General features: G+C 44.4%; 54 protein-coding genes and 1 pseudogene (1 of these 55 running past the window's edge). 21 read left to right on the top strand and 34 right to left on the bottom strand.

All coding sequences use genetic code 11. The annotated features are described in order from the left end of the window. Window positions 1–8 carry the start of a D-sedoheptulose 7-phosphate isomerase gene (gene lpcA, locus AB6D07_RS10905; RefSeq protein WP_009847390.1) on the bottom strand. Its footprint begins 568 nt before the window's first position, so 8 of the gene's 576 nt are visible here — the first part of the coding sequence; it begins with the start codon at window positions 6–8; its stop codon lies off the left edge, out of view. A gap of 593 nt (window positions 9–601) precedes the next feature. On the opposite strand from lpcA, the gene fadE reads away from it, so the two are divergent. Continuing rightward, window positions 602–3067 (top strand): acyl-CoA dehydrogenase FadE, encoded by a 2466-nt coding sequence (fadE, locus tag AB6D07_RS10900; protein ID WP_017103653.1) that lies wholly within the window; start codon window positions 602–604, stop codon window positions 3065–3067. A 176-nt stretch (window positions 3068–3243) separates the two neighbouring features. Here the strand turns inward: fadE and AB6D07_RS10895 are convergent, their stop codons facing one another. Then, window positions 3244–4491 (bottom strand): TIGR03503 family protein, encoded by a 1248-nt coding sequence (locus AB6D07_RS10895; RefSeq protein ID WP_017103654.1) that lies wholly within the window; start codon window positions 4489–4491, stop codon window positions 3244–3246. A 9-nt stretch (window positions 4492–4500) separates the two neighbouring features. Beyond that, window positions 4501–5268, bottom strand: coding sequence for a DNA polymerase III subunit epsilon (dnaQ, locus tag AB6D07_RS10890; RefSeq protein WP_009847393.1), 768 nt, complete (start codon window positions 5266–5268; stop codon window positions 4501–4503). A gap of 56 nt (window positions 5269–5324) precedes the next feature. On the opposite strand from dnaQ, the gene rnhA reads away from it, so the two are divergent. After that, on the top strand, window positions 5325–5789 hold the full coding sequence (gene rnhA / locus AB6D07_RS10885) for a ribonuclease HI (RefSeq protein WP_009847394.1): 465 nt from the start codon (window positions 5325–5327) through the stop codon (window positions 5787–5789). A gap of 76 nt (window positions 5790–5865) precedes the next feature. Here the strand turns inward: rnhA and AB6D07_RS10880 are convergent, their stop codons facing one another. Then, window positions 5866–6651, bottom strand: a complete 786-nt coding sequence (locus AB6D07_RS10880) for a class I SAM-dependent methyltransferase (protein ID WP_029223040.1) — start codon at window positions 6649–6651, stop codon at window positions 5866–5868. Window positions 6652–6704: 53 nt separating this feature from the next. On the opposite strand from AB6D07_RS10880, the gene gloB reads away from it, so the two are divergent. The 3 genes from gloB (at window position 6705) to AB6D07_RS10865 (ending at window position 9788) form a co-directional block, all read left to right on the top strand. Beyond that, entirely contained in the window at window positions 6705–7463 is a 759-nt protein-coding gene (gloB, locus tag AB6D07_RS10875) for a hydroxyacylglutathione hydrolase (protein ID WP_012604588.1), read from the top strand. Between the two features lie 70 nt (window positions 7464–7533). Next, on the top strand, window positions 7534–9105 hold the full coding sequence (locus AB6D07_RS10870) for a LysM peptidoglycan-binding domain-containing protein (RefSeq protein WP_017103656.1): 1572 nt from the start codon (window positions 7534–7536) through the stop codon (window positions 9103–9105). Next, window positions 9102–9788, top strand: coding sequence for a YIP1 family protein (locus tag AB6D07_RS10865; RefSeq protein ID WP_009847398.1), 687 nt, complete (start codon window positions 9102–9104; stop codon window positions 9786–9788). The genes AB6D07_RS10870 and AB6D07_RS10865 overlap by 4 nt, the downstream gene beginning before the upstream one ends. Before the next feature lie 130 nt (window positions 9789–9918). Here the strand turns inward: AB6D07_RS10865 and AB6D07_RS10860 are convergent, their stop codons facing one another. The 21 genes from AB6D07_RS10860 to rpsB all read right to left on the bottom strand — a co-directional run bounded on the left by AB6D07_RS10860 (window position 9919) and on the right by rpsB (window position 32700). Beyond that, entirely contained in the window at window positions 9919–10761 is an 843-nt protein-coding gene (locus tag AB6D07_RS10860; RefSeq protein ID WP_029223041.1) for an endonuclease/exonuclease/phosphatase family protein, read from the bottom strand. Window positions 10762–10822: 61 nt separating this feature from the next. Further along, window positions 10823–11161: a nitrogen regulatory protein P-II gene (gene glnB, locus AB6D07_RS10855; protein WP_017063373.1), complete on the bottom strand. Its 339-nt coding sequence runs from the start codon at window positions 11159–11161 to the stop codon at window positions 10823–10825. 130 nt (window positions 11162–11291) lie between these two features. After that, on the bottom strand, window positions 11292–11615 hold the full coding sequence (locus tag AB6D07_RS10850) for a cytochrome c (protein ID WP_012604592.1): 324 nt from the start codon (window positions 11613–11615) through the stop codon (window positions 11292–11294). Between the two features lie 46 nt (window positions 11616–11661). Then, a complete protein-coding gene (gene tilS, locus AB6D07_RS10845; RefSeq protein ID WP_017103658.1) occupies window positions 11662–13008 on the bottom strand; it encodes a tRNA lysidine(34) synthetase TilS in 1347 nt (448 codons plus the stop codon). 130 nt (window positions 13009–13138) lie between these two features. Beyond that, a complete protein-coding gene (accA, locus tag AB6D07_RS10840; RefSeq protein WP_009847403.1) occupies window positions 13139–14098 on the bottom strand; it encodes an acetyl-CoA carboxylase carboxyl transferase subunit alpha in 960 nt (319 codons plus the stop codon). Between the two features lie 45 nt (window positions 14099–14143). After that, on the bottom strand, window positions 14144–17623 hold the full coding sequence (dnaE, locus tag AB6D07_RS10835; RefSeq protein WP_017096818.1) for a DNA polymerase III subunit alpha: 3480 nt from the start codon (window positions 17621–17623) through the stop codon (window positions 14144–14146). Between the two features lie 143 nt (window positions 17624–17766). After that, the gene (gene rnhB / locus AB6D07_RS10830; protein WP_012604594.1) at window positions 17767–18387 is read right to left on the bottom strand and encodes a ribonuclease HII; all 621 of its coding nucleotides are present in this window, start codon (window positions 18385–18387) and stop codon (window positions 17767–17769) included. A gap of 48 nt (window positions 18388–18435) precedes the next feature. Continuing rightward, window positions 18436–19632, bottom strand: coding sequence for a lipid-A-disaccharide synthase (lpxB, locus tag AB6D07_RS10825; protein ID WP_017103659.1), 1197 nt, complete (start codon window positions 19630–19632; stop codon window positions 18436–18438). A gap of 129 nt (window positions 19633–19761) precedes the next feature. Beyond that, entirely contained in the window at window positions 19762–20550 is a 789-nt protein-coding gene (gene lpxA, locus AB6D07_RS10820) for an acyl-ACP--UDP-N-acetylglucosamine O-acyltransferase (protein ID WP_009847407.1), read from the bottom strand. A gap of 1 nt (window position 20551) precedes the next feature. Then, window positions 20552–21004: a 3-hydroxyacyl-ACP dehydratase FabZ gene (fabZ, locus tag AB6D07_RS10815; RefSeq protein ID WP_009847408.1), complete on the bottom strand. Its 453-nt coding sequence runs from the start codon at window positions 21002–21004 to the stop codon at window positions 20552–20554. Window positions 21005–21097: 93 nt separating this feature from the next. Further along, window positions 21098–22129 carry a UDP-3-O-(3-hydroxymyristoyl)glucosamine N-acyltransferase gene (gene lpxD, locus AB6D07_RS10810; RefSeq protein ID WP_017096814.1) on the bottom strand — a complete coding sequence of 344 codons (1032 nt, stop codon included), beginning with the start codon at window positions 22127–22129 and terminating at the stop codon, window positions 21098–21100. A 5-nt stretch (window positions 22130–22134) separates the two neighbouring features. Next, window positions 22135–22635 (bottom strand): OmpH family outer membrane protein, encoded by a 501-nt coding sequence (locus tag AB6D07_RS10805; RefSeq protein ID WP_009847410.1) that lies wholly within the window; start codon window positions 22633–22635, stop codon window positions 22135–22137. Window positions 22636–22662: 27 nt separating this feature from the next. Continuing rightward, on the bottom strand, window positions 22663–25068 hold the full coding sequence (gene bamA / locus AB6D07_RS10800) for an outer membrane protein assembly factor BamA (RefSeq protein ID WP_017096813.1): 2406 nt from the start codon (window positions 25066–25068) through the stop codon (window positions 22663–22665). A gap of 48 nt (window positions 25069–25116) precedes the next feature. Then, window positions 25117–26475, bottom strand: a complete 1359-nt coding sequence (rseP, locus tag AB6D07_RS10795) for a sigma E protease regulator RseP (RefSeq protein WP_017103660.1) — start codon at window positions 26473–26475, stop codon at window positions 25117–25119. Further along, the gene (gene ispC, locus AB6D07_RS10790; RefSeq protein ID WP_017103661.1) at window positions 26472–27680 is read right to left on the bottom strand and encodes a 1-deoxy-D-xylulose-5-phosphate reductoisomerase; all 1209 of its coding nucleotides are present in this window, start codon (window positions 27678–27680) and stop codon (window positions 26472–26474) included. The genes rseP and ispC overlap by 4 nt, the downstream gene beginning before the upstream one ends. Before the next feature lie 51 nt (window positions 27681–27731). After that, window positions 27732–28574 (bottom strand): phosphatidate cytidylyltransferase, encoded by an 843-nt coding sequence (locus AB6D07_RS10785; RefSeq protein WP_017096810.1) that lies wholly within the window; start codon window positions 28572–28574, stop codon window positions 27732–27734. A gap of 16 nt (window positions 28575–28590) precedes the next feature. Then, window positions 28591–29343 carry an isoprenyl transferase gene (locus tag AB6D07_RS10780; RefSeq protein WP_009847415.1) on the bottom strand — a complete coding sequence of 251 codons (753 nt, stop codon included), beginning with the start codon at window positions 29341–29343 and terminating at the stop codon, window positions 28591–28593. 98 nt (window positions 29344–29441) lie between these two features. Next, window positions 29442–29999 (bottom strand): ribosome recycling factor, encoded by a 558-nt coding sequence (gene frr, locus AB6D07_RS10775; protein WP_009847417.1) that lies wholly within the window; start codon window positions 29997–29999, stop codon window positions 29442–29444. A gap of 98 nt (window positions 30000–30097) precedes the next feature. Further along, window positions 30098–30829: a UMP kinase gene (pyrH, locus tag AB6D07_RS10770; RefSeq protein ID WP_009847418.1), complete on the bottom strand. Its 732-nt coding sequence runs from the start codon at window positions 30827–30829 to the stop codon at window positions 30098–30100. A gap of 156 nt (window positions 30830–30985) precedes the next feature. Then, window positions 30986–31831 (bottom strand): translation elongation factor Ts, encoded by an 846-nt coding sequence (gene tsf / locus AB6D07_RS10765; protein WP_009847419.1) that lies wholly within the window; start codon window positions 31829–31831, stop codon window positions 30986–30988. A 137-nt stretch (window positions 31832–31968) separates the two neighbouring features. Continuing rightward, on the bottom strand, window positions 31969–32700 hold the full coding sequence (rpsB, locus tag AB6D07_RS10760; protein WP_009847420.1) for a 30S ribosomal protein S2: 732 nt from the start codon (window positions 32698–32700) through the stop codon (window positions 31969–31971). Between the two features lie 457 nt (window positions 32701–33157). On the opposite strand from rpsB, the gene map reads away from it, so the two are divergent. From map to AB6D07_RS10745, 3 genes are all read left to right on the top strand, one after another. Further along, window positions 33158–34036: a type I methionyl aminopeptidase gene (gene map, locus AB6D07_RS10755; RefSeq protein WP_017103662.1), complete on the top strand. Its 879-nt coding sequence runs from the start codon at window positions 33158–33160 to the stop codon at window positions 34034–34036. Window positions 34037–34175: 139 nt separating this feature from the next. Then, window positions 34176–36797, top strand: coding sequence for a bifunctional uridylyltransferase/uridylyl-removing protein GlnD (glnD, locus tag AB6D07_RS10750; protein WP_017103663.1), 2622 nt, complete (start codon window positions 34176–34178; stop codon window positions 36795–36797). A gap of 218 nt (window positions 36798–37015) precedes the next feature. Further along, the gene (locus AB6D07_RS10745; RefSeq protein WP_004734354.1) at window positions 37016–37399 is read left to right on the top strand and encodes a DUF3461 family protein; all 384 of its coding nucleotides are present in this window, start codon (window positions 37016–37018) and stop codon (window positions 37397–37399) included. A gap of 154 nt (window positions 37400–37553) precedes the next feature. On the opposite strand, the gene truC is transcribed toward AB6D07_RS10745, so the two are convergent. Together truC and AB6D07_RS10735 are read right to left on the bottom strand one after the other, a co-directional pair. Then, on the bottom strand, window positions 37554–38303 hold the full coding sequence (truC, locus tag AB6D07_RS10740) for a tRNA pseudouridine(65) synthase TruC (RefSeq protein WP_029223042.1): 750 nt from the start codon (window positions 38301–38303) through the stop codon (window positions 37554–37556). Then, entirely contained in the window at window positions 38303–38617 is a 315-nt protein-coding gene (locus AB6D07_RS10735) for a YqcC family protein (protein WP_012604609.1), read from the bottom strand. The genes truC and AB6D07_RS10735 overlap by 1 nt, the downstream gene beginning before the upstream one ends. A gap of 87 nt (window positions 38618–38704) precedes the next feature. Between AB6D07_RS10735 and AB6D07_RS10730 the strand changes: the two genes are divergently transcribed. Further along, complete coding sequence (locus AB6D07_RS10730; protein ID WP_017103664.1) at window positions 38705–39745, top strand: DUF3549 family protein; 1041 nt, start codon at window positions 38705–38707, stop codon at window positions 39743–39745. 84 nt (window positions 39746–39829) lie between these two features. Continuing rightward, complete coding sequence (locus AB6D07_RS10725) at window positions 39830–40138, top strand: DUF3301 domain-containing protein (protein WP_017103665.1); 309 nt, start codon at window positions 39830–39832, stop codon at window positions 40136–40138. Here the strand turns inward: AB6D07_RS10725 and AB6D07_RS10720 are convergent. Beyond that, the gene (locus AB6D07_RS10720; protein WP_017103666.1) at window positions 40104–40622 is read right to left on the bottom strand and encodes a GNAT family N-acetyltransferase; all 519 of its coding nucleotides are present in this window, start codon (window positions 40620–40622) and stop codon (window positions 40104–40106) included. The two genes, AB6D07_RS10725 and AB6D07_RS10720, sit on opposite strands and share 35 nt — an antisense overlap. Window positions 40623–41390: 768 nt before the next feature. On the opposite strand from AB6D07_RS10720, the gene AB6D07_RS10715 reads away from it, so the two are divergent. Next, window positions 41391–41678 (top strand): hypothetical protein, encoded by a 288-nt coding sequence (locus AB6D07_RS10715; RefSeq protein WP_009847428.1) that lies wholly within the window; start codon window positions 41391–41393, stop codon window positions 41676–41678. 38 nt (window positions 41679–41716) lie between these two features. Then, the gene (locus AB6D07_RS10710) at window positions 41717–42160 is read left to right on the top strand and encodes a YaiI/YqxD family protein (RefSeq protein WP_009847429.1); all 444 of its coding nucleotides are present in this window, start codon (window positions 41717–41719) and stop codon (window positions 42158–42160) included. A gap of 277 nt (window positions 42161–42437) precedes the next feature. Here the strand turns inward: AB6D07_RS10710 and AB6D07_RS10705 are convergent, their stop codons facing one another. The 3 genes from AB6D07_RS10705 to AB6D07_RS10695 form a co-directional block, all read right to left on the bottom strand. Beyond that, the gene (locus AB6D07_RS10705; RefSeq protein WP_009847430.1) at window positions 42438–44024 is read right to left on the bottom strand and encodes an AbgT family transporter; all 1587 of its coding nucleotides are present in this window, start codon (window positions 44022–44024) and stop codon (window positions 42438–42440) included. A 387-nt stretch (window positions 44025–44411) separates the two neighbouring features. After that, window positions 44412–44537 (bottom strand): type B 50S ribosomal protein L36, encoded by a 126-nt coding sequence (gene ykgO / locus AB6D07_RS10700; RefSeq protein WP_009847431.1) that lies wholly within the window; start codon window positions 44535–44537, stop codon window positions 44412–44414. Window position 44538: 1 nt separating this feature from the next. Further along, window positions 44539–44799: a type B 50S ribosomal protein L31 gene (locus AB6D07_RS10695; RefSeq protein ID WP_017103667.1), complete on the bottom strand. Its 261-nt coding sequence runs from the start codon at window positions 44797–44799 to the stop codon at window positions 44539–44541. 124 nt (window positions 44800–44923) lie between these two features. Here AB6D07_RS10695 and tsaA point away from each other — a divergent pair, with 124 nt between their 5' ends. The 6 genes from tsaA (at window position 44924) to AB6D07_RS10665 (ending at window position 49462) form a co-directional block, all read left to right on the top strand. Beyond that, entirely contained in the window at window positions 44924–45619 is a 696-nt protein-coding gene (tsaA, locus tag AB6D07_RS10690; protein WP_017103668.1) for a tRNA (N6-threonylcarbamoyladenosine(37)-N6)-methyltransferase TrmO, read from the top strand. Window positions 45620–45720: 101 nt separating this feature from the next. After that, complete coding sequence (locus AB6D07_RS10685) at window positions 45721–47436, top strand: proline--tRNA ligase (RefSeq protein ID WP_017103669.1); 1716 nt, start codon at window positions 45721–45723, stop codon at window positions 47434–47436. Window positions 47437–47626: 190 nt separating this feature from the next. Next, complete coding sequence (locus AB6D07_RS10680; protein WP_017103670.1) at window positions 47627–48316, top strand: tellurite resistance TerB family protein; 690 nt, start codon at window positions 47627–47629, stop codon at window positions 48314–48316. A 187-nt stretch (window positions 48317–48503) separates the two neighbouring features. Further along, complete coding sequence (locus AB6D07_RS10675) at window positions 48504–48707, top strand: YaeP family protein (protein ID WP_009847436.1); 204 nt, start codon at window positions 48504–48506, stop codon at window positions 48705–48707. 1 nt (window position 48708) lies between these two features. Continuing rightward, window positions 48709–48900 carry a DUF4250 domain-containing protein gene (locus AB6D07_RS10670; protein ID WP_009847437.1) on the top strand — a complete coding sequence of 64 codons (192 nt, stop codon included), beginning with the start codon at window positions 48709–48711 and terminating at the stop codon, window positions 48898–48900. 235 nt (window positions 48901–49135) lie between these two features. Further along, window positions 49136–49462: a hypothetical protein gene (locus AB6D07_RS10665; RefSeq protein ID WP_017103671.1), complete on the top strand. Its 327-nt coding sequence runs from the start codon at window positions 49136–49138 to the stop codon at window positions 49460–49462. A 470-nt stretch (window positions 49463–49932) separates the two neighbouring features. On the opposite strand, the gene glyA is transcribed toward AB6D07_RS10665, so the two are convergent. Next, on the bottom strand, window positions 49933–51183 hold the full coding sequence (gene glyA / locus AB6D07_RS10660; RefSeq protein ID WP_009847439.1) for a serine hydroxymethyltransferase: 1251 nt from the start codon (window positions 51181–51183) through the stop codon (window positions 49933–49935). A 347-nt stretch (window positions 51184–51530) separates the two neighbouring features. On the opposite strand from glyA, the gene AB6D07_RS10655 reads away from it, so the two are divergent. From AB6D07_RS10655 to AB6D07_RS10645, 3 genes and pseudogenes are all read left to right on the top strand, one after another. Continuing rightward, entirely contained in the window at window positions 51531–52133 is a 603-nt protein-coding gene (locus AB6D07_RS10655; protein WP_016784986.1) for a YitT family protein, read from the top strand. An 82-nt stretch (window positions 52134–52215) separates the two neighbouring features. Next, a pseudogene (locus AB6D07_RS10650) lies at window positions 52216–53780 on the top strand (transcriptional regulator). Between the two features lie 102 nt (window positions 53781–53882). Then, a complete protein-coding gene (locus AB6D07_RS10645) occupies window positions 53883–54791 on the top strand; it encodes a hypothetical protein (protein ID WP_017103672.1) in 909 nt (302 codons plus the stop codon). 146 nt (window positions 54792–54937) lie between these two features. On the opposite strand, the gene treC is transcribed toward AB6D07_RS10645, so the two are convergent. Both treC and treB read right to left on the bottom strand, forming a co-directional pair. Then, window positions 54938–56623, bottom strand: a complete 1686-nt coding sequence (treC, locus tag AB6D07_RS10640) for an alpha,alpha-phosphotrehalase (RefSeq protein WP_032500779.1) — start codon at window positions 56621–56623, stop codon at window positions 54938–54940. Window positions 56624–56762: 139 nt separating this feature from the next. Further along, the coding region (gene treB, locus AB6D07_RS10635) for a PTS trehalose transporter subunit IIBC (RefSeq protein ID WP_372125135.1) at window positions 56763–57671 on the bottom strand (909 nt) is incomplete at its 5' end.

Raw genomic sequence — 57671 nt, 5'->3', positions numbered from 1 at the left:
TGGTACATTTGGCTTATCTCTTATGTTTTTTGACGCAACTTAAAGTGCGTGAAATGAGAATTGAGGGTTTTCCCCTCTTTATAACTGAGTTTACCCACAAACATGAAATAGTGTCGACACTTAAGCCCAAAGATTGCCACCTTTATTAGGGTCTGTTGACCTTTCGAGCTGATTTTTGCAGATCTTTGTGGGAAATTTATACAAGGCAGAGGCTTTGACGTGTAGCTAGCCTACATGAAAAGCCAATAACGCAGTAGAAATGAACCACGAAGGCTGCCCGAAGGGTTCGGCTAAAATCGCTTTATGCTTTGTTGAAGAATATTTGCTTAGAATGACTAGGCTACATACTCTTCGCCGCGCCTAAAACGATTTTATCTCGAACAAAATTGAACCACGAAGATCAACAGCCCCTAACCTCTCATTGCCGATCCGTCCAAATATTCACCACCAACCTCTCACAATTAGAACTTTAACTCTATTGAGATCACTTTTTATTCACTTTGGAGTTTTACAAATATTTAATATTTTGTTTACACTTGACTGGTTAGACCTCTTACCTAAACTTAATAACAATAAGTGATCTCTGAAAAGGAAATCGATCATGAACATATTGCTCTCCCTACTCGGCATGTCAGCCATCTTAGGCGTCTGTCTTTACCATAGAGTTAGTCTGGTCCGTGCATTAATTGTGTTAACCGGCGCAATGGTAGCATTAACACTGTTTGACAGCGTGGCAGTCACTGGCTGGCTTTGTTATCTATTGGCCATTGCAATCTTTGCTGTACCAGCAATTCGTCAAACCCTGATTAGCCAAAAAGCACTTTCTTTGTTTAAGAAGGTTCTACCAGCAATGTCTCAGACGGAAAAAGAGGCATTGGAAGCAGGCACAGTATGGTGGGAAGCAGAGCTGTTCAAAGGCAAGCCTGAGTGGAAGAAGCTTCAAAATATTGCGGATCCGAAACTTTCTGAGGCGGAACAAGCGTTTGTAGATGGCCCAGTCAATACAGTGTGTGAAATGGTCAATGATTACCAAGTAACACATGAGCTTGCTGATTTACCACCAGAAGTTTGGCAGTACCTAAAAGACCATAAATTCTTCGCCATGATCATCAAGAAAAAATACGGCGGTTTAGAATTCTCAGCTTACGCTCAGTCGTTAGTTCTACAGAAGCTAACGGGTGTTTCGAGCGTATTATCATCGACGGTTGGCGTACCTAACTCACTAGGTCCTGGTGAGCTATTGCAGCACTACGGCACAGAAGATCAAAGAAACCATTACCTGCCACGCCTAGCTGAAGGTAAAGAGATCCCTTGTTTCGCACTGACCAGTCCAGAAGCAGGCTCAGACGCAGGCTCTATCCCAGATTATGGTGTGGTATGTAAGGGTGAATGGGAAGGTGAAGAAGTATTGGGCATGCGCCTAACTTGGAACAAACGTTACATCACTCTAGCGCCTGTCGCGACCGTTTTAGGCTTGGCCTTTAAACTGAGAGACCCAGAAGGTCTGCTTGGTGACAAACAAGATCTTGGCATCACCTGTGCCCTTATCCCTACCGATTTAAAAGGCGTAGAGATTGGTAACCGTCACTTCCCGCTCAACGTACCTTTCCAAAATGGTCCGACTCAAGGTGATGACATCTTCGTGCCTATCGATTTCATCATCGGCGGCCAGAAAATGGCAGGACAAGGCTGGCGTATGTTGGTTGAATGTCTGTCGGTTGGTCGTGGTATCACACTGCCTTCAAACTCAACCGGTGGTATTAAATCTGCAGCATTAGCAACCGGTGCTTACGCTCGTATTCGTCGTCAATTCAAACAACCCATTGGTCGCATGGAAGGGGTTGAAGAGCCACTGGCACGTCTAGCTGGTAACGCCTATGTAATGGATGCAGCAAGTAACCTGACGGTTGCGGGTATCGATCTTGGTGAAAAGCCTTCGGTTATCTCAGCAATCGTGAAGTACCACTGTACTCACCGTGGCCAACGCAGCATCATCGATGCGATGGATATCGTCGGAGGTAAAGGCATTTGCTTAGGCCCATCGAACTTCCTCGCTCGTGGTTACCAAGGCTCACCAATTGCAATTACGGTTGAAGGCGCAAACATCCTGACTCGTTCAATGATCATCTATGGTCAAGGCGCGATTCGCTGCCACCCTTATGTTCTGAACGAAATGGAAGCGGCTTATTCGGAAAGCAGCGATGCACTTGATAAGTTTGATTCAGCATTAGCAGGACACGTTAGCTTTACTATGAGTAACCTAGTCCGCAGCTTGTGGTTTGGTTTAACCGACGGTCGTGGTTCAGATGCTCCAACACCATCCAATAAAACGGATAAGCAGACACAGCGTTACTACCAACAGCTGAACCGCTACAGTGCTAACCTAGCGCTACTGTCTGATATTTCAATGGCTGTATTAGGCGGCTCACTAAAACGCAGAGAGCGCCTATCAGCAAGACTAGGGGATATCCTGAGTCAACTCTACCTAGGTTCAGCAACACTTAAGCGCTTTGAAAGCGAAGGTAGCCATGCTGAAGATCTCCCATTAGTCCATTGGGGTATGCAAGACAGCTTGCGTCAAACTGAAGTCGCGATTGATGAGTTCTTGGCGAATTTCCCTAACCCTGTGATTGGTCGACTACTTCGCGTTGTGTTAATGCCATTTGGCCGTATCCGTCGTGCACCAAACGATAAACTGGATAGCCAAGTCGCGCAAATCCTACAAACACCAAGCGAAACACGCTCTCGTATCGGCCGTGGCCAATACTTGGAAGCAACGGAATACAACCCTGTAGGCAAGATTGAAAAAGCGCTAGAGGTGATTCTTCAAGCTGAACCTCTGTTCGATAAGGTTTGTAAAGAAACACATCAAAAACGTGCTTTCTTACGACTCGACCTTGTCGCTCAGTTGGGACTTGAGAAAGGTATTTTAACGCAAGAAGAAGCAAATCTTCTGATTAGCGCTGAGGAACACAGACTGTACACAATTAACGTTGATGATTTCTCACCAGAGGAGCTTGCAGCAAAGACTCAGTACCCAGACCAATCGATTGATAACGTCGCTTAAGGTCAGAGAAAGAAACAAAAACGGGACTCCTATGAGTCCCGTTTTTTTATTCATCACTTCATTGTCACAAATTTTAATGCTTGCTCTATCGAGGCTTGTTCTATCTAAGTTTAGTCTCTCGAGGTTTGTTGTCCCGACGTTTACTCACTCAAGACAACTCTAGGGATACAGACGAGTTACTTAGGCGCCTTGAGCTGCATCTCAGGTAGCGCTCTCTTCTTCGCTGTGATTTTACGTATTACAAACCAAATCAGTAAGCCCAATAAAATCGCAGCCACATTACCTACCGCTATAATCATTATGCTGCGCTGCCTGTCATCTTCTCTTTTTTGAAGAATCATTAATTTTTCAGCAATACGCTTCTGCTCAGCAAGAGCTTCTTCTTGAAGACGTCGAGATTCTGCTAGATCTATCTCTTGAACAACGCTGTACGACTGCTCGGTAATCGGGAAGATCAGTGGACGCTGGCTTGACGCATCGGTGGCATAAACTATCCCCGACCAAGTGTAAATTCCCAAATCATCATTATAAGGCAACGTTAAAGACACTTTCATCGCATCAGCTTCGGCTTGGCCTTGCTTATACATCACATACCCATCAGGGGCTTTATACTCAACGTGAGCTGCTAACGAGCTCGGTGCAATCATACCTGGCTCGCCAGATGCCACGACGGTATGAGATAAGCCTTCTTTGCGAGACTGAATGAAGGTGGTGGTGATTGGCGTTGGGTAAACCAAGACCTCTTGCTCTTGCGCTCGCAGGAACACACCATTACCAGAAGTAATTCGAGCTCGATATTTACCAGGCTCAATGTCCATTGGCAACGATACCGTGAATACACCATCTCCAGCTTTTTCGTCAAGATCAACGCCATCATCGGCAAATTCCCCCATGACAACCGGAATTGGCCGCGCTTCTCTCACTAAGGACTCTTCGTTTTCGACGAACTTAGTGAATGTTACTTTAAGCTTCACACGGTCAAGAAAGTCACGCAGCACAAGCGGCTTGCCATCGGATGTCAAACGAGCGGTAAATTTAATGTGTTCGGTTTGGTACAACTTGTCTGGAAATTCATTGGCGTCTAAAACCAGATGAGATAAAAGTTTGATATTATTTTTAGGTGAGACTTTACCTACCGCTTGCCAGGGACCCGGCATCGGATTGTCGATAGAGATAATATCCATTGACGATTCTTGGTACCAACGGACATTATCAGCATGACGCAAAGCGTGATACTTCTTGCCATCAGGACGAACCAAGACGACGGGTTTAGAATTATCGGCTCGATAGATTACAAAAGTAACTTGCTCGATACTGGGATCAACTCGAAAGCGATTATCCAATAAACTCATTACAGATTCTGTTGCTGCGTGTAAGCCAAAGCTCAACAGCAAAAAACAACCGGTAGCCAATACCCTTAACATACTTTCTCCCTACTGACGCCAGAGGCAGCTTCCGCTTTTCTCGACGAGGTCTAAACGACTTTGATGCGCTTCTACTTCATCGGCCGTAGCTCGCAAAACCTTTAGGGATTTTCGACCACTTTCTGCTCTTCGTATGCTTTCGCCTTCGCCTTCTTGTTGGCCAGCGTTAAATTGCAGCGAAGTTTGCCCACCTGTCATCAATAAGTAGACGTCAGCTAGAATCTCCGCATCGAGCAATGCGCCGTGAAGAGTACGGTGTGAGTTATCAATACCATAACGGTCACATAAGATATCTAGATTGTTTCTTTTCCCTGGGAATATCTTCTTCGCCATCGCCAAGGTATCGGTAACTTTACAGTAGTCATCCGTTTTACCTATAGCAGGGTTAAGTTTCTCAAACTCATAGTCCATAAAGCCCGTATCGAAGGGCGCGTTATGAGCCACCAGCTCCGCACCTTTAATAAAGTCGAGAAACTCTTTATGTATGTCTTGGTATTCTGGTTTATCAATCAAAAATTCATCGGTAATACCGTGAACGCCAATTGCCTCTTCTTGAATCGCACGATCGGGCTTGATATAGACGTGAAAGTGACGCCCAGTCAGCCTACGGTTGATGATCTCTACTGCACCAATTTCAACGATGCGATGTCCCATATAGTGGGGGCCACCCTCTGTATTCATACCGGTGGTTTCGGTATCGAGTACAACGATGCGTTTGTTTTCATTCGAACTGTTTTTTTCGTTCGTGCTTTGTTCTGGAGTGCTACTGGTATTCATAAGGATAACTGTGTCAGACTATGCCGATAATGTGCTTGAGGTAATAGTATCAAATCATGACGAAACAAGTTGAAATTTTCACTGATGGTTCTTGTTTAGGCAACCCAGGTCCTGGCGGCTACGGCATCGTACTTCGCTACAAAAAAGTCGAGAAGACGTTAGCCGAAGGTTTCACCTTAACCACCAATAACCGCATGGAAATGCTCGCCGCTGTTGTGGCTCTCCAAGCCCTCAAAGAGCCTTGCTCTGTCATTCTGACCACAGATAGCCAATACGTGCGTCAAGGTATCACCCAGTGGATTCACAACTGGAAAAAGCGCGATTGGAAAACAGCCGATAAAAAGCCTGTTAAAAACGCAGACCTGTGGCAAAGGCTAGATAAAGAGACGGCGCGCCATAGCGTTGATTGGCGCTGGGTTAAGGGGCACGCGGGGCACCGAGAAAATGAAATGTGTGATGATTTAGCACGAAGTGCAGCAGAAAACCCGACCCAAGAAGATACGGGCTATCAACCAAGCTGATCACCTTTGTAAATGAGATGTAGATTTCAGAAACAGATTTATAGTTTCTGAAACTGATAGATAGATGAAAAGCCGACTATGAGTCGGCTTTTTCAGTTTTTAACGGATACGAAGTTTTAGCGGAGTCCAAGGTGCGACGCGTATTGGTTCTAAAACTGGCTCCTACAGGAGAGAAGCGTCGCTTAAGGTGCCAATGTGGCTTGATAGGCTTAAGTGGATAAGTACGTTTACGAGCAACAATAAAGTATTGACTACCAGCGAACGATGCGCAGCTGCCTAAGCTGTTCTCCAACCACGTCCATATCGCTTGGTATTTACTCATCGGGAACAGCGCGTAGGTGTCACAATGAATCACTTCATAATTAAGTACGCCTAGCCAATCTTTAATTCGGTTTGGCGTATACATACGTCCACTCCATGGCAAGCTGTTCTTTCGCCAAGGCATCAAACTGGCAAGCCCAGTCACACTAAAAGGGTTAAAGCCGGTGATGATAATATAGCCATCGTCCATCATTACTCGGTCGACTTCTCTCAATAGCCGGTGTGGGTCGTTGCTATAATCTAACTGATGACTCAGCACCACAACATCAAAGCTTTTCTCTAAAAAGGGTAAATTATAACCATCTGCTATCACATTATGTAATGGGTTCTGGATATCTAGGTTTACTTGATGTTGAATGTTGCATGTGCAGCTAGAAATCTCACTGCTGAGGCCACCGAGTTTGAGCATATGGTAACCAAATAGTTTTGGGCACCACTCATCGAGTCGAGTTTGAATAGATTCTCTCAACCAGTCCCCATTGTGCAATTGTGCCCAAGTATAAGGACGCTCAAACTTCTTTCTGCTACGTGCTGGCTTCATCAATAATCTGTCTCACTTATTCTGTCTCACTAAAAGTGACTGGAGAACCAATAATGTTACATATCAAAAGCATACCTGCATTTAACGACAATTACATCTGGCTGATTCAAAATAGCGATCGCCGTTGTGCTGTCGTCGACCCTGGTGATGCAGCTCCAGTATTAGAGTACTTAGCACACCATGAGCTAACTTTAGATGCAATCTTGATTACGCACCACCACCACGATCACATTGGTGGCGTGCCAGAGTTGGTAAGACAATTCCCTGGCGTGGATGTCGTTGGCCCCAAAAATGAACCTATCCCGACCTTAACGCATCCCGTTGATGACGGTGACCAATTAGAGCTGTTTGGCGAAGTATTCCTCGTGCTAGGGCTTAGTGGGCACACCGCTGGGCACATTGGTTATGTGGGTGATGCCAAACTGTTTTGTGGCGATGTACTGTTTTCAGCCGGTTGTGGGCGAATCATGGAAGGCACACCACAGCAAATGTTTGATGCATTGAACAAGATCACAGCACTCCCACAAGAAACCGAGGTTTACTGTGCTCATGAATACACGGCAGCCAATATCGCTTTTGCACTGGCTGTTGAGCCTGACAACCAACATTTGCAACAATACCGCGACCAAGTGAATCGGCTTCGAGCCCAAAATAAGTCGACCATCCCCACAAATTTAAGACAAGAAAAGTTTATTAACCCCTTCTTACGCTACACAGAACCAAGTGTAGTGAAATCAGTATCTAATCGTACTGAGCAGACCGATCCTTTATCGGTTTTTACCGCTTTACGTGCGTGGAAGAACGAATTTTAACAAATACAGGCTTGTCACTCATAGGGAGTGGCAAGTATTATCATCGGCCGTTTATTAAAAAGGCTGTAACATGCGAGTTAAGTACAGCTGGGCTTTGGTACTACTACTTTCTGGTTGCCAATTAACTCAGTCAGAGAATCCAGACCAAGCTTCCGAGCAAACCAACACCTCCCCTACTAAAGAAGTTTCTCAAGCGAACGTTTCATCTGGAGCGATCCAAGAACAACCAAAAGTTGAAACACCCGTCGTTACTCCACAAACACAGCAAGATGTTTGGAAACGTATTGCGATGCAACTTGAAATGGAAGTGCCGGACCAAAAGAAAGTCGACTACTACCGCACTTGGTACCTCAAGCACCCTGGTCATCTAAAAACTGTATCAAAACGCGCTGAACCTTTCCTTTATTTGATCACAACTAAGATTGAAGAAAGAGACTTGCCTTTGGAGCTGGCCCTGTTGCCCGTCGTTGAAAGCTCGTTTGATGCATTTGCTTATTCTCACGGTAGCGCTGCAGGTCTATGGCAGTTCATTTCGGGTACTGGCAAAGCTTACGGACTAGAACAAAACTTCTGGTACGATGGCCGCCGTGACGTAGCCGCTTCAACCGACGCTGCATTGGATTTCTTAACCGACCTGAACAAACGTTTTGATGGGAACTGGCAACACGCAATCGCTGCCTACAACAGTGGCGGTGGTCGTGTGAACAGCGCAATCCGTAAGAACAAGAAGCTGGGTAAGCCAATCGACTTCTTCTCTCTAGACTTACCAAAAGAGACCAGCAGCTATGTACCTAAGCTACTTGCACTGGCCGACGTGATTGCCAACCAAGAAAAGTATGGCATCGATATCCCTGCGATCCCGAACAAGGCAGTACTGACTCTGGTTAACCCAAATGAACAACTTGATTTAGCCATTGCCGCAAGCTACGCCGACATTCCTGTCAAAGAGCTGCAAGGCTACAACCCGGCTTATAACCAGTGGGCAACGGCACCAGAGAAACACCAACAATTATTGCTTCCTCTAAGCTCTGTTGAGAAGTTCAACAAAGAAGTGGCAGCCAATAAAGGCAAAGGCATGAAGTTGGTGCGCTATAAAGTGCAATCTGGCGATAGCATCAGCGTACTGGCGAGTAAATACAACACTACCAGCAAAGTGATCCGCTCTGCAAACGGTTTGAGCAACAATAATATTCGTGTTGGTCAGCACCTATTTATTCCAACATCAACCAAAGACGATAAGACATACGCACTAAGCGCTTCAAATCGCCTAGCAAGCACACAGTCAAAGAGTCGTGGTCAATATAAGCTTAGCCATACCGTAAAAAGTGGTGATAGCCTATGGACGATTGCGCGCGCAAATAAGGTATCTCACCAATCACTGGCTAAGTGGAATGGCATGGGACCACGTGACACTCTTAGAATTGGTCAAGAACTGGTCATTTGGAAGAATAGTTCAGACGGTGCCATCATCCGAACTGTCTTTTATAACGTAAGATCAGGTGACACAGTCAGCGGTATTGCATCAAAGTTCAAAGTAAAAAGCGCAGATGTTGTAAAATGGAACGCTTTGCAGAACAAGAAATACCTACAGCCAGGACAAAAACTGAAGCTGTATGTTGATGTAACTAAGGTAAGTGTATGAACCCGTCAAGTAACCCACTCGTCATGCTGTTGGATATATTCCGTTCACCAACAGCGTGTTTCTTAGCGCTTTATCAACGAAGTGCTTGGGGATGGCAACCCTACGTCGTATTAATGCTCAGCCCATTCTTATTTTGGGGAGCCTATTTTTCGAATGTAGATTTTGCATGGTTAAGCGCTGAGTTGTCACAGCAACTGGCTCAAACAAACCCTGACCAATTGGCGTTACTTGACAGTAATACTCTACTCGCGAGTGAAATCATCAGTGATGTATTCGGCCGTACGTTAACCATCATTCTGTTGGCATTTTGGTTTAACTTAGCAACAAAGCCAAGCCAACACCAACATAGCTTTTGGCGATGGTTTGCAGCCGCATCGGTAGTGATATTCCCTGCCGTTCTAGGCGATGTAGCAAGCTACGCAAGCCTGATACTCAAGCACGGGCATGTGATGAGCTACGCGGCCGACTTGAACAGCTTAAACGGCTTAATCAAGTTGCCACTAACCAATGATTGGTCGCAATTTGCCAGCTCATTACCACTCTTGTTGCCTTGGTACATTGTATTGGGTTATGCAGCAGTATTAACTTGGACGGAGTTTGAGCGTGGTCAGGCACTGGTCATCTCTGGTTTGCCATGGGTTGGCTATTACCTAATCTGGGCTCTCTACATTTTAATCTTTTAAGCTGAATAGATAAAAACAAGGCTAGCGAAAATTCACTAGCCTATTTATTCCCCTGCTTATTACCCAAAGTAACCACAGTGTGAATGGTGAATAGCTAAGATCCAATGACTAATAAGCTAATAGCTTATTACTATTTAACCTTAAAGGTCACTCGCATAGGGTTATGATCAGAGGCGTCCGTAATGGGCGCCTTTGCTTTGTCTACTTCTAACCCTCGATAGAACACATGATCGAGCACCAACCCTGTCATAAACTGTGTACGGTTATCTGGTTCAAAAGCAACTTCCGTCAAACCTACCTGTTCCAACGCATCTTTCAATACAGCAAAGCGAGCTTCACTCCAACTGTTAAAATCCCCAGCAAAAATAACAGGCCCACGATACTTTTGGAGATTGTCGGTTAAGCTCTTGAGCTGAGCCTCATAATCTTCCGTACCAAAGGTAAAGTTCACCGCATGGATATTAATCACAGCCAGTTCTTCGCCATTACTTAGCAGATAGCGAGACCAGAGTGCCGATTTGGGTAATTGAAGCCAAGGTTCTTCATGAGTATAAGCACAAGCTTCAATCGGTAGATGCGTCGCTAAGTTAAGTACACCAGCACTTTTCTCAAAGGCTTCAAATGCATTCACTCGAGTGCTTCCCCATTGACCACTCGTTACCCATTGGCGAAGCCCTTCTGTCATACTCGCTTCTTGCAGCAAAACTAAATCGCTACCGGCTGACAGCTTATTTAACTCACTTTGCCAATTATTTCGGTTTTGCTTATAGATATTCCACACGGTAATGTCTAGGCCATCAGACACATCAATCGCTTTCGGGGCTGAGTTTTGGTAGCAGCTATAGATATCGTTGCTAGTATTTTGAGAAGAAGTGATCAAGTTGGGTTTATTCGGGATCACGAAGATAAAATGAAAACTAACAACAGCAAGCGTTATCAATAACGTGATAACAATGATGGTTTTCTTAAACATACAACACCCTACCAGAAATGAAAAAGGAGCGATAAACGCTCCTTTTAAGGTAATAGTTTTTTTATACGGCGTCTTCGTCTTCTTCGCCAGTACGAATACGTACCACACGTTCAACTTCAGTAATGAAGATCTTACCGTCACCAATTTTACCTGTTTGAGCCGTTTCGATAATGGTATCAACACATTGGTCAGCCACTTCGTCGGTCACAACAATTTCCAATTTCACTTTAGGTAAAAAATCGACCATGTACTCTGCGCCACGGTATAGCTCAGTATGACCTTTTTGACGTCCAAAGCCTTTAACTTCAGATACTGTCATACCCGTAATACCCACTTCTGCAAGTGCTTCACGTACATCATCAAGTTTGAATGGCTTGATAATGGCTTCAATCTTTTTCATGTTCATCCCTTAAACTGTGCGAATAGCTCATTATCGGTTAGCTATAGTAAACATTCAATGAAAAAAGCCAGAGCATTAAAGCTCTGGCTCGAAATTTATCATCTTGTTTAATCAGCGCTTTAAGAAGGTTTTACTTAAGGCTTGAGTAGTAAGCAGCTAGATTAGCAATATCTTCATCACTCAGCATTGAAGCCTGAGCCTGCATTACAGCCGCCAAACCGCCGGTGCGCTGGCCGTTCTTATATGCCTTAATTGATGAAGCGATGTATTGCTCGTTTTGGCCTTTAAGGTTTGGATATCCTGGGATCATTGCGATACCGTCTGCGCCATGACAAGCCGCACAGATTGCCGCTTTAGCTTGACCCGCAGCAACATCACCCGCCAGAGCGTTACCACTCAATAGTCCAAATCCAAGAACTAATCCTAGTGTAATTTTCTTCATTGCATATTCCATTAATTATTTTTATTAAAGTGACGGTGAATTGTGACACAAACTTTTTCTACTTGCTCCAAAGCGCTTCACAATCTTGACCTTCGTAGTTTTTATCTACGAATAAGCCTAAAACAGCGATCACTCGATCGCCATCCATTAATATCGGCGTTCGACGTCTTAACCAGCTGGGTACTTGGTATTCCTGAAAAAGCTTCTTGAGTTTTCGACTATGACCACGACCAACTGGGTGAGCCGACACTCCTTCAGGGTTAAAGATCACTCGTAAGGTTCCGTTGGCTTTAGTAAGGGAAAACGGTTGTACCTCTCGGTTATTAGATGCACTAGCACTCGACACCGCTTTCAAATGGATCTCACCTAAACCATCAGGCAGTAATAAATTCTCATCAATCAAGATTTCACTTTCCCAGTTCGACAAATCTTTAGTGTCTTGTACCAAGTAGAGCTGATGATTAAAGCGCCTAATCTCAACATCATTCAACACCAGCTTAGGATTGGCGTCTGCCTGAGCACAAACCACTTCATCCCAAATAAGTTTTAGCTGCTTTTGGCTTGGCATCGGTTGATTACAATGGCTGATCCACATTCTGATCAAACGTGCTCGTAACAAATCAGAATGCTGAGATAACGAATCAATGCTTAAGCTCTGGCTCTTACTGTTACAGCCTCCCAAAGCTTGTTGTAAGTGAGACTCAAGCAGTTCGTCGAGTAGCGACTCTTGTTCTGCACATAATTGAGCACTGCGACAGACCGATTCTCGAAAGCTAGGCCAGCGCTCTGTCAACGTCGGAGTGACTTGATGACGAATGAAATTTCGATCAAAGCGCAGATCCTGATTACTCTCATCTTCGACCCAAGTTAACCCCATATCGTGAGCCGACGCTTCGATGTCTGATCGAGTCACTGACAGCAGAGGTCTCACAATAAACGCTTCGCTAAACGACATCACTTTCGCCATTGAAGAGAGTCCTTTCGGACCACTGCCACGTTTTAACGCCAGCAAGAAGGTTTCAAGTTGATCGTCAATGTGTTGACCGGTAACAAGCACATCGCCCTGTCTGATGTGCTGCTGAAAAGCTTGGTATCGAGCATCTCGAGCCAGCTTTTCTACGCTCTCACCATTATTGATATCCAGCGAGACCCTTTCTACTGCTAACGAAACCGACAAAGCATCACACCATGTTTGGCATTGCTCAGCCCAAAGATCAGCATTCTTACTGAGACCGTGATGAACGTGCACCGCACAGCACTCAATGTGATGGGACTTAGCGTATTGCGCAGCCAATTCCAATAACACTCGCGAATCGACACCACCACTGAAAGCAACGACTAACCGACGAGGTTTGAGATCGCTTTGTTGAAATGCAGAGGTAAAAGTTTCGATTAAGTGAGTCATGGGGTTAGTGAGCCGTGTGTACTAATGAGAAAGGAGAATGTTTTAATAATAAAAAAGGGTTGGCACTGAGTCCAACCCTTTCATCAACTTGTTACGGAAAGCAGGTCTTATACCTTGCTAAGGTCGCTTATCAGCAGTAACCGTAGCTCATTAGACGCTGGTAACGACGCTCTAGAAGTGCTTCGTTATCAAATTGCTCTAGCTCTTCTAACTGCTTAACTAACATGTCTTTCATGTTCTGAGCTGTCTGTATTGGATCGCGGTGCGCGCCACCTAGAGGCTCAGGGATGATTTCATCGATAAGCTCAAGCTCTTTAAGGCGAGGAGCTACTAGGCCCATCGCTTCAGCAGCTTGTGGCGCTTTATCTGAATCACGCCATAAGATTGAAGCACAACCTTCTGGAGAGATTACTGAGTACGTAGAGTACTGAAGCATGTTCACGTAATCACCAACACCAATCGCTAGTGCACCACCAGAACCGCCTTCACCTACAACGTTACAGATAACCGGAACTGAAAGGCCGGCCATCACTTTTAGGTTCTTAGCGATAGCTTCAGATTGACCACGCTCTTCTGCACCAACACCTGGGTATGCACCCGCTGTGTCGATGAAAGTAATGATTGGCATGTTGAAACGCTCAGCCGTTTCCATTAGGCGAAGTGCCTTACGGTAACCTTCTGGCTTTGGCATACCAAAGTTACGGATCACTTTCTCTTTAGTCTCACGACCTTTCTGGTGACCAATAACCATAACAGGACGACCATTTAGACGAGCCATACCACCCACAATTGCTTTGTCGTCAGCGTAAGCGCGATCGCCCGCCATCTCTTCAAACTCTGTAAAGGCATGCTCCAGGTAATCTTTGGTGTAAGGACGTTGAGGGTGACGAGCAAGTTGAGCTACCTGCCATGCACCCAAGTCACTAAAGATTTTCTGTTTAAGCTCTAAGCTTTTTTTCTCTAGTTGTTCAATTTCTTTGTCTAGATCTACCGCTGTGTCACCACCGTGACGCGAAACGTCACGTAGCGCTTCGATTTTTGCTTCAAGTTCAGCGATAGGCTTTTCAAATTCTAGAAAGTTCAGGCTCATCTATGAATCCTTGTTGATTCAGCTCCGCAGTTACGGAGCTAAATTTTAGTTAAATTCGAGTTCTACTTGGCTATTTCCAAGCAGCTGTTTTAATTCGTCTAGTAATGTATCACTTGGCGTCACACGCCATTCTGTGCCCAATGTTAACCGCGCTCTAGCGTCGGCACGTTGGTAGTATACATTGACTGGGACCGTTCCGGCTCTATAAGGTTCTAAGATTTGACCAAAGCGTTCAAAAAATTGACCGTTAATTTGGGATTGCTCGATAGATATCGACACCCCACGAGCATATTTCTCACGGGCGCTTCCTAAGTCCATGACCTCGCGCGCGGACATTTTAAGCCCACCATTGAAATCATCAAAGCTGACCTGTCCAGAAACAACCACAATTTTGTCTTTCTCGAGCAATTCTGCGTAGCGATCGAGCGCATCAGAGAACAACATCACTTCCATCCGACCCGATCGGTCATCAAGAGTCATCAAACCGATTCGAGTACCGCGCTTCGTGGTCATGACCCTAGCCGCAATGACCAAACCTGCAATCGTCAAGGATTGGTCACGACGAGTCGGCGTCGCATCTTTCAAGCGACAGCTGGTGTATTTCGCAAGTTCTTTAATGTAAGCATTCACCGGGTGACCCGTTAAATACAAACCAAGCGTTTCGCGTTCACCTTCTAGCCAAACCTTTTCAGGCCATTTAGGCACTTGAGTATACTTGTGTTCAACCTCTTCCGGAGCGTCGGTCAACACACCAAACATATCAGATTGACCGAACGACTCAGCATGGTGATGTTGGCTTGCTGCCTTAACCGCATCTTTCAAAGATGCCATCATCGCCGCTCGGTGAGGACCTAATCTATCTAAGGCTCCGGATAGAATCAACTTTTCGATAACACGTTTGTTGACCTTCTTCAGATCAAGACGTGCACAGAAGTCGAATAAGTCTTTAAAGTAACCACCTTTGTTACGCGCTTCGATGATGGCTTCAATTGGGCCTTCACCAACCCCTTTAATTGCACCGATGCCATAAACAATTGCGCCATCTTCATCCACATTAAAGCGGTATAGGCCCGAGTTGATGTCAGGTGGAAGGAGCTTGAGTTTCATACGGAAACACTCATCGACAAGGCCAATAACCTTCTCGGTGTTATCCATATCCGCGGTCATTACTGCCGCCATGAATTCCGCAGGGTAGTGTGTTTTCAACCACAGTGTTTGATAAGAAACCAGTGCGTATGCAGCCGAGTGAGATTTGTTAAAGCCGTAGCCCGCAAACTTCTCTACCAAGTCAAAGATCTTCATGGACAGTTCGCCATCAACACCATTGGCTTCAGCACCTTCTTTAAAGGTACCGCGCTGCTTTGCCATCTCTTCTGGCTTTTTCTTACCCATCGCACGACGCAGCATATCGGCTCCACCAAGCGTATAACCCGCAAGGATCTGAGCGATTTGCATTACCTGTTCTTGATACAGGATGATACCGTAAGTCGGTTCTAGTGTTTCTTTTAACGATTCGTGTTGCCACGTTTCATCAGGGTAAGATACTGCCTCTCGTCCGTGTTTACGGTCGATAAAGTTATCTACCATGCCTGATTGCAGAGGGCCCGGACGGAACAAGGCCACCAATGCGATGATATCTTCAAAACAGTCGGGCTGTAGACGCTTGATCAGGTCTTTCATACCGCGGGATTCCAGCTGGAATACCGCCGTCGTTTCTGAATTCTGTAATAAGTTAAATGACGCTTGATCATCCAAAGGAATCGACTCGATACGAACCGGATCTTTCCCCTCTTTCGCTAAACGAGGGTTTACTAGGCCAAGTGCCCAGTCAATGATCGTCAGTGTACGCAGCCCCAAGAAGTCAAACTTAACCAAGCCAGCAGTTTCTACGTCATTCTTATCGAATTGCGTTACTGGGAAGTTACCTTCCGCATCGGCATAGATAGGTGCAAAGTCAGTAATCGTGGTCGGTGAGATTACAACACCACCCGCGTGCTTACCTGCGTTTCGCGTACAACCTTCTAGAATTCGACATTTATCAATCAGCTCACGAACTTCTTCATCACCATCATAAAGTTCAGGCAATGCAGGCTCTGCGAGGAATGCTTTCTCTAGCGTCATGCCCGGATCAGGCGGAACCAGCTTAGAAATTCGGTCAACAAAACCAAATGGGTGGCCTAATACACGGCCAACGTCACGGATTACCGCTTTTGCCGCCATAGTACCAAAGGTGATGATCTGAGAAACGGCATCACGGCCGTACATTTCAGCTACGTGGTCAATAACTTGGTCACGTTTATCCATACAGAAATCGATATCGAAATCGGGCATGGATACACGTTCTGGGTTCAAGAAACGTTCGAACAGCAAGTCATATTCAAGTGGATCAAGATCGGTGATATCAAGCGCGTAAGCCACCAAAGAACCAGCACCAGAACCACGACCTGGGCCTACTGGTACATCGTTATCTTTTGACCACTGGATGAACTCCATTACGATCAAGAAGTAACCTGGGAAACCCATGTTATTAACTACTTCTAGCTCGATTTTAAGTCGCTCATCGTATTCAGGCCTGCGTTCAGCTCTGACTTTTTCATCAGGAAACAAGAATGCTAAACGTCGCTCAAGACCTTCTTCTGATTTTTTGATCAGGAAGTCTTCAATCGCTAAACCTTCCGTCGGGAAGTTAGGTAAGAAGTACTCCCCTAAACGTACAGTCACGTTACAACGCTTAGCGATCTCAACACTGTTCTCTAATGCTTCAGGGATATCTGAGAACAACTCACACATCTCTTCTTCGCTACGGAGGTACTGTTGTGGACTGTAGTTTTTCGGTCGACGTGGATCAACCATGGTAAAGCCGTCGTGAATCGCCACACGGATTTCATGAGCGTCAAACAAGTCTTCGGAAATGAAGACCACTTCATTAGTCGCGACAACAGGCAGGTCTTCTTGCTCGGCTAATTCCAGCGCAAAGTGCAGATAAGACTCTTCGTCCGTACGTCCAGTTCGAATGAGCTCCAGATAAAAACGGTCTGCGAAATGTGTTTTGTAAAACTCAACGCTGCTTGCAACCAACTCTCTATTGCCCTTCAGCAACGCTTTACCAATCTCACCTTCTTTTGCACCCGATAAAAGAATCAGGCCTTCCGCATGTTCAATCAGCCACTCTTTATCAATAACAGGCTGATGCTGCACATGGCCACGAAGGTAAGCTTTTGATATTAATAACGTTAGGTTGTTGTAGCCTTTATTACTCGTTGCAATAACGGTGAGTTTTGTCAATTCATCGCCAAAATCAGGAGACTGCATCAAGAAGTCAGAACCAATAATTGGTTTAACCCCACACCCATGAGCAGTACCGTAGAATTTCACCAAACCGCACAGGTTGGTAAAGTCGGTCAATGCTAGAGCAGGCATACCCATTTCAGCGACTTTTTTTACTAATGGTGGCACCTTGGATAGGCCATCCACCATCGAAAAGTCACTGTGTACGCGTAGGTGAACAAATTTTGGATCTGACATTATTTTTCCTGAGTTCTAGGTTTGAGCCTAGGATTACAACTGTGTGTATTCTATTTTTTTCTAACGTCACTAAGCAACTTTATTCGATGCTAAGCTCTAGTTTACGTAAAGCTCTAATCTATATAGAGCTTATTCAATTCGCTCTAATCTATGCCAAGAATACGTTTTACTGGCTTAAAGCTTTTACGGTAATGCTCGGTTACGCCATGTTTTTCAATCGCTTCAAAATGCGCTTTTGTCGGGTAACCTTTATGTTTAGCAAAACCAAACTCTGGATGAAGCTTATCAAGTTCTTCCATCTCTTGGTCACGAACCACTTTAGCGATGATAGACGCTGCGCTGATTTCAGCCACCCGTAAATCCCCTTTCACAATAGCCAGACCGGCCATCGGTAGCTCAGGGACTCGGTTTCCATCTATTAGCGCCATATCAGGTTGAACACTCAGCCCGGCAATAGCACGCTGCATAGCTACCATAGTCGCTTGTAAGATATTCAACTCATCAATTTCTTGTGGGGAACATCGACCTACAGACCATGCCAAGGCTTTCTCTTTAATTTCAGGAAGCAGAGCAAGGCGCTTTTTCTCAGACAGTTTTTTTGAATCGTTCAAGCCTTCGATTGGGTTATTCGGATCGAGGATAACCGCGGCGGTAACTACATCACCAACTAACGGTCCACGCCCCACTTCATCAACACCAGCAAATAACTGGTAACCTTGAGGATACTCAAAAGGAGGAAATTCTTTTTTCTCTTTTACTGCCATGACAATTCTCTTTGTAACTTTTAAGCAAATGCTTTTGAAAGAAGCACTTTATGATTCAACAAACTCTCGACCGATCAATTTCAGAACTGCGTTAGCTGCCTGTTTGTCAGCATCTTTACGAATCCAGTGATGCATTTCAGTAAAGCGTTCAATAAGTGGCGCGTTGTCAGTTGAAAGCATCTTATCGACCGATGGGAAAAGGTAATCTGGGTGACACTCTTCAAGAATGTGTTCTTTTACGATTTCTTCACCCGCTAGGATATTCGGTAACGAGACAAATTCTGTGATCGACAATTTCTTAACGATATAGCCAGTGAGCTTGTTGACCTTGTAGCCAACGACCATCGGTCGTTTCAGCAACATACACTCAAGAGCAACAGTACCAGAAGCTAACAAAACAGAATCAGCAGCAGTAATCACATTGGTAGCCGTATCTTCTACTAAGGTAAATTCAAGTTCAGGTGCCGTCGATTGCCAGATCTCTGTAAACTGTTTCTTGCGCTGTTCATTAACCAATGCAACAACAAAATTGATATCAGGGTACTTTTGCTTAATGCGCTGACAAGTTTCGATAAATGGTTGAGCAATCAAACTCATTTCACCACCACGGCTACCCGGCAATACCGCTAACCACGGCTTATCTTGAGCTAAACCTAAAAGATCGCGAGCCTCTTTCTTATTCGGCTCCAGTGGAATGGTATCAGCCAGCGTGTGGCCAACGAATTCACAAGCAACGTTATATTTATCATAAAACGCTTTTTCGAATGGTAAGAAAGCAAGTACCAAATCGGTTGCTTTGTCGATTTTAAAGATACGCTTTGGACGCCATGCCCAGACTGAAGGGCTGACATAATGAACAGTCTTAATACCCGCGTTCTTAAGATCTAATTCAAGTCTTAGATTAAAGTCTGGCGCATCGATACCGACGAAGACATCTGGCGGGTTTTGAGTAAAATACTTAACTAGCTCCGCTTTCACTTTTAGCAAGCGAGGTAAACGACCAAGCACTTCTACAAGCCCCATCACGGCAAGCTCTTCCATTTCGAAAAGAGACTCACAACCAAGCGCCTTCATTTTTGGTCCGCCAATACCCACGAATTCAGCATTCGGATATTGTGATTTGGTCGCTTTAATAAAGCCTTCGCCAAGCGTGTCGCCAGAGAGTTCTCCGACAACGATACCTACACGCAGAGGTTCATTCGAAACAAAGTCCAAGCTATTGGTTGCTGATTCTTGCTGTGCCATAGTTTTCTAATTCCCTTCTTGCCTAAAACAAAAAAGATCGCCTAACGAGTAGCGATCTTTTTGTTATACCAATCTAACGAGGTAACTATTGTCATACTCATATTGATTGGTACATAACCACATCAAGTATTAACGAATAATACCGCGCTCAGAGCTCTCTAGCATTTCTAACATAGGAGTTACCGAAGCAAACTCTTTCGCCATTTCAACTAAAGCGGCTTTCGCTTCTTCAAGTGTTTTGCCTGAACGGTATAACTCTTTGTACGCTTTCTGTAATGCTCGAATTTCTGGTTTCTCAAATCCGTTACGCTTCAAGCCCACTAGGTTGAGGCCGAATGGCGCTGCGTGGTTACCTTGAGCAAGTACGTAAGGAAGTACATCTTGAACAACCGCAGAACAACCGCCAATGTACGCATAAGCGCCAATTGAACAGAACGGGTGAATCGCAGACAGTGCCATTACGCCAGCGTAATCGCCAACCGTCACGTGACCGCCAAGGATAGCGTTGTTACCAATGTGAGTGTGGTTTCCAACAATAACATCGTGCGCTACGTGAGCATTTACACAAAGTAAGTTGTCATCGCCAATCACAGTGGTCGCTTTGTCTTGAGTTGTACCACGGTGGATCTGAACTGCTTCACGAATCACATTACGGTCACCGATCACAACAGTCGTGTCTTCACCACCGTATTTCTTATCTTGGTTTTCTTCTCCAATCACTGCGTGTGGGAAGATTCGGTTTTGCTTACCAATTGTCGTGTGACCTTTGATCACAACATGCGACATCACTTCAGTGTCGTCACCAATTGTCACGTTACCAGCAATGTAAGTGAAAGGACCAACCGTCACGTTAGCACCGATAGTTACATCACCTTCGATTACTGCTGCCGGGTGAATTTTCGCTGTTTCATGAATCATATTAAAACTCTCTACGAGCACATTTAAGTTCAGCTGAACATACAACTACGCCGTCAACTTTCGCTACACCGTTGAACGATGCAATGCCACGACGTTCTTTTAAGAACTCAACTTCGATAACCAATTGGTCACCAGGCACTACTGGCTTGCGGAACTTCGCTTTATCTACGCTAGCAAAGTAGTAAAGCTCATTACCAGAAGGAGCACCAAAAGATTTAAATGCTAGAAGACCTGTTGCTTGCGCCATTGCTTCTAAGATCAACACACCTGGGAATACAGGAAGTTGTGGGAAGTGGCCTGTGAACTGAGGTTCGTTAACAGAAACATTCTTAATCGCAGTCAGTGTCTTTTCTTTTTCAAAGCTAGTCACACGATCAACCATTAAGAATGGGTAGCGATGAGGTAATAGTTCCTGAATTTCAGTAATGTTCATCGTTGTCTGTTCAGTAGTCAAAGTCGTATTCCTATGTATATTCTTTATTTAATGAGAAGGATTATAAACGAAAAAGACTCGCTGTACGCGAGCCTTTTATTAGAAATGCTGGAATTATGATTCCGCGCTGTTCTCGATAAGTTTTTCAACGGTTTTCAAACGCTTGTTCATTTCATCAATACGATGAACTCGCGTTGCTGTTTTACGCCAATCTTTATTTGGCTGCAAAGGAATACCTGAAGAGTACATGCCTTTTTCGGTGATACTGCGCATTACCATCCCCATACCGGTGATTGTAACGCCGTCAACGATTTCTATATGACCATTAATCACACAACCGCCACCAATAATACAGTACTTACCTATCGTTGTGCTGCCGGCGATGATAGTACCACCTGCAATAGCAGAACCATATCCGATGTGAACATTATGAGCTATCTGAAGTTGGTTATCTAAGATAACGTTATCTTCAATAATAGTGTCATCTAATGCGCCACGGTCAACGGTAGTACACGCGCCGATTTCTACGCGGTTACCAACACGAACTGAACCGACTTGCGGGATCTTAACCCACTCGCCTTTCTCATTCGCATAACCAAAACCATCGGATCCAATCACTGTACTAGATTGAATCAAACATGCTTCGCCAATCACCACTTCATGGTAAACACTTACGTTAGCCCAAAGCTTAGTACCTGCGCCAATTTTTGCATTTTGACCAATAAAGCAACCAGCACCGATAACGACGTCATCACCAAGCACTACGCCAGTTTCAATCACAGCATTGGCACCAATAGACACATTTTGTCCAATGGTCGCGTCGCCTGAAATTGAAGCAGAATCAGCAATACCCGTAGCTGGCGCTGGCGTGGAATCAAGCGCTTGAGCAACCTTAGCAAAAGCAACATAAGGGTCGCTGACCACAATAATGTTGGTCTTACACAGTTCACGCTCGCTCTCTTTAACCATAATAGCGGATGCTTTACAGTCACCAAGGTGCTTGCTGTACTTCACGTTCGAAAGGAACGTAATATTTCCTTCTTGCGCTTTATCCATAGGAGCGACTGCTGAAACGGTAACTGTACCGTCTCCGTGTAGCTCTCCACCGGTAATCGTTGCCAATTCGGCTAAGGTCAGATTCTTCATAAAACTTATTTCAGTGATTTAATTACTTTTTCAGAGATGTTGTATTCTGGCTTGCCGTACTGCAGAGCTTGAATATCAACGATCATGTCGTAGCCTTCTTTCTCTGCAACTTTAGTTACAGCATCTTGAATTACTTTGAATAGCTTCTGCTTCTCTTGTGCTTCACGACGTTGGCTTGCTTTTTCTAGTGCTTGAGCTTTGATTTTGTATTTGCTATCTAGTTGGCCGACTTCAATACGAAGTTTCTCTACTTCATCAGGCCCTAATAGCTCACCATCACGCTTAAGCTTTTCAATCTTAGTCTTAGCTTCAGCTTGGATACTTTGAAGCTCAGCAGCTTTATCTTTGAACTCTTCCTGCATTTTTTGAAGAACAACTTCACGCTGAGGTAGAGCCTGGAATACTTGTGCAGTATTTACATAGCCCACTTTTTGCGCAGCTTCAGCCGCTGTTGCAAAGAAAGAAGAGCTAAGAACTACAAGGCCTAAACCTGCTGCTTTAATCATATTTTTCAAAATATTGTCCTTTAAAGATTAGAAAGTTCTACCAATGGTGAATGTGAAGAATTCTTCGTCATCACCTTCGTAGATTTTGATTGGTTTCGCTAGAGAGAAAACCAATGGTCCCATCGGTGACATCCACTGAAGAGCGGCACCATAAGATGAACGGTAATTTGTTGGGTCAGAGTAATCGTAGTAGTACTGTTGACCGCTATTCGGTGCGCCACGGTCTACGAATTCGGTATCCCATACACTTGCCATATCGAAGAACACGCTAGTTCGAATCTGACTGCGCGCTTCATCAGAAGCAAACGGTGTTGGTACGATTAACTCTACGCTAGCCAAAGCAACCGCATTACCACCAACCGAATCATCGGTTGCAGAATTGTACGTCGGGTTGTTGCCCGTGCTATTTCCGTAAACAGCTTTTGGACCAGCTGAGTTAGAACCAAAACCACGTAGTGTTGTAAAACCACCCGCGTAGTAGTTTTCGTAGAATGGGAACAAGTTATCATTACCATCCGTTTGACCATAACCGTTACCATAGCCTAATCGACCACGCATCAATAGTGTGAACTCATGCTTTTTAGTCAACGGAATGTAATGTTTTACATCGTATTGCGCTTTGAAGTATTTCGCATCCGAGCCTGGTACGGTTATTTTCGCGAAAGCACGTTGGTGGTTACCTTCAGTAGGGAAGAAGCCACGGTTAAGGTTGTTGCGCGTCCAAGAGATATTGATATCGAAGTCATCGGTTAAGATATGCTCATCACCGTATTGGTCAATACTTCTCGCAAACTGTTCAACTTGAATATAGGTAGGAACGTTACCGATTTTGTTGTGCGTATAACCAAAACCAAACTCGAGACGGTTCAGCTCATCCATAGGGAAACCCCATGTTAAGCTCGTACCATAACTTTGGTTGGTATAATCGACAATACCCGCTTCAGAGGCTTCAAATTCGTTGTAGAAGATTTTGCCGCCCATACTCACACCATCAAGGTTCCAGTATGGGTCGCGGTAGTCTAAGCTCACATTCTTTTGGTAATCGTTCATCATGGCGCTTACGCCAACACGGTTACCAGAACCTGCAAAGTTATCTTGCTGTAAACCAACCTGGAAGCTGACACCCGATTCAGTACCGTAGCCAACACCGAAGTTGACGCTACCCGAGTTCGCTTCCTTAACGTTGTAAACCAGATCCACTTGGTCTTCACTGCCAGGAACACGTACCGTTTGCACATCGACCGTTTCAAAAAAGCCTAAACGGTTAAGACGGTTCTTACCTGTATCAATCGACTTGGAGTTCAGCCAGCTGCCTTCCATTTGACGCATTTCACGACGCAGTACTTCATCTTTCGTTGAGTTGTTACCCGTGAATCGAATATCACGAACGTAGATACGGCTGCCCGCTTCTACATTGATAACCAACGACACTTCTTTGGTCTCATCGTCAAATTCAGGAATCGTACGAACTTGTGGGTACGCATAGCCAGCTTCGCCTAGAATTCGTTTCACGCCCTCTTCTAAAGACGTTACAGAAGAACCGTTATATGTATCGCCATCTTCGAATGGCACTAACGCTTCGAAGTCAGCCTCGCGGCCGATAAGCTCACCACGGAAAGAGACATCTTTAACGGTATAAGCTTCGCCTTCATCTAGGCCTAGCGTGATGTAAACACCTTTCTTATCAGGAGAGATCGCAACCTGAGTCGAATCCACCTTAAATTTAAGGTAACCACGGTCAAGGTAGTAAGATTTCAACGCTTCGATATCACCAGCCAGTACTTGCTTCTGGTATTTTTCATCCGCAAGGAAATTCCACCATGCAACATCAACGTTCAAGTTGAAACGACTAAGTAGATCAGCGTCAGAGAAAACTTCGTTACCGATAAAGTTAATTTGCTGAATCTTAGCGGACACGCCCTCAGTAAACACAAACTTAAGGTCAGAACGGTTACGAGGCAGAGGCGTCACTACGGCTTTTACTGTCGCGTTGTATTTACCAACACTGTAGTAGAAATCTTCAAGGCCCTTCTCAATGTTACTCAGTGTAGTACGGTCAAGGGCTTCACCTTCACGAACACCAGATGCATCTAGGTTCTGCTGAAGTTGTTCTTCTTTGATCGCCTTGTTACCTGAGAATGAGATACTTGCGATGGTCGGTCGTTCTTTGACTTGAACAACTAAAACATCATCATCGCGAAGAACTTTAACGTCCTCAAAGTTGCCTGAAGCATACAGTGCACGAATGATCTCAGACACATCGCCGTCATCCACTTCATCGCCAATACGTACTGGCATTTTCAGTAGAGCTGCACCAAGTGCAACACGCTGTAAACCTTCGATCTTGATATCTTGAACTACAAAGTTTTGTGCTCCGTTCGCAGCCACACTAGTGGCCAATAGACTTGCGAACAGAATTTGCTTAATCGCCATACTTATTCTAATTATTCCTTGCTACTACCAATGCCTGTGAGAAACCATTCACAGACGAGTAAAATCATTAAATATTGCCAGAGCCATCAAAGAGAAGAGGATTGCGCCTCCCACTCTGTATCCCATTTCTTGAACTTTTTCAGGTACAGGTTTACGAGTAACGGCCTCAATAGCGAAAAAGAGCAAATGTCCGCCATCAAGCATAGGCAGCGGAACTAAATTAATAATACCCAAGTTAACACTAATCAGAGCTAAAAAACCTAAGAAGTAAACCAAACCGTAATCGGCGGTTGCCCCTGCGCCTTTAGCAATTGAAATTGGGCCACTCAAGTTATTTAAGCCAACATCACCAACGATAAGCTTCTTAAGCATTGTCAGTGTCAAACCTATGATTTGACCTGTTTTATCAAATGCTTTTCCTACAGACTCAATTACACCAAATTGTAACTCAAAGCGATAATCTTCTGGCCATTCTGCGACTTCGGGAGCAATACCCGCATAGCCGATTGTAGAACCATCAGAAAATTCGCGACTATTCGGCGTCATAACCAATGACCGCTCAACACCATTTCGTAATACGACAAGGTCCAAGGGCATCATTGGGTGTGAACGGATTAATTCAACAACCGACTTCCACTGTTCAATAGGCTGACCATTAATTTCGACAATTTTATCGCCAGATTCTAGCCCTGCAGAATAGGCAGCACCGTCATCAATAACTTGAGCGAGCACTGTCGATATCTCTGGAGAATAGGGTCTAAAACCAAGCGTTGTCATTGCTGACTCAGTTTCTGGGTTGAACGACCAGTCAGAAATATCCAATGTTATCTGTTGTTCAAAGCCGATGTCGTCTTGAGAAGAAACCGTTACAGTCATGGACTCATCACCAATATGTGATATCAAACCCAAGTTTACTGATTCCCAATCTGCGGTTTTGATTCCTGATATAGATTTAAGTTCCATTCCAGTTTCAATTCCGGCTTGTGCAACAATAGATTGCGGGGTGACCTCACCGATCACCGGTTTAACCGCAGGCACGCCAATCAAAAATACCAGCCAATATGCGAACACGGCAAAGATAAAGTTGAATGCTGGACCTGCCCCCACAATCGCCGTTCGTTTCCACAACGGTTTCTTATCAAAAGCGTATTGCTGTTCGTCTTCAGAAAGGTCATCAACACGACCATCAAGCATCTTAACGTAGCCACCCAATGGAATGACTGACAAGCTATATTCCGTTCCATCGCGGCCAACTTTACTCCAGATCGATTTACCAAAACCAATCGAGAATTTTTCTACTTTCACACCGCAGCGACGAGCAACCCAGAAGTGTCCAAATTCATGAACAGCGACCAGAATACCAAGCGCTACAATAAAGGATGCGAAGTTCCACAGAATTCCACTCATGCTAGCTGCTCTTTTATAAATTGAATGGCTATTTGACGAGACATATTATCGAGCTCAAGAAGGCTTTCCAAGCTATCTAAGCCCTCAGAGTTATGTTGTTCACATACTTTGTTCATAACATACTCGTTAATGATAGCAATATCGGTAAACTTTACTTGATTGTTCAAGAAAGCATTGACTGCAATTTCGTTTGCCGCATTAATCGCTGTTGTTGCATGCTGACCCAAATAGCACGCCTCAATGGCTAATCTCAAACATGGGTAACGAGTTAAATCGGGCTCTAAGAAGGTAAGCTCGCCCACTTTGGTGAAATCCAGAGGCTTAACACCCGCTTCTGTGCGTTCAGGATAAGACATCGTCAAAGCGATTGGCGTTGCCATATCGGGTTCGCCCATTTGAGCGAGCACCGAGCCATCCTTGTACTGAACCATAGAATGAATCACAGACTGAGGGTGGATAATAACTTTGAGTTGCTCTTGAGAGGCATTAAATAGCCATTTCGCCTCAATGTACTCTAAGCCTTTATTCATCATAGTTGCTGAATCGACAGAGATTTTAGGGCCCATTGACCAGTTTGGGTGTGCGATAGCTCGTTCTGGTGTTACCGACTCTAGCTCTGCAACATCCGTATAGCGGAAAGGGCCGCCAGAACCCGTCAAGAGAATATGGTTGATACCGTTCTCTTCCAGATTACAACGACCTAGATTGGTTTGTACATTTTGCGGTAAGCATTGAAAGATAGCATTGTGTTCACTATCGACAGGAAGTAGCTCAGCGCCATATTTTTCGACTGCGTCGATGAACAACTGCCCTGACATCACTAAGGCTTCTTTATTAGCAAGTAAGATACGCTTGCCCGCTTTAACTGCTGACATCGTAGGAAGCAAACCTGCCGCACCCACAATAGCAGCCATTACCGTGTCCACTTCATCTAGAGAAGCGACCTGACACATGCCTTCAGAACCAGAAAGAACTTTGATGTTTGGGTAATTTGTAGACAACACTTCAGTCAGCTTAGATGCTGCATCAGGGCAAGCCATAGCAACATAGCTTGGTTGCCACTTTTCAACTAACGCCAGCATCTTTTCAACATTCGAGCCTGCAGCCATTGCTACAACCGAATAGAGTTCTGGGTTTTGTTCAACGACTTTTAGTGTACTTGCACCAATTGAGCCGGTAGCGCCAAGGATAGTTAGATTTCGCATCACATATGACCGTAGAAATGTAATAAAGGGCAGAATCACTGCCCTTTTTTATTAGAATGCTAAATAAAGCAGAGCAAAGACAGGGAACGCAGCCGTTAAGCTATCTATTCTATCAAGTATACCACCATGACCAGGAATCAGATTACTGCTGTCTTTCACCCCAGAAACACGTTTAAACATGCTTTCAACAAGATCACCAAGAACAGAAATAACGACGGTCACAAGAGTAATAACAATCATGTGGAGAGGGCTTGTGAATTGGATATCAAACAAGTCAGCAAAGATCCAGGCCACGATCACTGCTGTAATGATGCCACCAATAAGACCTTCAATCGTTTTATTAGGACTCACCGCAGGGGCCATTTTGCGCTTGCCAAAGCTCTTTCCTGAAAAGTAAGCACCACTGTCCGCAGCCCAAACAAGCAAGCAAACGAACATCACCAATTTTGCGCCGTGGTAAGGATCAACATCGATACCGTTAGCACGCAGGATAACCACACTCCAGAAGAATGGTAGCAAAGTCAGCACGCCAAATGCGTGACGAAGAATGGATGAGTCTTTCCATGCTGGCATAGACTTAGGATAAGTCACTGCCATACCACTCGCGATTACCCACCAAATTGAACCAATCGTTAGAATGGCGTAGTGAGCACCCGATAAGTTATTAAGGCTAAATGCATCAAAAGGTATAAAAGCAAAACTTGCAGCACTTACCACAACTGTTGGAATCAACGCTAAATAACGTGATTTGCTTTCAACAAACTGAGTCCACTCCCAAAAACCCAATAGCGAGATTACTGCTAGTGAAAGAATAAACGTGGGAAGTGATAACTCGAAAATACCTAGAATAACTAGGGGAGCTAAAATCAACGCCGTAATAATTCGTTGTTTCAAACCAAAAAAATCCTTATTAACTGTCCATCAGAGCTTTAATTTGCTCACCGGTGCATCCAAAACGACGCTCGCGGTTTACAAACCAAGTCACAGCTTCTACTAAGCTGTCTTCATTAAAGTCTGGCCAGAATTGTTCAGTGAAATACATTTCGGCGTAAGCTAATTGCCAAAGCATAAAGTTACTAATGCGGCACTCGCCACTGGTGCGGATAAGTAGATCGACTTCTGGAATATCTGCCATCGTCAGGTGTTGTGTAATCATAGCTTCATCAATGTCTTCTACATTAATATCGCCAGACTTAACCTGTTGAGCAATCGAAGTCATCGCTTGCTGGATATCCCACTTACCGCCGTAGTTAGCCGCAATATTAATAACCATACCCGTATTGGTGCTAGTCAAAGCTTCCGCTTCTTCTATTTTCTTTTGTAGTCGCTCATTAAAACGACTTTTATCACCAATAACACGAAGTTGTAGATTATTTTTATGAAGCTTTTTTACTTCACTCGATAGCACTGAAATAAACAGTTCCATCAAGAGACCCACTTCTTCTTCAGGACGACGCCAATTTTCACTACTAAAAGCAAAAAGAGTTACGGCTTTAATGCCAAGTCTGGCTGCTGAAGATATGGTTTTTCGAACAGCTTGAACGCCATTTTTGTGACCAAAGACACGAGGCTTACCCTGAGCTTTTGCCCAGCGACCATTACCATCCATAATGATAGCAATGTGTTTAGGAAGAGAGTCTGTGAACGCTTGAGAATTATGCATAAAAGAGTGAATCAAATTCTAATAGTCGAACAGAATAGCATAAAAAAACGCTGCACCGTGAGTACAGCGTTTTTCCTGAAAGAAAAGAATATGGAAAATTAAACTTCCATCAACTCTTTTTCTTTAACTGCTAGAACTTCGTCTACGTTCTTAACCGCAGCGTCAGTTAGCTTTTGAATTTCGTCTTGTGCTTTACGATCTTCGTCTTCTGAAATTTCTTTGTCTTTAAGAAGCGCTTTTAGATCGCCATTCGCGTCACGACGGATGTTACGAATAGCAACACGGCCACCTTCAGCTTCGCCACGAACGATTTTAACTAGGTCTTTACGACGCTCTTCCGTAAGCGGTGGAAGTGGAACGCGAATAACCGTACCTGCAGACATAGGGTTTAAGCCTAGGTCAGAAGTCATGATTGCTTTTTCAACAAGAGGAGTCAGTGTTTTATCAAACACTGTAATTGCTAGTGTACGTGCGTCTTCAGCAATAACGTTAGCTACTTGAGTCAAAGGCGTTGGTGCACCGTAGTACTCAACAGTAAGACCAGAAAGTAGGCTCGGGTGAGCACGGCCTGTACGGATTTTTTGTAGGCTGTTTTTTAGTGCATCAACACTTTTTACCATGCGCTCTTGAGCGTCTTTTTTGATTTCGTTAATCACAATTTCACCTTGATTATGTTCTTTCTTCAAGAAAGCTTTTTATTTGGAGTGATAAGGATAAGCTTACCGAAGCATTATACTTCAGTAAGCCCGAAAAATTAGTCAGCGTCGCTGATTAATGTACCTTCAGTTTCACCCATAACCACGCGACGTAGTGCGCCTGGCTTATTCATGTTAAATACACGGATTGGCATTTTGTGGTCACGTGCTAGCGTAAATGCGGCCAAGTCCATTACTTTCAATTCTTTCTCAAGAATTGTGTTGTAAGACAACGTATCATACAACTCTGCGTCTGGGTTTGCTACTGGGTCAGCAGTAAATACACCATCTACTTTTGTTGCTTTTAGAACTACGTCAGCTTCGATTTCGATACCGCGTAAACATGCAGCAGAGTCTGTAGTAAAGAATGGGTTACCAGTACCAGCAGAGAAGATCACAACACGACCTTGACGTAGTTGGCTGATTGCATCTGCCCAGTTGTAGTCGTCACATACACCTTTAAGAGGAATTGCTGACATTACACGTGCGTTTACGTAAGCACGGTGTAGTGCGTCACGCATAGCAAGGCCGTTCATTACCGTTGCCAGCATCCCCATATGGTCACCAACAACACGGTTCATACCCGCTTCTGCTAGGCCTGCGCCACGGAAAAGGTTACCACCACCGATAACAACACCAACTTGAACGCCTAGTTCAACTAATTCTTTTACTTCTTGAGCCATACGATCAAGGATCGTTGGGTCAATACCAAAACCTTCTTCGCCTTGTAGCGCTTCACCGCTAAGTTTTAACAGAATACGTTGATACGCTGGTTTAGGGTTCGTAGTCATGGAGCTTACCTTCCAAAGAGTTGATGATTAACAGTCATGGATAAAAACTGAAGAGCTCAGTTTGCATTCATAACAGCTAAAAGCCGGAAATAATTCATTATTCATAAAAAGACCGCAGCATTTGCCACGGTCTCTTTTCAAACAATACGCTAAGGATTAACCTTTTTGTACCGCTGCAACTTCGTCTGCGAAGCTCATTTCAGCTGCTTTCTCGATACCTTCACCAACTTCTAAACGAACGAAGGTAGTAACTGATGCGCCTTTCTCTTTAAGAATGTCAGCAACAGTTTTCTTAGGTTCCATGATGAAAGCTTGACCAGTAAGAGATACTTCGCCCGTGAATTTCTTCATACGGCCGATAACCATTTTCTCAGCGATCTCTTGTGGTTTGCCTTCGTTCATAGCGATTTCAACTTGAACAGCTTTTTCTTTTTCTACTACGTCAGCAGGTACGTCAGATGGGTTAACGTACTCAGGCTTAGAAGCAGCAACGTGCATAGCGATGTGCTTAAGCGTTTCAGCTTCGCCTTCACCAGCAACAACAACACCGATTTTCTCGCCGTGACGGTAAGAAGCTAGTGCAACACCTTCAACAAGCTCAACACGACGGATGCTGATGTTCTCACCGATCTTAGTTACTAGAGCGATACGTGCGTCTTCAAACTTAGCTTGAAGTGCAACGATGTCTAGACGTTCAGCTAGAGCAACTTCAGCAACTTCGTTAGCGAATGCAAGGAAACCTGCATCTTTAGCTACGAAATCAGTTTGGCAGTTCACTTCAAGAAGAGCAGCAACGCCAGCTTCTTCTTTAATGATGATTGCGCCTTCAGCAGCAACGTTACCAGCTTTTTTAGCTGCTTTCGCTGCGCCAGATTTACGCATGTTTTCAATTGCTAGCTCGATGTCGCCTTCAGCAGCAACAAGCGCTTTTTTACATTCCATCATGCCCGCAGCTGTGCGTTCACGAAGTTCTTTAACTAGAGCTGCAGTTACAGTTGCCATTCTCTATTCCTCAGTAAATTCTAAAAAAGATAAAAAACAGGGGCCTAATTAATTGGCCCCTGATATTGACTGTATTCAGTTCTTAAGCCATCGATTATGACCGCTTAATATGAACTAAATATGGCTCAGAGCCGCTATTATTCAGCTTCTACAAAACCGTCTTTTTCAGCAGCTACAGCAGCAACATCTTTGTTACGACCTTCTTTAACCGCGTCTGCAGCAGCGTTTAGGTAAAGCTGTACTGCACGGATTGCATCATCGTTACCAGGGATAACGAAGTCAACACCGTCTGGGTTAGAGTTAGTATCAACTACAGCGTAAACTGGGATACCTAGGTTGTTTGCTTCTTTAACTGCGATGTGTTCGTGATCAGCATCGATAACGAATAGAGCGTCTGGAAGGCCGCCCATGTTCTTGATACCACCAAGAGACTTCTCTAGCTTCTCCATTTCACGAGTGCGCATTAGAGCTTCTTTCTTAGTAAGCTTGTCGAAAGTACCGTCTTGAGCTTGCGCTTCAAGTTCTTTCAGACGCTTGATAGACTGACGAACAGTTTTGTAGTTCGTTAGCATACCGCCTAACCAGCGGTTGTTAACGTAGAACTGGTTGCTGTTGATAGCAGCTTCTTTAACAGCTTCAGATGCAGCGCGCTTAGTACCAACAAAAAGAACTTTACCTTTCTTCTCGCCAACTTTAGCGATTTCAGCTAGAGCGTCGTTGAACATTGGTACAGTTTTTTCTAGGTTGATGATATGTACTTTGTTACGAGCACCAAAGATGAATGGCTTCATTTTTGGGTTCCAGTAACGAGTTTGGTGACCGAAGTGAACACCAGCTTTAAGCATATCGCGCATTGATACAGTTGCCATTTTAAAATCCTCTATGGGGTTAGGCCTCCACATCCCCCATGAATCCGACCCCTAACAACTAACCACTTTTCAGCCGTTATCTGTGTTGTTGAGGCACCCCGGAACATGTGTCGGAATGTGTGTGATTTAAAGAAATAAGTTAGTGGACACAAAGCTTGTTTCGCCAATTGGAGAAAACAGTCCTGATGTCCGGCGCGCTTTATACCATATTTTGTCTATCTATGGCTAGAAAAAAATCCAAAAATGGCGACTGCTATACTCTAGCCTATTAGCGGATTTCACCGATAAATCGCGGCCTAATCAAATCGATTCAGCATCGTCTTACAGAGCAATATCGGCTTAAGTTAAGTAGTATCCACCAGCATTGTATGGATATGGGAATGTTGCGCTAAAATGCTGCACTGATAGAATAGCCCCAATATGCACACTTAGGTGCTACCAAATTAAGAGATATGCAATGGCTGTAAAAATTAAAACTGCTGAAGAAATTGAAAAAATGCGCGTCGCCGGCAAGCTGGCTTCTGAAATTTTAGAGATGATTGAACCTCACATCCAAGTGGGTACAACGACAGAAGAGCTTAACCAAATCTGTCACGAGTACGCTCTAGAGAGAAGCGCATACTCAGCACCACTTGATTACCACGGTTTCCCTAAGTCTATCTGTACGTCTATCAACCACATCGTGTGTCATGGTATTCCAGCATCACAAGATGAGACTGGTAGCACAGGTCAATTCAAACCTGCAGTATTGAAAGATGGCGATATTCTAAACGTTGATATCACTGTGATTGTTCCTGATGACGAAAATGCAGACCTAAGCACTCGTCCGCAGGGTTACCATGGTGACACATCTAAAATGTTCCTTGTGGGTGAAGTTTCACCAGCAAACAAACGTCTATGCATGGTTGCTCAAGAAGCACTTTATGAAGGCATGCGTCAGGTTAAACCAGGCGTTCAACTTGGCCAAGTTGGTACTGCTATCGAGAAGTACATCAAGACAAACAACAAGAATAACCCACGCGCTAAGTTCTCTATTGTAAAAGATTACTGTGGTCACGGCATTGGTTCTGAGTTTCACGAAGATCCACAAGTCGTTCACTACAAAAACAGCGATCGCACAGTGCTAAAAGCAGGCATGTGTTTCACAATCGAGCCAATGATCAATGCTGGTAAATTTGGTTGCCGTCTAGATGACGAAGATAGCTGGACAGTGTACACAGCTGACAGCAAGAACTCGGCTCAGTGGGAACACACTTTAGTTGTTACTGATACTGGTTGTGAAGTACTAACACTACGCAGTGATGATACGATTCCACGTATCATGAAGAACGCTTAGTTCAATAAACTGAACACCTCAGACTTTTGAAAATATCCTCGCATTGCCGAGGATATTTTTTTATCCGCTCAATTTCGATTTTGCATCAGCTTCTGTTAAATTGTTTACTATTCTCATTTGCTTGCACGGATAGCAGACTATGCCTTATCAATGCCCTATTACGTTCAATGACGAACAACTTGAAATCTGCGAATTAAAAAATCAGCTCGAAATCTTCACGCAGTATCAAAAGAGTGAATTTCTAAATCATCATCCAGTTACCGATTTGGTTCTGCTGCGATCCGAATACATGGATTTGCTTCTCAACCGTTTATGGGAGCATTTCGGATTTAGCAAACTGCCTCATATTGCGTTGGTCGCAGTAGGCGGCTATGGCCGTGGTGAACTACACCCTTTATCTGATATTGATATTCTCATCGTCTCGCAAAAAACTCTGCCACCCGCACTGGGTGAGAAAGTCAGTCAATTCATCACCCTATTGTGGGATTTGAAGCTAGAAGTCGGCCACGCAGTCCGTACCATTGCTGAATGTATTGAGATTGGTAGTGACGATTTAACCGTTGCGACCAACTTACAAGAGTCACGTTTACTATGCGGAAGCGAAGACACCTTTCAAGAGTTAAAGCTAAAGATTCATTCCGATTCATTTTGGCCAAGTGAGACCTTCTACAAGGCGAAGATTCAAGAACAGAGAGAGCGTCACGCTCGTTATCACGACACGACTTACAATCTAGAGCCGGATATCAAATCAACTCCGGGCGGGCTCAGAGACATCCACACTCTGAGTTGGGTAGCACGTCGCCACTTCGGTGCGACTTCTTTGTTAGAAATGAGCAAGTATGGCTTTCTTACCGATGCTGAATATCGTGAACTCGTGGAGTGCCAAGACTTCTTATGGCGCGTTCGCTTTGCATTGCATATCGAACTACGCCGCTACGACAATCGTCTTACCTTTGCGCATCAGGCTCAAGTAGCCGAACACCTTGGTTACACTGGTGAGGGCAATCGCGGCGTAGAAATGATGATGAAGGAGTTCTACCGAACACTTCGTCGTGTCGCAGAGCTCAACAAAATGCTGCTTAAGCTGTTTGACCAAGCAATCATTAACGGTGGTCAAACAAAAGAAGCCGAGATTCTCGACAATGACTTCCAACGTCGAGGTTCATTAATCGAAGCGCGTAAGCCAGCCCTATTCCAAGCACGACCAGAAACAATTCTCGATATGTTTATCCATATCGCCAATGACTCTTCCATCGAAGGGGTAAGCCCACCAACATTAAGACAACTGCGAACGGCCCGTCGCCGATTGAACCGCTTCCTGCATACCATTCCTGAAGCTCGTGACAAGTTCATGGATTTAGTTCGCCACCCCAACGCACTGCACAAAGCTTTTAGCTTGATGCATAAACTGGGCGTGCTATCGGCGTACTTACCGCAATGGAGCCAAATTGTCGGCCAAATGCAGTTTGATCTGTTCCACGTTTACACCGTGGATGAACACAGTATTCGCCTGCTCAAGCACATCAACCGCTTTAGCCAAGTAGAGAACCACGACAAACACCCAATTTGTTGTGAAGTGTACCCTCGAGTTCAGAAAAAAGAACTCCTGATCCTCGCCGCAATCTTCCACGACATCGGAAAAGGCCGTGGTGGAGACCACTCCGAGATCGGTGCTGTTGAAGCTTACTCTTTCTGTATTGAGCATGGGCTATCGAAGCCTGAAGCCAAACAAGTTGCGTGGCTAGTACAAAACCACCTGTTAATGTCAGTGACCGCTCAGCGCCGTGATATCTACGATCCGGATGTGATTACCGAATTCGCCAAAAAAGTTCGCGATGAAGAATCACTTGAGCTGCTGGTTTGCTTAACTGTCGCTGATATCTGTGCAACCAATCCAGAGCTGTGGAACAGCTGGAAACGTACCCTACTCGCAGAACTGTTCCATTCTACGCAGCGAGCACTACGTCGCGGCTTGGAAAACCCAGTCGATGTCAGAGACCGTATTCGTCACAATCAACAAATGGCATCTGCACTGCTGCGTAAAGAAGGTTTCTCCGCTCGTGAAATTGAAGTGTTGTGGCAGCGTTTTAAAGCTGACTATTTTTTGCGTCATACACACACTCAAATTGCTTGGCACTGTGAGCACCTACTTCGCTTAGAAGATCCGAGCCAACCTTTAGTACTTATCAGCAAAAAAGCAACACGAGGTGGTACAGAGGTATTCGTATACTGTAAAGACCAAGCGGCACTTTTCGCAACCGTTGTTGCCGAGCTCGACAGACGTAACTTTAACGTTCACGACGCACAGGTCATGGTCAGTAAAGATGGTCACGTTTTGGATACCTTTATCGTACTTGATCAGCATGGTGAAGCGATTGATGAAGCAAGACACAAAGCCGTTGCGAAACATCTAACTCATGTTCTAGCTGATGGCCGTCCAACTAAGATTAAGACACGTCGCACGCCTCGAAACTTGCAGCATTTCAAGGTAAAAACTCGGGTTGAGTTCCTACCAACTAAGAGCAAGAAGCGCACTTTGATGGAGTTGAGAGCTCTTGATACACCGGGGTTGTTGGCTCAAGTCGGCGCAACCTTTGCTGAGTTAGACATCAATTTGCACGGCGCTAAAATTACCACCATCGGCGAACGTGCAGAAGATTTGTTTATTCTGACCAGTGACGCGGGAGGAAGGTTGTCTGAAGAACAAGAACAAGCCTTAAGAGAAAGATTAACCGAACACGTTTCAGAACTCGCACCTTAGAAAGCTAATTTAGAGCTAGAAGTAAGTTGTGACTAGGAAACAAGTTTAGCTCTTGGAGCTGCTTTAATAGCCAAATAAGTGTGGGCAAAGATAGAGAGCGATCTTGTCCACAACTTACAATCAATTCACAGATATCAACTATCTAGCTCGTCGTTAGGCTGCTACATTGATCAAGTCAATTACATAAAAGTATTACATTCATAACCTAGAGGTCGCTTATGTATCCAAACCTCACTGGCTTAGGTATCCACGAACCTAAACAGATTGAACGTTACTCCCTTCGCCAAGAAGCGCACAAAGATATCCTGAAGATTTACTTTCGTAAGCAGAAAGGTGAACTGTTCGCGAAAAGCGTTAAGTTTAAGTACCCGCGACAAGTAAAAAGTGTGCTTGTTAGCGGCGGCAATAATCAATACAAAGAAGTGACCGAGATTAACCGCAACCTCACTCTTGTGATTGATGAACTCAACAAGATCACCAAACCGACGCCAACGGCTGAGGTGGATGTGAAGCAGAAGATCCTTACTGACTTGCGCCATCTAGAAAAAGTGGTATCAAGCAAGATCGCAGAGATCGAAGCCGATCTAGAAAAACTTAAATGATCCCGCGATTAACTGTTAGCTAATAACTAACCTACATTAGTTATGTCGTTAAGGTCGCACAGACATCAAAAAGGGCTGATATCACTATCAACCCTTTGTTTTTATTCTATTTTCTCTATTCAATTAGACTCGTGATTGCTTAAACACGCGTGACTTACTTCGACAAGCAAGTTTGAGCATCGATTAAGTGGGCATCCCACTCAAAAGTTTCAAACAACCTTAACCACGTTTCATCTAAGTTCGCCTTCATCACCAATTCTTCTTTAGTGAAAGGATGAATGAAGCGCAATTCAGAAGCATGCAGCAACAGACGGTGTGAGTCTAAATCATCACGGAACAGTCGGTTATGCTTACCATCACCATGTGAAGTATCGCCCACGATTGGGTGTCTTAAATGAGCCATGTGACGACGCAGCTGATGTTTACGTCCTGTCTTTGGCATCATCTCAACTAAGCAATAACGACTGGTAGGAAAACGGCCTGTTGAATACGGCACTTCGACTTTCGCTAACGGCTCGTAAACAGTGACGGCTTCTTGTGGTTCTTTATCTTCTTTCGCGAACTTGTCGGCGATCTTATCCAACTCGACCTTGAGTGCGTAATCGAGCGTATCGCCCTCTTCTATCCACCCACGCACAATCGCATGATAGGTTTTTTGCATCTCATGGTTGGCGAACATCGGCATCACCTCAGAGGCAACTTCACTCGACAGAGCAAACACCAATACGCCAGACGTTGGACGGTCTAAGCGATGCAGAGGAAATACGTGCTGACCAATTTGGTCGCGCAGAGTCTGCATCACAAACTGAGTCTCGTGTTTATCCAACCATGAGCGATGCACTAGCATACCCGCAGGCTTATTCACCGCGACAAAATACTCATCTTGATAAATGATCTCTAACATTACGCGCATACCTCATCAATGCTCTGAATCGTCACTAGCAGTTCAGCTTTGTCTGCCTCATTTTTCCACACTTCACCAAAATAAGGATGAATCGCAAAGCCTTTCGGTAGGCTCATTTGGGCATCCATCATTGCGTTGATCTTTACGATAAAGATCCACTGCAACCACTCTTCTGGCTGTAGCGAGTCAATCGCAAAAGGCTCAACGCTCGCCAGAGCTTCATCCGAAGGCGAAACATCGCTCCATAGAGAACATTGGCGCATTTGTTGTTCTAATTGTTGAAGTAAAAGAGGTAACTTTGTGGCTGCTGTCATTTTTCACCAAGTTATTTATCTAGTGACCTTGAAATTGGGGCATAGAGTACCATCTATTTAGGAAAGAAAGTTAGGAGCTTTATTACTATGGAAACGATTCACACGCTCACTCAGTTGCTAAAGAATAGCGGTTGCCAATACGATATCTACGACCTAGGTCGTCGTATCCAGAAGATCGACAATACCCTATTCTCTGACGTTGAGCAGGGGAAACAGCCATACCCGTTTCCACTTCAGAAACAAGCTCACTTAGCGATCAGCTACTGGAACGAACACAAGCAACCTTGGATCTGGTTCCTAAAATTCAAACTCGATGAAAGAGGCTTACTGCATCAAGGGGATGTGGGTAATTTTCTTAAGTTTGTTATCGAAGCAATGGGCTCGCGTTTGAACGGTGAGATCAGCGAAGAACAACAACAAAAGCTGTCTAACAACCCATATACCTTCAAGCCTTCAGAAGACAAAATGGCCGTATTTCATAGCCAAGTAAGAGCAGGGTTAGACCTAGCGACGAGCCAATATTACGAACACGCTCAACACTACTTCACTGGCGATCTAGGTTGGGACAACTGGAAAACCGTTGGTCTTCAAGGCATCACCGATATGTGTGCTCGCTTAGGCAGTCAGCAAAACGGTGTCGCTATTCGCAAGGCATTGAATAAACTGCCATCAGAGCCGCTATACGCAACACTAGGGGCACTTGAGCACACGCAAATCAATGATAAGCTCGCTCAACGCTTACAAGAAATGGCAGACAATGAGATTAACAGTCAAGAGCCGGATCTGTTCTTACTGTCAGCTTTGGTTCGTGCCCTTTCCGGTGCAGAACAAGGGATCGCGAATAACATCATTAACCAAGTTCTCGCTAGTCCGCGCTTTAGCCACCAAGAGGTGTTAATTGGTTTAGCGGGTCGCAGCTGGCACGCACTACAAGATCCAGCGATTGCCGAGCAATTCTTGTTGCGCCTCGCACAAACAGGCAACCAAAACCTGTTCAATCAGTTATTTGCAGATTTAGTGATGATTCCGACACTAAGAATGGTATTTTTGCCGTTGTTGAATTCGAACCCATCACCAGAACTCGCAAACGCATTGATTGAGTTACAACAAGCGGCTAAGTCGCAATAAAAACTAGACAGAACAGCTCAGTAGCTCGTAACAACGAGCTCAAAACACAATTGGAATAGAAAGATAAAAGGAAGTATGGACTAAATGATAGATAACTTAGTGGCTATTTTGATGCTGTGCTTCTTTTGCTTTCTGTTTTGGCAGCAGCGCAGGCAATCCGAGCTTGCGAAAGCTGCCATTGCGAGAAAGTGTAAAGAGCTCGACTTGCAGCTATTAAGCGTTGCCTTCAACGGTCATAAACTTAAGATGCGCCATGAGCTCACGACCATTTGGCGCTGGCATACTGTGTACCATTTTGAATTTTCGGCATTAGGTGATGACCTATACCAAGGAAAACTGACCATGGTCCGCTTCCGCTCTATGCGGTTTGAGCTACAGCCTCATAGAATGTAACGTCGCAGTGCGCGTTATAGCTATATTCATGATAAGGGCCAAACGAATCTTGTTTGGTTTCCTTAAATTCAAACCCTAGTTTTTCTAATAACTTAATCGATGGGTTGTGGCCGACATTCACAGTCGCAACAACATTCGTTAGGCCCTCTTCAAAACACACCAAACTTAAAAATGGTTTTAGCACCTCACTAGCAAAGCCGCGATTCCAATGCTCTTTATCCAAAATAAAGCCAAGCTCATGCCTACCCTCTTCTGATGAAATAAAGACATGTCCAAGATATTCACGGGTTTGGTTGTGGATGATAGCGCGGCAGAAGCCGACGTTGTCTTGCAGTATCTCTTGAAATAAGAACTTCGCAGAGGCAATAGAGTGCGGCCCATTCATTTCAGAACGATTAACGGGGCAGCAATTCAACTTGATAAAGTCGTGTTGTAGCTGTTCGGTATAAGGTACCAACAGCGTTCTTGAGGTTGCTATCGTCATAAAACACTCCTTGTGTTGACCATTAGCAGAAAAGCAGATGTCGCGATCTTAGATAAAAGCTCCTGAATTAAAGAGCCCCCTAGATAGAAGAAAAGCCTCAGATAAAGAAAAGCCCCGACACCGAAGTGTCAGGGCTAGGGTCTTACTCGCAGCAGTCCGGCTACTAATAAATGCTCCATGCATCATCCATAATAGTGGCTGTAATCCTTCAGCTCTTTCCTTTACTTCGCCGTCCTAGCGGTGTCCAATCATCCTGAAAGCTAACAATCCTAGTTAGCGCACATCACTTGTTCCGTGAGCGGTGTCCTTTACATCGTCCTGATGCTAATCCAACCCTTTAAATCCTAAAGGTGTCCATTGTCATTCCGTTGCAGCTAACTTCCTGTTAACTGACTGTATCCCTACAATGTCCTTACGCTCCATGCTTGACTACTCAATCCTAAGTAACCAAATCTTCATCCTGAAGATAACCAAATCCTTGGTGCTTTCCTGTTCCGTGTCAGAATCCTTCCGACAAGGTTTAATTTACGCGATTTACGATTTGGGACAATAGATTTGCATCACACTTTGAATTCATAAAAGTTGTTAATTATATAAAACAACAAAAAATCAACCACTTAATTATATGCACCTCAATCTCTCTAGCGATGTATTCGTGTTATCTCACAACCTTTGTAAGAGATCTCTCACAAGCTATGGGCGGTTTTATGATTCGCTATCACTCACCAGAGCGAGTAAAATGGCTGAAGACTAAAAATGGAGGTCAACATGCTGACAAAAGATGTGTCTGAAGAGTTGAAATCAGTGCTTGAAGGACTGCAAGCACAAGGGAAAGAGCCTACAGTTGCTTTAGTTAAAGCTCGTATGAGTACATCGGTTCCGATGCCCGCTTTAATCACAACCATCAAGAGCTGGAAAAGCGCGAATCGCGTTCCTAAAGTTGAAGTCGCGACACAAGAAGAGCCAGCACTCGATCGTGTTAGCCAACTGGAAAAGCAAATCCTTGAACTTACCACCCGCGTTGCCACGCTAGAAGCCAAGTTAACGGAACAATAAGTTAACTGAGCAATAAGCTAACAGAGAAATAGAACACTATGAAAATATGGGTTGATGCGGACGCTTGTCCTAAGGTTATCCGAGAAACAATCGTACGCGCAGCTGAGCGCACTGGGGTTGAATGTACCTTCGTGGCAAACCATCTGGTTCCTGTCCCTAAACGCAATAACATCCACTCAATTCAAGTCCCAAGCGGATTTGATATTGCAGATGATGAAATCGTAAAACGCACTGAACCCGGTGATCTCGTGATTACATCCGATATCCCTCTCGCCGATGAAGTGATCACCAAAGGTGGTCAAGCACTTAGCTCTCGTGGCGAGCTCTACACCAAAGAAACCATCAAAGCGCGCCTGAACATTCGTGACTTTATGGATACCATGCGTTCAAGCGGCATCCAAACGGGTGGACCAAGCGCCCTCTCACAGACCGATCGTCGTGAGTTCGCGAATCATCTTGATCGCCTGCTAGCAAAGCGCTAATCATTAAGAAACATTGAGATTCGTTCATAGCCATAACCGTGAACCTGTAGATATGTTTGTCGACATACTCCGTTTTTGTTACTTAACACTTGATACTAAGTGCTACTTTAACGGAGTATTGATGATCCACCTTGTCACCATCTCTTCTTTTTAAATCATCCCAATTTTCTACACTCTTTCAGATCACTTTCCGTGATTGGTACACCATACTTTCGATCAAAAAAAACCTGCACGAGGCAGGCTTTAAAATCTAACGATATGACTTGTACTAACGTTACTACGGCGTGTAGAACGTTGCTGCACCTGGGCCTACTGGAAGACCAAATACGAACACCCATAGGTAGAACAAGATGCTCCAACCGAACATAAAGCAGATTGAGTATGGAAGCATTGTAGCAATCAGAGTACCGATACCAAGGTTCTTCATGTAACGCGTCGCTACAGCAAGAATAAGACCGAAGTAGCTCATCATTGGTGTAATGATGTTCGTCGTTGAATCACCGATACGGTAAGCTGCTTGAATCGTTTCTGGTGCGTAACCAACAAGCATTAGCATAGGTACAAAGATAGGTGCTGTTACTGCCCACTGAGCAGAAGCCGAACCGATCATTAGGTTAATGAAGCCACACATTAGGATAAATGCAAAGAACAACATTGGGCCAGTAAGACCGATATCTTGTAAGAAGCTAGCGCCACCAACAGCGATTACTTGACCAAAGTTAGTCCACTTAAAGAAAGCAACAAACTGTGCAGCAAAGAATACAAGAACAATGTACATGCCCATTGAAGACATAGACGTTGCCATCGCATTGATCACGTCACGATCGTTCTTCATTGAACCGGTAACTTTACCGTAAACAAAACCAGGAATAGCGAAGAATACAAAGATAAACGCAACAATACTCTTCAGGAATGGAGAACCCGAAACCGTACCAGACGCTGAACGTAGAACACCGTCAGCTGGAACGATAGTCCACGCTAGAAGTGCAGAAACAGCCAATACAGCAATACCTGCTAGTTTTAGACCTTTCTTCTCAACATCCGTCAGTCTGCCCATCGAATCATTTGATAAATCTTCAGAAGCTTCTTCGTCGTTGTATTTACCCAACTTAGGTTCAACAATCTTCTCAGTTACAAATGCACCTGTAATCGCGATAAAGAAAGTAGAAACAAACATGAAGTACCAGTTTGACTCAGGACCAACCGTGTAAGACGGGTCAATCATCTGTGCCGCTGTTTCTGTAATACCAGAAAGCAGTGGGTCAACCGTACCGATAAGTAGGTTTGCAGAGTAACCACCTGACACACCAGCGAATGCCGCAGCAAGACCAGCAAGAGGGTGACGACCTAAAGAATGGAAAAGCATTGCTGCTAGTGGAATAAGTACCACATAGCCAAGCTCTGATGCTGTGTTAGAGATAATACCTGCAAACACAACCGTTACTGTAACCATGCGCTTAGAAGCACCCATTACCATGCCACGCATTGCAGCAGATAGTAGACCTGAGTGTTCAGCAATCGCTACACCAAGCATAGCAACAAGTACAGTACCTAGTGGAGCAAAACCAACAAAGTTCTTAACTAAGTTAGTCACAATAAGTTGTAGACCTTCTGCGTTAAGCAGACTTACAACGTGGATCATGCCGTCAGCAGCACGACCTTTAGCACCTTCTGGTCGAGGGTCCATAACAGACACTTCGAAGTAACCAGCAATACCTGAAGTAACGAGGATTGCTAAGCAGAAGATTGCGAAAAGAGTGATTGGGTGGGGTAATAGGTTCCCCAAATATTCAACGCCATCTAAAAAGCGAGTAAAAATAGGTTTTTTAGGCGAATTGTTTTTTATTGAAGCTGATGAACTCATCAGTTCCCTCCTTGTAGTGATTCCTGTGCAATTGTGACAAAGATGTTTAAATTGCCCGCGCAGATTACTCGACAAAAGGGTCAATTAGAAATCGTAAATGTTACAAAGTGTGTAACAAACTATTCCTTTTAACTTAATAAAAACAAAAAATTAGCAAATAACTCTAATTAAAGTATGAAAGTTAGGTTTATAATTGGTATGGATGCATTCATTCGATTTATACTTGCACTTGTAAGCTATTGATAAAGTGACAAATAAGAAACAACGTACGCTAAGTGAGCACATACTCTCCTGCAAAGTTCCTCTCGAAGGAAAAGAAAAACAGACAAATGAATGAAGTTTGACTTTCCCCTCGTTTTTACACTCATGTCACATCAAATTGACTGACTATTTTTGAACCGCTTTGAATCTCGGGTTGGATTTACAGATGACATAGAGACGGCCTCTACGCTTTACTATTTGGCAATCTGGGTGACGGCTTTTCGCACTTTTCAGTGATTTCACAACTTTCATTCTATTTCGCTCCCTTACTTAATTGACCAAAACGACGAGTGAAGTTCGCAACGCGTCCCTCTTTATGTAGCACTCGCTGTTTACCCGTATAGAAAGGATGCGACTTTGACGACACCTCAATCGTGAAGTAAGGATAAGTATTTCCGTCTTCCCATTCGATAGTGCGATCTGTTTTCAATGTTGATCCGATTAAGAAGTACTCATCGACACTGGTGTCATGAAAAACCACGGGGCGGTAATCAGGGTGGATATTCGGTTTCATTGTATTTCCCTTAAATAGCTAATTTGATATGTTATAACATATCAAATGATAATTATTATCAAAAGAAAAACAAGTGATTTTATGATATTTTTCCGTCTTAACTGAAACCAGAGAACACCTTGTTATGTACACCATTGAACCTGTTGGCTTTATTGAGTCTCCTTATAAAGAGAAATTCGCTGTGCCAAGACAGCCTAGGTTAGTACCCACTTCTACCTCAAGAGTCAGGCTAGTTGAAGCAGCGAACTGCCTTGAGTCTGTTCGTGATATTGAACAATTTAGTCATGTGTGGTTGTTGTTTTTGTTCGATAAGAACCTTGAAGCAGGATGGAAACCAACCGTGAGGCCACCTCGCCTTGGCGGGAACGAACGTATTGGTGTATTCGCGTCTCGTGCCACATTCAGACCGAATGGAGTGGGTATGTCCGCGGTTGAGCTCAAAGGTGTATCTCAAGAAAAGGGACAAACTTGGTTGGACTTGGGCAGTGTTGATCTCGTTGACGGCACACCGATCATCGACATCAAACCTTATATCCCCTACTCGGATTCAATTCCCGATGCACGAGGAGGGTTTGCCGCCGATGAACCAGCAGTGCTCGACGTTAACTTCTCGCAGCAAGCCCAAAGTAAGCTGTCTGGTCACCCTCAGGCTCGCCATATCATTCAGGTGATCAAAGAAGTATTAGGCCAAGATCCTCGCCCTGCCTATAAGAAAGGTAAGCCTGACAACAAGGAATATGCGGTAAATTTGTTCGATCTTAACGTGAAATTCATGGTTGAAACGCTTTTCATCAATGTAACTGACATTGAACGCTTTTGAGATCCCAAATAGGCTGATATTATATGCGGCTATATCAGATTTGCTGTGGTTACGAACGACAGCAAGTTTTCTTTTATCAATGATGAAACGGATACCATAGAATGCGTACCAGTAACTACCTTCTTTCTACTCTGAAAGAGACTCCAAACGACGCAGAAGTTATCAGCCACCAGCTGATGCTACGTGCAGGTATGATCCGTAAGCTAGCTTCAGGTTTATATACTTGGCTACCTACTGGTCTACGTGTACTGCGTAAAGTCGAAAATATCGTTCGCCAAGAGATCGATAATGCAGGTGCCGTTGAAATCTTGATGCCCGTAGTTCAACCGTTTGAGCTTTGGGAAGAGACTGGCCGTTCTGAAAAGATGGGTCCTGAGCTACTTCGTTTCACAGACCGTCATTCTCGTCCATTTGTTCTTAGCCCAACAGCAGAAGAAGTGGTAACGAGCCTAGTACGTAACGAGATCAGCTCTTACAAACAGCTACCTCTAAACCTGTACCAAATCCAGACTAAATTCCGTGATGAGCGCCGCCCTCGTTTTGGCGTAATGCGTGCTCGCGAATTCTCGATGATGGATGCGTACAGCTTTGATATCGATAAAGAAGGCTTAGAAAAGTCTTACCAAGCGATGCACGATGCTTACTGTAAAGCATTCGACCGCATGGGCCTTGAGTACCGTCCAGTATTGGCAGACTCTGGCGCAATCGGCGGCAGCGGCTCTCAAGAGTTCCACGTTCTTGCTGAAAGCGGCGAAGACCTAATCGCATTCTCTTCAGAATCGGATTACGCAGCGAACATCGAGAAAGCAGAAGCGCTAGCTCCAACGACTGAAGCGGCAGCGCCAACTCAAGAGATGGAACTGGTTGATACGCCAAACGCAAAAACAATCGCAGAACTTGTAGAGCAACACGGTCTAGCAATCGAGAAGACCGTTAAGACTCTATTCGTTAAAGCTTCTGATGAAGTAAATGCAGACATCATCGCGCTAATCATCCGTGGCGACCACGAGCTTAACGAAGTGAAAGCAGAGAACCTTCCACAGGTTGCTACTCCACTAGAGATGGCTTCTGAAGAAGAAATCCGTGCACTTGTTGGTGCAGGTCCTGGTTCACTTGGCCCTGTTGGTCTAGAGCTACCATTCATCGTTGACCGCTCTGTTGCTGTAATGAGCGACTTCGGTGCTGGTGCAAACGTAGACGGTAAGCACTACTTCGGTATTAACTGGGGTCGTGACGTTGAGCTTGCTCAAGTTGAAGACCTACGTAACGTAGTTGAAGGCGACCTAAGCCCATGTGGTCAAGGTACCATCCAACTTAAGCGCGGTATCGAAGTTGGTCACATCTTCCAACTAGGTAATACTTACTCTAAAGCAATGAACTGTAACGTGCTTGGTCCTGATGGTAAGAGCGTAATCCTAGAAATGGGTTGTTACGGTATCGGTGTTTCACGTGTTGTTGCATCAGCTATCGAACAAAACCACGATAAGTTCGGTATCACTTGGCCAGACGCACTAGCGCCGTTCCAAGTTGCTATCGTACCAATGAACATGCACAAATCTGAGCGCGTTAAAGAAGCAGCTGAGAAGCTATACGCTGAATTAACAGCTATGGGTATCGAAGTACTATTCGATGACCGTAAAGAACGCCCAGGTGTTATGTTTAAAGATATCGAGCTAGTGGGTATCCCTCACACTATCGTTATCGGTGATCGCAGCATGGACGAAGGTAACTTCGAATACAAAAACCGTCGTACAGGTGATAAAGAAGCTATCGCAATGGACACGGTTATCGAGCACCTTAAAGCTCAACTAGCTTAGTAATCCGATTACTTACTAGATAAACATTGAAAGGCTGCCATTAGGTGGCCTTTTTTGTGCCTGTCATTTCGCTTCAAACTCCCTTCTATTTATCAGTAGAGTAAATAACGTAAGTTAATCCCCTGTTCATCTTTAAATCCGTATATTGGTGTCATCAACTTTTTGGACATGCTCACCATTGGAGGTATCGATGGATATCAAAAGCTTACTGAACCAAGCACTTAAATCAGATCTCGTAAAACAAGGTACTCAGAAACTTTCACAAGGGTCTTCAAGTTTAAGTGGCCTTTCTCAAGGCAGCAATGGCAAGAGTAGCAGTAAAAGTACACTCGGAGCCTTCGGTGCAGGCGCAGTTGGCGGAGGACTCTTAGGTGCGTTAATGGGCTCGAAGAAAACCAAGAAAATGGGTAAGAAAGCCGCTGGTATTGGTGGCGCAGCGGCACTGGGTGCCCTGGCTTATAAGGTCTACAACGACTATCAGTCTAAACAAGGCCAAACACCGAATAACGAACAAGCTCAATTTGATGAGACCGATTCAAACCATAGCGTACTGATTCTAAGATCTATGATTGCTGCGTCCAAAGCCGACGGGCATGTTGATGAAGAAGAGATGGCTAAGATCGAACAAGCCGTCGAGAACATGGGTGCCGATTATCAGCTGACCAAATTGGTGTCTGAAGAACTGCACAAGCCACTCGATCCAAGTGAAATAGCTCAATTAGCAACGTCACCTCAACAAGCGAGTGAGATCTACTTAGCCTCTTTGATTGTAGCGGATGAGCAGAACTTTATGGAGAAGGCTTACCTCAAAGAGTTAGCAAAGCAGCTCAACTTAGCTGATGAGGTCACTCATCAACTTGAACAGCAGATCTCTAGTTAAGCGGTAATTATCAGGCGAATCAGTAAATATCACGCTAAGTAACAAGTTAGCAAAGTGATACATTGAGCATCAACAGAATGAGATATTGAGCAAGAACAAACTAACTCTGAACTTAGTCAGATCCACTTTGTTTTTGCCTATCTCTATGTGTATATTGAGATCAGTTATCATTTGGTTAGGTATAAAAATGAAAGTATACGATTGTTGTGATTTGGTGCGTGAACTGTATTCTCAAATTGGCAGTGGCGACCAAGGCTATATCCCTAAAGCGATCACCTGCGCGGTAAAAACATTGAACGACCTTGCTGCAGATGAATCTCTTCCTAAAGAAGCAAGAGATCGTGCTGCATTTGCCGCAGCGAATCTACTGATCTCAGATTTCGAGGACTAATATGAACCTCGCTAACTTTGAAAAGATGGATCCTGTGATGTTGATGAGCATCGTCAATATGAAGCTGCGTGACGACTTCGGTGGTGATTTAGATCGAGTAGTCAACTTCTATGAAATCGACAAAGCTGCATTGACCGCAAAACTTGCGTCTGCTGGTTTTGAGTTTCTTCCGGAAGCCAAACAGTTTCGGTAGTAATTAAGAACAAACTTAATTTTAAAGACCAACCTCCGTGTTGGTTTTTTTATTTTTGGTCGGGTACATAATAGGCTAAAGACGAATAAACTTATTAGAAATTATCTGGTTGCGCCTATACTTTTATATCCTAGAGTCAGCGAACGCGCCTTGAATCAAAGCGTGTTGTTGTATAGGCTACTCCAAACAGCATATAAAACTCATCACCAAATTCGATGATATCGAAGGACTAACAATGAAAAGACTCGCACTTTTAGCCGTTATCGCAGCCGTATTTACCGTAGGTTGTGCTTCAAATACTCAACAAGACAACTTCCGTGAAGCCTCTTTTGAGCTGTGTAATACTGAAGTCGATATCTACTCTGTAAGCCATGATGAAAGAGTACGTATCGTCTGCTCTGACGGCTCTAAATTTGCCTTAAACAGTGAAGATACGCTAGAAATTATGCGCGATATCAACATCGACTATTGTGATGGCGAAGGCTTAGGTAAATTCAACGAAAGCCGTCACTACTACTCTTTCAAGTGTAAGTCAGGCACCCTACTTAGCATTAAAAAGTAGAAGCGACACAAGAAAGCGATAAAGCAGTAAAGGGTTGATGTGAAAGCATTAGCCCTTTTTAGTACCTGCCTTTCTGTATTCTCAGATAACCAAACTCTCATACCTACAGATACAAAAAAGGCCCCAAAAGGGACCTTTTAAATCAATTTCAAAGTAGTCGTTTGAAACTCTAGGAGAGCACGCGGAGCTTACGGATGTAAGTGAGCATGCTCGACAACGACTTTATTACTTACGAATACAAAAAAGGCTCCCAACAGGAGCCTTTCAAATCGTATTTTTCAATCAAATAGCTTTAGTTCAAGGAACAGGTGCAGAATCTTCAACACCTTTCCCTAAAACAAAAAGGGACTCAATGAGCCCCTTTAAAGTATTTTTCAAAGTAGTCGTTTGAAATTCTAGGAGAGCACGCGGAGCTTACGAATGTAAGTGAGCATGCTCGACAACGAAGTTCAAATTACTACGCAGAAAAATTAAGCGTAAACAGGTAGACGCTTACAGATATTTAATACTTTTGCTTTAGTTGCTTCGATAACAGACTCATCACCCATGTTATCTAGGATGTCACACATCCAACCTGCTAGCTCTTTCGCGTCTGCTTCTGAGAAACCACGACGAGTGATAGAAGGAGAACCGATACGGATACCTGAAGTAACGAACGGGCTACGTGGATCGTTTGGTACTGAGTTCTTGTTCACTGTGATGTTAGCTGAACCTAGTGCTGCATCTGCTTCTTTACCTGTGATGTCTTTGTCGATTAGGTCAACTAGGAACAGGTGGTTCTCTGTCGAACCTGAAACGATGTTGTAACCGCGTGCTAGGAATTCAGCAACCATTGCTTTTGCGTTAGCAACAACGCGAGCTTGGTATTCTTTGAACTCTGGCTCTAGAGCTTCTTTGAACGCTACTGCTTTACCAGCGATAACGTGCATTAGAGGACCGCCTTGGCCACCAGGGAATACTGCTGAGTTTAGCTTCTTGTAAAGATCTTCACCTTCGTTAGAAAGGATAAGACCACCACGAGGACCAGCAAGCGTTTTGTGCGTTGTAGTTGTTACAACGTGAGCGTGTGGAACTGGGTTCGGGTAAACGCCTGCAGCGATTAGACCGGCAACGTGAGCCATATCTACGAAGAAGTAAGCACCTACTTTGTCAGCGATTTCACGCATGCGCGCCCAATCACAAACTTGAGAGTAAGCTGAGAAACCACCGATGATCATCTTAGGTTTGTGCTCGATAGCTAGCGCTTCCATCTCTTCGTAATCGATTTGACCTGCTTCATCGATACCGTAAGGAATGATGTTGTAAAGCTTACCAGAGAAGTTTACTGGAGAACCGTGAGTTAGGTGACCACCGTGCGCTAGGCTCATACCTAGAACAGTATCGCCAGCATTCAGTAGTGCCATGTATACAGCGTTGTTTGCTTGAGAACCTGAGTGAGGTTGTACGTTCGCGTATTGAGCGCCAAACAGTTCACATGCACGTTCGATTGCTAGAGTTTCAACTTTATCTACGAACTCACAACCACCGTAGTAACGCTTACCAGGGTAGCCTTCAGCGTATTTGTTTGTAAGTTGAGAACCTTGAGCTTCCATTACACGTGGGCTTGTGTAGTTTTCTGAAGCGATAAGTTCGATGTGCTCTTCCTGACGAAGAGTTTCTTCTTGGATAGCTGCGAATAGGTCCGCATCGTAATCAGCAATGTTCATGTCACGCTTAAGCATCTGTATCTCCTGACTCAGATTGTACTGAAAGTTTCAAAAAAACTACACAACGACCGAAAGCAAACGTTTCCGTCACCGTTTTGATGTGACGCATTCTACATAATTTGATCTAGGTCATAAAGAGCTAATTGCAATTTTATCATGCAGTTTTTTCATAATCACATATAAGATTCATCATGGTTATTAAGCTTATCCAACCAAAGATGACGCTTACTGTCAATTTTACGCTTTACACCCTGTAAAACGCAGATTACATAGGTTTACCTTAATTTTGCCCCTCAAGCTACCGAAAGCTAAGGTTTTTCTCTACTATGCACGCCTTTATTGGTTAGGTAATTATTAAAACGATGGAAAAACACTCACGTAAAGAAGATTGGGTAGCTATTCTCACTGGCACGTTTTTAGTGGCGTTAGGCGTCTTCTTTTTACAGTCAGCGAACCTGCTTACCGGTGGTACTACTGGCTTGGCTCTGCTTTTGAGTCAATTCTTACCTGTAACCTTCGGTATTTTGTACTTTGTGGCCAACTGTCCATTCTATTTATTGGCATGGAAACGATTTGGCCGTAGTTTTGCCATTAGCAGTGCAATTGCTGGTGCGTTAGTTTCTGTGTTTGCCGATCATTTATACCTCGTTATCTCACTAGAAGTTCATAACGAGATCTACTGTGCTGTTGCCGGTGGCTTATTAATGGGCTTAGGTATGTTAATCCTATTCCGTCACCGCTCAAGCTTGGGTGGCTTCAACGTATTATGTTTGTTCATCCAAGACCGCTATGGCATCTCTGTAGGTAAAACTCAGATGGGCATTGATGCCTGTATTCTGTTTGCTTCTTGCTTCTTCGTATCGCCTTGGGTAATTGCCGTTTCGGTATTGGGCACCGCAGTATTGAACATCGTATTGGCAATGAACCACAAGCCTACTCGTTACTCGGTGAATTACGCGTCTTAATACCCATCCCCCTATGAATTACTAGCTGTTTTTAGTAACAAAAACAGCTAGAATTTAGGTTTTATAAACCGTCGCCTTTTCTATGCAAGATTACCTCTCCAGCGCCAAAGACCAACAAGCCTCTATTTATATTGAAAGCTTGGAGTTCAACCCCAACACACGAGTCTTAAGCTGCGACGAGCAGGTCATTGATTTAGAGCCTCGTTCTATCGAGCTCTTAGAGTTATTTCTTACCAGCGTTGGTCAACCGCTCGCCGCCGAGCACATCATTGAATCTGTCTGGCAAAGCAACTTCATTTCCAAAAATGTTCTGACCAACCGAATCAGTACCTTACGTTCAGTACTTCAAAAACACCTGCCTGATAGCGACGCAACCAAAATACTAGTGACTTACCCACGTAAAGGCTATTTTCTAAACCCAAACTCGGTTAGTTTTGCCGCGACCTCCCCTGAAACTGCACCGAATGATGCAGAACTGGAATATCCAGTCAGTCAAGAAGGGAATAGATCTAATCCAGTTAACCCTTGGTTAGTCGTGGTGTCTTTGGCTTTGCTGATCAGCACTGCGGTAAGGGTTACATGCTTTGGCAATCTCCCACTCGCGCTTCAGAAATTGAACGTGACCAACGATTGATTCCTAAGGTCGAGCTTCTGCTGAATCGATTGGATGCCATTGGTGAGAATTCCAGAAAATACCGAAAAGTCGTAAAAGCATTATTACTTCAACAGCAGATTGAATACGCCTACACCGATCTTGCTAACCAAGATGCGCCAAGCTACTTCCTTGACCCTATTGATAGCTCTCCCTTCTTTCCGGGCGCAAAGAACATGCGTACCAGTGATTACCTGCTTAACATTCAGCTCAAAGATCAAGAAGTGGACAAACGCCTTATCGCAAAAATAAGCCTGATTTACCCAAACTCAGGGAAGCTCGCGTTTGGTGGTGTTTACTCTATTGATGTCAATAATATCAGCAGCAGCCTTATGGAGATCAACCGAGAGCTAGCTAACTACTTTGCACTACCAGCACCATTACCGCCAGAATGGTCAGTCGACAATGCCGAAGTCAGCGAATTGCTAAGTGGAAAAGCCATAGCGCTGGATGGCATCAAGCTCAATACCATGACGTCGACTCTGATTGCGCGTCAACTTGCGCTATTTGAAACAGATCAGAAGAAGCTCGTCGCGTTCACTAACCTTGTTCAAACTCGTTTTAACCGACTACCAGACGAACTGAAGCTGTGGCTTGGTATCATTCATTTCAAACTAAGAGACCTGCAAACCGCAAAAGAGCTTCTTACCAATACCTCAGGCAACTCTAAGATCGAAAATGCGTTGGTTTATATGATGGTTTCTCATATCGCTTATAAGCAAGACAACATGGAGAAGTTTCGCCTGAACTACATGGAGTCTCTGGTTGCCTTATTGAGAGTGGTTCCATCCGAAGATCTATTCGCCCGGCTATCCAAACCAGAATCAAAATCGACCTGTCTGCAACCTTGGAAGAGCTTGAAGCTAAGCGTTAAAGACCCACTTATCATAAAACAGTGGGAAAGCTTAATGCTAAATTACTGCACAGCTGTTGGGCAACAGATCTCAAATCAAAACAAAAAACCATTTAAAATAAACAACTTAAACATAAATTAAGATCTTATGTGACTTCGTTTTTTGCCCTATTTACTCTTCAAACAATAACATTCCTAAAAACATCGGGCCCACCAAGGGCTTCCAACTTTAGGAATGTTCAACATGAAAAAAACAATGACGCTGCTAGCGACCTCTCTCTTTGCTCTCTATGGTTGTGGCGGCGGAGGCGGCTCTTCTTCTGGTTCAACAGATGGTAATAAAGGTCCAAACAATCAGGTTGATTACCCGATTGCGAGCTCTGCATTTTCCCCTAAATCAGAAACAACATTGGGTTACTCATTTACCAAAGATGGTCAGGCTGAAGGCGTGATGACAATGAACTTCACTCCTGTAAGCGGTGAACTCATTATTGCAGGGTTAAAAGAAGAGACCGGCAATGAAGAGGTCGTTCAAGTTATCAATGACCTCATCAATTACGGCATCACCGAATTTTATGTTTCTGAAGACATCATGACGAATGCTGAAGGTACACAAGAAGACGGCAGCATTTATTTTGCAGGTCCGGACCGTGGGTTACACGAAATCACCAACGCTTACTTCATTGGTAGCCAATACATCACAAGAATGATGTACAGCAGCCCAATGTTCCGTTTGAAAGGAACAGACGTAAAAGAGAGCAACCCGATCATTGATATCAGTGAGGAAACCGTTTCGTTGCAAGTCACGTTAGATGGCGAAGCAGTCGCTAACATGCTGAATGACTTTGAAGACCACTCGTGGGTAGCAAGCCTTCCAACTGACGCCTCGTGCTTAGTTACATGGCAACAACAGATTGAAGAAACAGGTGTGCGTAAAAGTTTTAAGATCTCTGATAAATCAATCGAAGCTGCGAACCTAACAGAGAAAAACACCTACTACATCAACTGTGAAGGGATGGATTCGACAGAATTTGGCACATCATCAGAGCGCTGGTTCAACCCTAGCATCGGCTTGATTGAACAGATTGAATTGATGTCTGTAGAGCAATCTACTATTGAAGAATCAGCAGCGATACTGACCTCAATTAGCTAGCCTTGACTTAGATTCACTAAACCTAAGCTTAACCGCGAGCAAACCGCAAACAATAAAAAAGGCTTTGGGGAGCACTCCAAAGCCTTTGTTCAAACCTAAACCTTTAGGGGGAACTGAGAATTAGGTTTATTGAAATAGTAACGAAGCTAATCTTCAATCAAGAGAATACGAGTCTCGTAAGGTCGTAGCACTTGGTGATGAGACGTAACTAAACTCTCGCTCACTTGATAATTGGATAACAGGCTCTTAGCCTTCATCATCTCAAAACGCTCAGGTAAAACGCACTCGGTTTCTTCGCCATAATAGTTATTAATGCACAGCAGAGTTTGCCCTTCACTCTCACGAACATACGCAAAAATGGATGGATGCTCAGGCAGAAGGTCCTGATAGCGACCATGAGTAATCACCGGTACTTGTTTACGTAACTCAATCAAAGCCTTGTAGAAATAGAATACAGAATCTTTATCTTCCAACGCTTGCTCAGCGTTGATCTCAGTGTAGTTATTCGCAACATCTAACCATGGCTGTGATAGCGAAAAGCCAGCGTAAGGCTCACTGTTCCATTGCATTGGTGTACGAGAGTTATCACGAGATTTCTGCGCTAAAATCGCCATCATATCTTCATGAGCCACACCATCACGATTCACCATGATGTCGTACATATTGGTACTCTCTACATCACGATACTGGCTGATCTCGGTGTAACCTGGGTTGGTCATACCAATCTCTTCACCTTGATAGATATACGGCGTGCCTTGCATCATGTGGACTGACGCAGCAAGCATCTTGGCTGATTCAACGCGATATTGCTGGTCGTTACCTAAGCGGCTCACGACTCTTGGTTGGTCGTGGTTACACCAGAATAGTGCACCCCAACCTTTTCCGTTCAAGCCAGTTTGCCAGTGGTTAAAGATTGACTTGAGCTGTAAGAAATCGAAGGGAGCGTTGGTCCATTTCTCACCATTGGTGTAATCGACCTTAAGGTGGTGGAAGTTAAACACCATCGATAGCTCGCTGTTATCAACGTTTGAATATTGCTGACAATGCTCCAACGTGGTTGAAGACATCTCGCCTACAGTCACGCTACCGTACTTCTGGAATACCGCTTCGCTGATCTCTTTTAGGTATTCATGTACGCGCGGGCCATCGGTATAGAAACGACGACCATCGCCAATATCATCATTAGGGAAGTCTTGCTGCTTTGAAATCAGGTTAATGACATCGAGACGGAAACCATCGACGCCCTTCTCTGCCCAGAAGCTGATAACGTCTTTTACTTCTTCACGTACAACCGGGTTCTCCCAATTAAGGTCAGCCTGTTCTTTGGCGAATAAGTGTAGGAAGTATTGTCCAGTCGCCTCATCTAATTCCCATGCATTACCACCGAACTTAGACTGCCAGTTCGTTGGTGCTTGGCCACCTACTGGATCTTTCCAGATGTAATAATCGCGGTACGGACTGTTTTTGTCGCCCAAAGCAGATTGAAACCATGCATGCTCTGTCGAAGTGTGGTTTACCACGATATCCATCACGATACGGATACCACGTTGGTGCGCTTCAGACAGCAATAAGTCGAAGTCTTCCATGGTGCCGAATTGAGGATTAATCGCGTAGTAGTCTGAAATATCGTAGCCATTATCGATCATAGGAGATGCGTAAACCGGGGTTAGCCAAATCGCATCCACGCTCAAGTTTTTGAGGTAATCCAGTTTCGAAATGATCCCTTTGATATCGCCAGTACCTTTACTGCCACTGTCACAAAAGCTCTTTGGGTAGATTTGATAGATGGTTGCGGTTTTCCACCAGCTTTCATCATGTTCAGTCATCGCCATCTCTAACACTCACTTACCTGAAAATATAAAATAAAAATCACCATGCTTACATGGTCGAATAGCCGTTATAACTAAAAGAAAAAGCTATAAATAAGAGAAAAAGCGATGACTTACTTGAAGCCATCGCTTGTTAAATGCATTACGCGTTGGCGGTTTCTAGCTCGCCTTTCATCTGTGCTCGTTTATAGAAAAACAATGTCAGCGTTATCGGCAGTACAACCGCCACCAGCATCGCGACTAAGTAAATCGACCAATATTGAGGTTGAATCGATAAGATACCCGGCAAACCACCAACACCGATACCATTCGCCATCACACCTGCACTACCACAGATTGCAGCCGCTGCGGCACTGCCGATCATTGCGCTCAGCATTGGGAATTTGTATTTAAGGTTGATGCCGTACATCGCAGGTTCCGTTACACCTAGGTAAGCAGAGATTGCTGCTGGTACCGAGATGTCTCGTTCGCCTTCGCGCTTACTCAAAATGATGATGCCGACAACCGCTGAAGCTTGTGCAATGTTTGATAGCGCAATCAAAGGCCAGATTGGTGTGCCACCTAAGTCTTGCATCAGTTGTAGATCCACAGCGTTGGTTGTGTGGTGAATACCTGTAATAACCAAAGGTGCGTATAGGAAGCCAAAGACCACTGAACCAAGAATCGCGAAGTCACCAGTCATTGCCACTTTAGCCGCGAATGCCACACCATCACCTAACATACGACCGAATGGGCCAATGAAAGCGTGCGCTAGAATCACAGACAAGATGATCGAGATAAATGGCACGACAACCAGGTACAGATAAGAAGGAACAATGCGCTTAAGGTTGGTCTCAATGAAAGCCAGAGCCACACCCGCTAACATCGCAGGGATCACCTGAGCCTGATAACCGACCTTCTCAATCACGAACAAGCCAAAGTCCCACACCTCAGGTACCGATTTACCTATCATGTAAGCGTTCATCAACTGTGGAGAAACCAAGGTCACACCGAGTGTGATCCGCACCAGCAGTTTTGGACACTGAGTTAAGTGAGTACAATCACTAATGAG

It is taken from the genome of Vibrio sp. 10N.239.312.C11, from assembly GCF_041466065.1.
Taxonomy (GTDB): Bacteria; Pseudomonadota; Gammaproteobacteria; order Enterobacterales; family Vibrionaceae; genus Vibrio; species Vibrio tasmaniensis_A.
This window is presented reverse-complemented; position numbering and strand designations above follow the sequence as displayed.

Bases quoted from the DNA above. Each gene is read 5' to 3' on its own strand.
- fadE (WP_017103653.1), top strand. From the start codon at position 602: ATGAACATATTGCTCTCCCTACTCGGCATGTCAGCCATCTTAGGCGTC.
- AB6D07_RS10895 (WP_017103654.1), bottom strand. From the start codon at position 4,491: ATGTTAAGGGTATTGGCTACCGGTTGTTTTTTGCTGTTGAGCTTTGGC.
- dnaQ (WP_009847393.1), bottom strand. From the start codon at position 5,268: ATGAATACCAGTAGCACTCCAGAACAAAGCACGAACGAAAAAAACAGT.
- rnhA (WP_009847394.1), top strand. From the start codon at position 5,325: ATGACGAAACAAGTTGAAATTTTCACTGATGGTTCTTGTTTAGGCAAC.
- AB6D07_RS10880 (WP_029223040.1), bottom strand. From the start codon at position 6,651: ATGAAGCCAGCACGTAGCAGAAAGAAGTTTGAGCGTCCTTATACTTGG.
- gloB (WP_012604588.1), top strand. From the start codon at position 6,705: ATGTTACATATCAAAAGCATACCTGCATTTAACGACAATTACATCTGG.
- AB6D07_RS10870 (WP_017103656.1), top strand. From the start codon at position 7,534: ATGCGAGTTAAGTACAGCTGGGCTTTGGTACTACTACTTTCTGGTTGC.
- AB6D07_RS10865 (WP_009847398.1), top strand. From the start codon at position 9,102: ATGAACCCGTCAAGTAACCCACTCGTCATGCTGTTGGATATATTCCGT.
- AB6D07_RS10860 (WP_029223041.1), bottom strand. From the start codon at position 10,761: ATGTTTAAGAAAACCATCATTGTTATCACGTTATTGATAACGCTTGCT.
- glnB (WP_017063373.1), bottom strand. From the start codon at position 11,161: ATGAAAAAGATTGAAGCCATTATCAAGCCATTCAAACTTGATGATGTA.
- AB6D07_RS10850 (WP_012604592.1), bottom strand. From the start codon at position 11,615: ATGGAATATGCAATGAAGAAAATTACACTAGGATTAGTTCTTGGATTT.
- tilS (WP_017103658.1), bottom strand. From the start codon at position 13,008: ATGACTCACTTAATCGAAACTTTTACCTCTGCATTTCAACAAAGCGAT.
- accA (WP_009847403.1), bottom strand. From the start codon at position 14,098: ATGAGCCTGAACTTTCTAGAATTTGAAAAGCCTATCGCTGAACTTGAA.
- dnaE (WP_017096818.1), bottom strand. From the start codon at position 17,623: ATGTCAGATCCAAAATTTGTTCACCTACGCGTACACAGTGACTTTTCG.
- rnhB (WP_012604594.1), bottom strand. From the start codon at position 18,387: ATGGCAGTAAAAGAGAAAAAAGAATTTCCTCCTTTTGAGTATCCTCAA.
- lpxB (WP_017103659.1), bottom strand. From the start codon at position 19,632: ATGGCACAGCAAGAATCAGCAACCAATAGCTTGGACTTTGTTTCGAAT.
- lpxA (WP_009847407.1), bottom strand. From the start codon at position 20,550: ATGATTCATGAAACAGCGAAAATTCACCCGGCAGCAGTAATCGAAGGT.
- lpxD (WP_017096814.1), bottom strand. From the start codon at position 22,129: ATGAAGAATCTGACCTTAGCCGAATTGGCAACGATTACCGGTGGAGAG.
- AB6D07_RS10805 (WP_009847410.1), bottom strand. From the start codon at position 22,635: ATGATTAAAGCAGCAGGTTTAGGCCTTGTAGTTCTTAGCTCTTCTTTC.
- bamA (WP_017096813.1), bottom strand. From the start codon at position 25,068: ATGGCGATTAAGCAAATTCTGTTCGCAAGTCTATTGGCCACTAGTGTG.
- rseP (WP_017103660.1), bottom strand. From the start codon at position 26,475: ATGAGTGGAATTCTGTGGAACTTCGCATCCTTTATTGTAGCGCTTGGT.
- ispC (WP_017103661.1), bottom strand. From the start codon at position 27,680: ATGCGAAATCTAACTATCCTTGGCGCTACCGGCTCAATTGGTGCAAGT.
- AB6D07_RS10780 (WP_009847415.1), bottom strand. From the start codon at position 29,343: ATGCATAATTCTCAAGCGTTCACAGACTCTCTTCCTAAACACATTGCT.
- pyrH (WP_009847418.1), bottom strand. From the start codon at position 30,829: ATGACTACGAACCCTAAACCAGCGTATCAACGTATTCTGTTAAAACTT.
- tsf (WP_009847419.1), bottom strand. From the start codon at position 31,831: ATGGCAACTGTAACTGCAGCTCTAGTTAAAGAACTTCGTGAACGCACA.
- rpsB (WP_009847420.1), bottom strand. From the start codon at position 32,700: ATGGCAACTGTATCAATGCGCGATATGCTTAAAGCTGGTGTTCACTTC.
- map (WP_017103662.1), top strand. From the start codon at position 33,158: ATGGCTGTAAAAATTAAAACTGCTGAAGAAATTGAAAAAATGCGCGTC.
- glnD (WP_017103663.1), top strand. From the start codon at position 34,176: ATGCCTTATCAATGCCCTATTACGTTCAATGACGAACAACTTGAAATC.
- AB6D07_RS10745 (WP_004734354.1), top strand. From the start codon at position 37,016: ATGTATCCAAACCTCACTGGCTTAGGTATCCACGAACCTAAACAGATT.
- truC (WP_029223042.1), bottom strand. From the start codon at position 38,303: ATGTTAGAGATCATTTATCAAGATGAGTATTTTGTCGCGGTGAATAAG.
- AB6D07_RS10735 (WP_012604609.1), bottom strand. From the start codon at position 38,617: ATGACAGCAGCCACAAAGTTACCTCTTTTACTTCAACAATTAGAACAA.
- AB6D07_RS10730 (WP_017103664.1), top strand. From the start codon at position 38,705: ATGGAAACGATTCACACGCTCACTCAGTTGCTAAAGAATAGCGGTTGC.
- AB6D07_RS10725 (WP_017103665.1), top strand. From the start codon at position 39,830: ATGATAGATAACTTAGTGGCTATTTTGATGCTGTGCTTCTTTTGCTTT.
- AB6D07_RS10720 (WP_017103666.1), bottom strand. From the start codon at position 40,622: ATGACGATAGCAACCTCAAGAACGCTGTTGGTACCTTATACCGAACAG.
- AB6D07_RS10715 (WP_009847428.1), top strand. From the start codon at position 41,391: ATGCTGACAAAAGATGTGTCTGAAGAGTTGAAATCAGTGCTTGAAGGA.
- AB6D07_RS10710 (WP_009847429.1), top strand. From the start codon at position 41,717: ATGAAAATATGGGTTGATGCGGACGCTTGTCCTAAGGTTATCCGAGAA.
- AB6D07_RS10705 (WP_009847430.1), bottom strand. From the start codon at position 44,024: ATGAGTTCATCAGCTTCAATAAAAAACAATTCGCCTAAAAAACCTATT.
- ykgO (WP_009847431.1), bottom strand. From the start codon at position 44,537: ATGAAAGTTGTGAAATCACTGAAAAGTGCGAAAAGCCGTCACCCAGAT.
- AB6D07_RS10695 (WP_017103667.1), bottom strand. From the start codon at position 44,799: ATGAAACCGAATATCCACCCTGATTACCGCCCCGTGGTTTTTCATGAC.
- tsaA (WP_017103668.1), top strand. From the start codon at position 44,924: ATGTACACCATTGAACCTGTTGGCTTTATTGAGTCTCCTTATAAAGAG.
- AB6D07_RS10685 (WP_017103669.1), top strand. From the start codon at position 45,721: ATGCGTACCAGTAACTACCTTCTTTCTACTCTGAAAGAGACTCCAAAC.
- AB6D07_RS10680 (WP_017103670.1), top strand. From the start codon at position 47,627: ATGGATATCAAAAGCTTACTGAACCAAGCACTTAAATCAGATCTCGTA.
- AB6D07_RS10675 (WP_009847436.1), top strand. From the start codon at position 48,504: ATGAAAGTATACGATTGTTGTGATTTGGTGCGTGAACTGTATTCTCAA.
- AB6D07_RS10670 (WP_009847437.1), top strand. From the start codon at position 48,709: ATGAACCTCGCTAACTTTGAAAAGATGGATCCTGTGATGTTGATGAGC.
- AB6D07_RS10665 (WP_017103671.1), top strand. From the start codon at position 49,136: ATGAAAAGACTCGCACTTTTAGCCGTTATCGCAGCCGTATTTACCGTA.
- glyA (WP_009847439.1), bottom strand. From the start codon at position 51,183: ATGCTTAAGCGTGACATGAACATTGCTGATTACGATGCGGACCTATTC.
- AB6D07_RS10655 (WP_016784986.1), top strand. From the start codon at position 51,531: ATGGAAAAACACTCACGTAAAGAAGATTGGGTAGCTATTCTCACTGGC.
- AB6D07_RS10645 (WP_017103672.1), top strand. From the start codon at position 53,883: ATGAAAAAAACAATGACGCTGCTAGCGACCTCTCTCTTTGCTCTCTAT.
- treC (WP_032500779.1), bottom strand. From the start codon at position 56,623: ATGGCGATGACTGAACATGATGAAAGCTGGTGGAAAACCGCAACCATC.